This is a genomic window from Nonomuraea basaltis, from assembly GCF_005893125.1.
GTDB classification, from domain to species: Bacteria; Actinomycetota; Actinomycetes; order Streptosporangiales; family Streptosporangiaceae; genus Nonomuraea; species Nonomuraea basaltis.
In genome coordinates, this window is the sequence record NZ_VCJS01000040.1 from 1 (window position 1) to 57,671 (window position 57,671).

General features: G+C 69.5%; 46 protein-coding genes (1 of these 46 running past the window's edge). 25 read left to right on the forward strand and 21 right to left on the reverse strand.

All coding sequences use genetic code 11. The annotated features are described in order from the left end of the window. The first annotated feature begins 131 nt into the window (after positions 1 to 131). The 8 genes from eccCa to EJK15_RS20370 all read left to right on the forward strand — a co-directional run bounded on the left by eccCa (position 132) and on the right by EJK15_RS20370 (position 8,082). Positions 132 to 4,112 carry a type VII secretion protein EccCa gene (gene eccCa / locus EJK15_RS20335; RefSeq protein ID WP_138712043.1) on the forward strand — a complete coding sequence of 1,327 codons (3,981 nt, stop codon included), beginning with the start codon at positions 132 to 134 and terminating at the stop codon, positions 4,110 to 4,112. 28 nt (positions 4,113 to 4,140) lie between these two features. Next, on the forward strand, positions 4,141 to 4,491 hold the full coding sequence (locus tag EJK15_RS20340; protein ID WP_138712044.1) for a hypothetical protein: 351 nt from the start codon (positions 4,141 to 4,143) through the stop codon (positions 4,489 to 4,491). Continuing rightward, positions 4,488 to 5,606: a transglycosylase SLT domain-containing protein gene (locus EJK15_RS20345; RefSeq protein ID WP_138712045.1), complete on the forward strand. Its 1,119-nt coding sequence runs from the start codon at positions 4,488 to 4,490 to the stop codon at positions 5,604 to 5,606. Before EJK15_RS20340 ends, EJK15_RS20345 begins: the two co-directional genes overlap by 4 nt. Before the next feature lie 88 nt (positions 5,607 to 5,694). Further along, positions 5,695 to 5,892: a hypothetical protein gene (locus EJK15_RS20350; RefSeq protein WP_138712046.1), complete on the forward strand. Its 198-nt coding sequence runs from the start codon at positions 5,695 to 5,697 to the stop codon at positions 5,890 to 5,892. A gap of 88 nt (positions 5,893 to 5,980) precedes the next feature. Further along, positions 5,981 to 6,478, forward strand: a complete 498-nt coding sequence (locus EJK15_RS20355; protein ID WP_138712047.1) for a hypothetical protein — start codon at positions 5,981 to 5,983, stop codon at positions 6,476 to 6,478. Positions 6,479 to 6,483: 5 nt separating this feature from the next. After that, positions 6,484 to 7,392 (forward strand): hypothetical protein, encoded by a 909-nt coding sequence (locus EJK15_RS20360; protein ID WP_138712048.1) that lies wholly within the window; start codon positions 6,484 to 6,486, stop codon positions 7,390 to 7,392. Beyond that, positions 7,392 to 7,781: a YbaB/EbfC family nucleoid-associated protein gene (locus EJK15_RS20365; RefSeq protein WP_138712049.1), complete on the forward strand. Its 390-nt coding sequence runs from the start codon at positions 7,392 to 7,394 to the stop codon at positions 7,779 to 7,781. Before EJK15_RS20360 ends, EJK15_RS20365 begins: the two co-directional genes overlap by 1 nt. A 13-nt stretch (positions 7,782 to 7,794) precedes the next feature. Next, positions 7,795 to 8,082, forward strand: coding sequence for a YbaB/EbfC family nucleoid-associated protein (locus EJK15_RS20370; protein ID WP_240777089.1), 288 nt, complete (start codon positions 7,795 to 7,797; stop codon positions 8,080 to 8,082). Positions 8,083 to 8,169: 87 nt separating this feature from the next. On the opposite strand, the gene EJK15_RS20375 is transcribed toward EJK15_RS20370, so the two are convergent. The 3 genes from EJK15_RS20375 to EJK15_RS20385 form a co-directional block, all read right to left on the reverse strand. After that, the gene (locus EJK15_RS20375; protein WP_138712051.1) at positions 8,170 to 10,389 is read right to left on the reverse strand and encodes a serine/threonine protein kinase; all 2,220 of its coding nucleotides are present in this window, start codon (positions 10,387 to 10,389) and stop codon (positions 8,170 to 8,172) included. 103 nt (positions 10,390 to 10,492) lie between these two features. After that, positions 10,493 to 11,635, reverse strand: a complete 1,143-nt coding sequence (locus EJK15_RS20380) for a S8 family serine peptidase (RefSeq protein ID WP_171074427.1) — start codon at positions 11,633 to 11,635, stop codon at positions 10,493 to 10,495. Positions 11,636 to 11,706: 71 nt separating this feature from the next. Beyond that, entirely contained in the window at positions 11,707 to 11,979 is a 273-nt protein-coding gene (locus EJK15_RS20385; RefSeq protein WP_171074428.1) for a WXG100 family type VII secretion target, read from the reverse strand. Between the two features lie 125 nt (positions 11,980 to 12,104). Between EJK15_RS20385 and EJK15_RS20390 the strand changes: the two genes are divergently transcribed. From EJK15_RS20390 to EJK15_RS20400, 3 genes are all read left to right on the forward strand, one after another. Beyond that, the gene (locus EJK15_RS20390) at positions 12,105 to 12,824 is read left to right on the forward strand and encodes an SDR family NAD(P)-dependent oxidoreductase (RefSeq protein ID WP_138712053.1); all 720 of its coding nucleotides are present in this window, start codon (positions 12,105 to 12,107) and stop codon (positions 12,822 to 12,824) included. A gap of 24 nt (positions 12,825 to 12,848) precedes the next feature. Further along, positions 12,849 to 14,597 (forward strand): acetyl/propionyl/methylcrotonyl-CoA carboxylase subunit alpha, encoded by a 1,749-nt coding sequence (locus tag EJK15_RS20395; RefSeq protein WP_138712054.1) that lies wholly within the window; start codon positions 12,849 to 12,851, stop codon positions 14,595 to 14,597. A 247-nt stretch (positions 14,598 to 14,844) separates the two neighbouring features. Then, the gene (locus tag EJK15_RS20400) at positions 14,845 to 16,203 is read left to right on the forward strand and encodes a hypothetical protein (RefSeq protein ID WP_240777082.1); all 1,359 of its coding nucleotides are present in this window, start codon (positions 14,845 to 14,847) and stop codon (positions 16,201 to 16,203) included. Positions 16,204 to 16,426: 223 nt separating this feature from the next. Here EJK15_RS20400 and EJK15_RS20405 read toward each other — a convergent pair whose 3' ends face one another. The 4 genes from EJK15_RS20405 to EJK15_RS20420 form a co-directional block, all read right to left on the reverse strand. After that, positions 16,427 to 17,506, reverse strand: a complete 1,080-nt coding sequence (locus EJK15_RS20405) for a hypothetical protein (protein ID WP_138712055.1) — start codon at positions 17,504 to 17,506, stop codon at positions 16,427 to 16,429. Then, positions 17,503 to 17,844 carry a hypothetical protein gene (locus tag EJK15_RS20410; RefSeq protein ID WP_138712056.1) on the reverse strand — a complete coding sequence of 114 codons (342 nt, stop codon included), beginning with the start codon at positions 17,842 to 17,844 and terminating at the stop codon, positions 17,503 to 17,505. The genes EJK15_RS20405 and EJK15_RS20410 overlap by 4 nt, the downstream gene beginning before the upstream one ends. Positions 17,845 to 17,893: 49 nt before the next feature. Continuing rightward, the gene (locus EJK15_RS20415; protein WP_138712057.1) at positions 17,894 to 18,271 is read right to left on the reverse strand and encodes a YbaB/EbfC family nucleoid-associated protein; all 378 of its coding nucleotides are present in this window, start codon (positions 18,269 to 18,271) and stop codon (positions 17,894 to 17,896) included. 255 nt (positions 18,272 to 18,526) lie between these two features. Then, positions 18,527 to 19,393, reverse strand: coding sequence for an SCO6745 family protein (locus tag EJK15_RS20420; protein WP_138712058.1), 867 nt, complete (start codon positions 19,391 to 19,393; stop codon positions 18,527 to 18,529). A 119-nt stretch (positions 19,394 to 19,512) separates the two neighbouring features. Between EJK15_RS20420 and EJK15_RS20425 the strand changes: the two genes are divergently transcribed. Continuing rightward, positions 19,513 to 20,040, forward strand: coding sequence for a CGNR zinc finger domain-containing protein (locus tag EJK15_RS20425; RefSeq protein WP_240777083.1), 528 nt, complete (start codon positions 19,513 to 19,515; stop codon positions 20,038 to 20,040). An 83-nt stretch (positions 20,041 to 20,123) separates the two neighbouring features. Here EJK15_RS20425 and EJK15_RS20430 read toward each other — a convergent pair whose 3' ends face one another. Continuing rightward, the gene (locus EJK15_RS20430; RefSeq protein WP_138712060.1) at positions 20,124 to 20,573 is read right to left on the reverse strand and encodes a nuclear transport factor 2 family protein; all 450 of its coding nucleotides are present in this window, start codon (positions 20,571 to 20,573) and stop codon (positions 20,124 to 20,126) included. 88 nt (positions 20,574 to 20,661) lie between these two features. Between EJK15_RS20430 and EJK15_RS20435 the strand changes: the two genes are divergently transcribed. The 3 genes from EJK15_RS20435 (at position 20,662) to EJK15_RS20445 (ending at position 22,483) form a co-directional block, all read left to right on the forward strand. Next, entirely contained in the window at positions 20,662 to 21,249 is a 588-nt protein-coding gene (locus EJK15_RS20435) for a TetR/AcrR family transcriptional regulator (RefSeq protein ID WP_138712061.1), read from the forward strand. A 48-nt stretch (positions 21,250 to 21,297) separates the two neighbouring features. Beyond that, positions 21,298 to 21,837: a GNAT family N-acetyltransferase gene (locus tag EJK15_RS20440; protein WP_138712062.1), complete on the forward strand. Its 540-nt coding sequence runs from the start codon at positions 21,298 to 21,300 to the stop codon at positions 21,835 to 21,837. A 64-nt stretch (positions 21,838 to 21,901) separates the two neighbouring features. Then, a complete protein-coding gene (locus EJK15_RS20445) occupies positions 21,902 to 22,483 on the forward strand; it encodes a putative glycolipid-binding domain-containing protein (RefSeq protein WP_138712063.1) in 582 nt (193 codons plus the stop codon). 45 nt (positions 22,484 to 22,528) lie between these two features. Here the strand turns inward: EJK15_RS20445 and EJK15_RS20450 are convergent, their stop codons facing one another. The 3 genes from EJK15_RS20450 to EJK15_RS20460 all read right to left on the reverse strand — a co-directional run bounded on the left by EJK15_RS20450 (position 22,529) and on the right by EJK15_RS20460 (position 27,613). Further along, the gene (locus tag EJK15_RS20450; protein WP_138712064.1) at positions 22,529 to 23,533 is read right to left on the reverse strand and encodes a LacI family DNA-binding transcriptional regulator; all 1,005 of its coding nucleotides are present in this window, start codon (positions 23,531 to 23,533) and stop codon (positions 22,529 to 22,531) included. Beyond that, positions 23,530 to 26,301 carry a glycoside hydrolase family 3 protein gene (locus EJK15_RS20455; RefSeq protein ID WP_240777084.1) on the reverse strand — a complete coding sequence of 924 codons (2,772 nt, stop codon included), beginning with the start codon at positions 26,299 to 26,301 and terminating at the stop codon, positions 23,530 to 23,532. The genes EJK15_RS20450 and EJK15_RS20455 overlap by 4 nt, the downstream gene beginning before the upstream one ends. A 100-nt stretch (positions 26,302 to 26,401) precedes the next feature. Then, positions 26,402 to 27,613 carry an ROK family transcriptional regulator gene (locus EJK15_RS20460; RefSeq protein WP_138712066.1) on the reverse strand — a complete coding sequence of 404 codons (1,212 nt, stop codon included), beginning with the start codon at positions 27,611 to 27,613 and terminating at the stop codon, positions 26,402 to 26,404. Positions 27,614 to 27,787: 174 nt separating this feature from the next. On the opposite strand from EJK15_RS20460, the gene EJK15_RS20465 reads away from it, so the two are divergent. From EJK15_RS20465 to EJK15_RS20480, 4 genes are all read left to right on the forward strand, one after another. Next, positions 27,788 to 29,428, forward strand: a complete 1,641-nt coding sequence (locus EJK15_RS20465; protein ID WP_138712067.1) for an extracellular solute-binding protein — start codon at positions 27,788 to 27,790, stop codon at positions 29,426 to 29,428. Positions 29,429 to 29,494: 66 nt separating this feature from the next. Beyond that, positions 29,495 to 30,472, forward strand: coding sequence for an ABC transporter permease (locus EJK15_RS20470; protein WP_138712068.1), 978 nt, complete (start codon positions 29,495 to 29,497; stop codon positions 30,470 to 30,472). After that, complete coding sequence (locus EJK15_RS20475) at positions 30,469 to 31,413, forward strand: carbohydrate ABC transporter permease (protein ID WP_240777085.1); 945 nt, start codon at positions 30,469 to 30,471, stop codon at positions 31,411 to 31,413. Before EJK15_RS20470 ends, EJK15_RS20475 begins: the two co-directional genes overlap by 4 nt. Positions 31,414 to 31,503: 90 nt before the next feature. Further along, positions 31,504 to 34,953, forward strand: coding sequence for an NACHT and WD repeat domain-containing protein (locus tag EJK15_RS20480; RefSeq protein WP_138712069.1), 3,450 nt, complete (start codon positions 31,504 to 31,506; stop codon positions 34,951 to 34,953). Between the two features lie 88 nt (positions 34,954 to 35,041). Here the strand turns inward: EJK15_RS20480 and EJK15_RS20485 are convergent, their stop codons facing one another. The 8 genes from EJK15_RS20485 to EJK15_RS20520 all read right to left on the reverse strand — a co-directional run bounded on the left by EJK15_RS20485 (position 35,042) and on the right by EJK15_RS20520 (position 48,306). Next, positions 35,042 to 37,723, reverse strand: coding sequence for a cellulose binding domain-containing protein (locus EJK15_RS20485; protein ID WP_138712070.1), 2,682 nt, complete (start codon positions 37,721 to 37,723; stop codon positions 35,042 to 35,044). A gap of 169 nt (positions 37,724 to 37,892) precedes the next feature. Next, complete coding sequence (locus EJK15_RS20490) at positions 37,893 to 38,378, reverse strand: DoxX family protein (RefSeq protein ID WP_138712071.1); 486 nt, start codon at positions 38,376 to 38,378, stop codon at positions 37,893 to 37,895. Between the two features lie 113 nt (positions 38,379 to 38,491). Continuing rightward, positions 38,492 to 41,374 (reverse strand): glycoside hydrolase family 3 protein, encoded by a 2,883-nt coding sequence (locus tag EJK15_RS20495; protein ID WP_138712072.1) that lies wholly within the window; start codon positions 41,372 to 41,374, stop codon positions 38,492 to 38,494. A 13-nt stretch (positions 41,375 to 41,387) separates the two neighbouring features. Beyond that, the gene (locus EJK15_RS20500) at positions 41,388 to 42,209 is read right to left on the reverse strand and encodes a carbohydrate ABC transporter permease (RefSeq protein ID WP_138712073.1); all 822 of its coding nucleotides are present in this window, start codon (positions 42,207 to 42,209) and stop codon (positions 41,388 to 41,390) included. Next, the gene (locus EJK15_RS20505) at positions 42,206 to 43,069 is read right to left on the reverse strand and encodes a carbohydrate ABC transporter permease (protein ID WP_138712074.1); all 864 of its coding nucleotides are present in this window, start codon (positions 43,067 to 43,069) and stop codon (positions 42,206 to 42,208) included. Before EJK15_RS20505 ends, EJK15_RS20500 begins: the two co-directional genes overlap by 4 nt. Further along, entirely contained in the window at positions 43,070 to 44,371 is a 1,302-nt protein-coding gene (locus tag EJK15_RS20510) for an ABC transporter substrate-binding protein (RefSeq protein ID WP_138712075.1), read from the reverse strand. Between the two features lie 18 nt (positions 44,372 to 44,389). After that, a complete protein-coding gene (locus EJK15_RS20515) occupies positions 44,390 to 46,699 on the reverse strand; it encodes a TIM-barrel domain-containing protein (protein ID WP_138712076.1) in 2,310 nt (769 codons plus the stop codon). A 212-nt stretch (positions 46,700 to 46,911) separates the two neighbouring features. Continuing rightward, entirely contained in the window at positions 46,912 to 48,306 is a 1,395-nt protein-coding gene (locus tag EJK15_RS20520; RefSeq protein ID WP_138712077.1) for an NAD(P)H-quinone dehydrogenase, read from the reverse strand. 351 nt (positions 48,307 to 48,657) lie between these two features. On the opposite strand from EJK15_RS20520, the gene EJK15_RS20525 reads away from it, so the two are divergent. Further along, positions 48,658 to 49,143, forward strand: coding sequence for a gamma-glutamylcyclotransferase family protein (locus EJK15_RS20525; protein WP_276615410.1), 486 nt, complete (start codon positions 48,658 to 48,660; stop codon positions 49,141 to 49,143). Between the two features lie 34 nt (positions 49,144 to 49,177). Here the strand turns inward: EJK15_RS20525 and EJK15_RS20530 are convergent, their stop codons facing one another. Next, positions 49,178 to 50,482, reverse strand: coding sequence for an MFS transporter (locus EJK15_RS20530; protein WP_240777086.1), 1,305 nt, complete (start codon positions 50,480 to 50,482; stop codon positions 49,178 to 49,180). Between the two features lie 109 nt (positions 50,483 to 50,591). On the opposite strand from EJK15_RS20530, the gene EJK15_RS20535 reads away from it, so the two are divergent. From EJK15_RS20535 to EJK15_RS20555, 5 genes are all read left to right on the forward strand, one after another. Beyond that, a complete protein-coding gene (locus EJK15_RS20535; protein ID WP_138712079.1) occupies positions 50,592 to 51,572 on the forward strand; it encodes an Lrp/AsnC family transcriptional regulator in 981 nt (326 codons plus the stop codon). After that, positions 51,569 to 52,873 (forward strand): M20/M25/M40 family metallo-hydrolase, encoded by a 1,305-nt coding sequence (locus EJK15_RS20540; protein ID WP_138712080.1) that lies wholly within the window; start codon positions 51,569 to 51,571, stop codon positions 52,871 to 52,873. Before EJK15_RS20535 ends, EJK15_RS20540 begins: the two co-directional genes overlap by 4 nt. Positions 52,874 to 52,876: 3 nt before the next feature. After that, the gene (locus EJK15_RS20545; protein WP_138712081.1) at positions 52,877 to 53,680 is read left to right on the forward strand and encodes a purine-nucleoside phosphorylase; all 804 of its coding nucleotides are present in this window, start codon (positions 52,877 to 52,879) and stop codon (positions 53,678 to 53,680) included. A 50-nt stretch (positions 53,681 to 53,730) separates the two neighbouring features. Continuing rightward, complete coding sequence (locus EJK15_RS20550) at positions 53,731 to 55,353, forward strand: phospho-sugar mutase (protein WP_138712102.1); 1,623 nt, start codon at positions 53,731 to 53,733, stop codon at positions 55,351 to 55,353. Positions 55,354 to 56,101: 748 nt separating this feature from the next. Next, entirely contained in the window at positions 56,102 to 57,514 is a 1,413-nt protein-coding gene (locus tag EJK15_RS20555) for an ATP-binding protein (RefSeq protein ID WP_138712103.1), read from the forward strand. Positions 57,515 to 57,627: 113 nt separating this feature from the next. Here the strand turns inward: EJK15_RS20555 and EJK15_RS20560 are convergent, their stop codons facing one another. Then, positions 57,628 to 57,671: the final stretch of a GyrI-like domain-containing protein gene (locus tag EJK15_RS20560; RefSeq protein ID WP_138712082.1), read on the reverse strand. Its footprint extends 442 nt past the window's final position; only the last 44 of its 486 coding nucleotides appear in the window; its start codon lies beyond the right edge, outside the window; its stop codon occupies positions 57,628 to 57,630.

Below are 57,671 nucleotides of genomic sequence, written 5' to 3' on the forward strand. Positions count from 1 at the left end.
GGGTGGTCCCTGGGCCGGGGGCGGACCGGGCGGAGGTCCCTGAACAATGTGTCCCATCTAAACTCTCCGTCCCCACCGTTGGTCACGGACAACAGAGAACATATCTGGTCTCTTCTGGTAAGAACGTCTCGATGAGCATCGTCGTCGTACGCCGACCTGAACGCCGTCCGGGCCCCAAGCCACCGCGCGGCGAGATCCTGCTTGAGTCGCCTCCCGAGATCCCCGAGGTCCAGAGCCAGGGCTTCTCGATGGTCCTCACCTACCTGCCGATGCTGGCGGGAGCGGCCGCGATGGCCCTGATGTTCACCTCCTTCGGCAACTCCAACCCGATCATGTACGTGGCCAGCGGCCTGTTCGCGCTGTCCATGGTGGGCATGACGCTGGGCCAGGTCGGCCGCCAGTCGGGCGAGCGCAAGTACAAGCTGAACGGCGCCCGCCGCGACTACTTCCGTTACCTGAGCCAGGTGCGCAAGCGGACAAGGCGCGCGGCCAAGCAGCAACGCGAGGCCCTGGAGTGGAGCGGTCCTGAACCCGACACCCTGTGGTGGATCGCCATGGGCCCCCGGCTGTGGGAGCGCCGCTCGCGCGACGACGACTTCGCCACCGTACGGCTCGGCACCGGCGTCCAGAAGCTGGCCATCCAGCTCATCCCGCCGGACTCCAAGCCCGTCGAGGACCTGGACGCGCTGTCGGCCGGCGCGCTGCGCAGGTTCGTCAGGGCGCACTCGACGGTGTCCGAGCTGCCCGTGGCCGTGGCGCTCGGCTCGTTCGCCCGGATCAGGGTTACCGGCGACCCGGTCGCCGTACGCGACCTGATGCGGGCCGTGATCGCCCAGCTGACCGTGTTCCACTCGCCTGACGACATGCGGATCATGGTGTGCGCCGGTGCCGACTGGATGCCGCACTGGGAGTGGGTCAAGTGGCTGCCGCACGCGCTGCATCCCGAGGAGGTGGACGCGGCGGGCCCCGTGCGGCTGATGACGGAGAACATGGGCGAGCTGGACCGGCTGGTCGGGGGCGAGCTCAAGGAACGCGCCCGGTTCCGGCCGGGCTCGGCGGCCGACGCGCTGCCGTACCACGTGCTGATCGTGGACGGCGGGCACGTGCCGCACGACTCCCAGCTGGGCACCGACGCCATCCAGGGCGTGACGGTGATCGACCTGTCCGGCTCGACCGCCGATGTGGAGGAGAACAACACGTTGCGGCTGGACGTCCGGCCCGACGGGTTCCACATGGTGAAGATCGATCACGCGGGCAAGGAGCACGGGACGCGGCTCGGCGATCCCGACCGGCTCGACTACATGCGGGCGGAGGGCCTGGCCAGGCAGCTCGCGCCGCTGCGGGCCTCGGCGTCCTCCGGCGGCGAGGCCGAGGACGTGCTGTCGATCAACACCACGCTGACCGACCTGCTGGGCGTCGGCGACCCCAGCCACCTGGACCCGGCGATCACCTGGCGGGCGCGGGCCGGGCGCAACAGGCTGCGGGTGCCGATCGGGCTCGGGGCCGACGGACGGGTCGTGGAGCTGGACATCAAGGAGTCCGCGCAGGGCGGCATGGGGCCGCACGGGCTGGTGATCGGAGCCACCGGCTCCGGCAAGAGCGAGCTGCTGCGCACGCTGGTGCTGGGCCTGGCGGTCACGCACTCCTCAGAGATACTCAACTTCGTCCTGGTCGACTTCAAGGGCGGCGCGACCTTCCTCGGGCTGGACTCGCTCGCCCATGTCTCGGCGGTCATCACCAACCTGGAGGACGAGCTGCCCCTGGTCGACCGCATGCACGACGCGCTGCACGGCGAGATGGTGCGCAGGCAGGAGCTGCTGCGCTCAGCCGGCAACTTCGCCTCGCTGCGCGACTACGAGCGGGCCAGGGAGCAAGGGGCGGAGCTGGCCCCGATGCCGACGCTGTTCGTGGTGCTCGACGAGTTCAGCGAGCTGCTGTCGGCCAAGCCGGAGTTCATCGAGCTGTTCGTGATGATCGGCCGCCTGGGCCGCTCGCTCGGCGTTCACCTGCTGCTGGCCTCGCAGCGCCTGGAGGAGGGGCGGCTGCGCGGTCTGGACACCCACCTGTCGTACCGGATCGGCCTGCGGACCTTCTCCGCGATGGAGAGCCGGGTGGTGCTGGGCGTGGCCGACGCCTATGAGCTGCCCTCCGCGCCGGGCAACGGCTACCTCAAGTTCGACACCACCGGCATGACCAGGTTCAAGGCCGCGTACGTGTCGGGCCCCATCCAGGCCGACCCTCGCCGTCCCGGCTCCGACGACGGCCACACCATCCTGCGCCAGGTCGTGGAGTACGGCTCGGCCTACGTGCCGCTTCCTGTCGTCAAGGAGCAGCCCAAGGAGACCCCGGCCGCAGAGGTGGACGAGCGCTCCTCCCAGTCCAGCCTGCTCGACGTCGTCGTGCGACGCCTGGCAGGACACGGCCCGGCGGCCCACCGCATCTGGCTGCCCCCGCTCGGCGAGCCGCCCACGCTCGCGCACCTGCTGCCGCCGCTCTCGGTCACGCCGGAGCTCGGCCTGTCCACGCCCGGCTGGCATGGCAGGGGCAAGCTGCACGCCGTCGTCGGGATCATCGACAGGCCGTTCGAGCAGCGGCGGGATCCGTACTGGCTGGATCTGTCCGGAGCAGCCGGGCACATCGGCGTGGCCGGCGGGACGCAGAGCGGCAAGACCAACGTGCTGCGCACGCTGGTCACCTCCATGGCGCTCACCCACACGCCGCGCGAGGTGCAGTTCTACTGCCTGGACTTCGGCGGCGGCGGTCTGGCGGCGCTGGAGGGGCTGCCGCACGTGGGCGGCGTGGCCACCAGGCTCGACGCCGACCGGGTGCGCAGGACCGTCGCCGAGGTGTCGGCGCTGCTGCAGCAGCGCGAGCGGGGCTTCGCCGAGCTCGGCATCGAGTCCATCGCCACCTATCGGCGGATGGTCGCCGACGGCAGCATCCAGAACGACGGGTGGGGCGATGTGTTCCTGGTCGTCGACGGGTGGCTGACGATCCGGCAGGAGTTCGAGAGCCTGGAGGCGGTGATCACCGACCTGGCGGCGCGCGGGCTCGGGTACGGCATCCACGTGGTGGCCGCGACCAACAAGTGGTCGGAGTTCCGGCCGGGCATCAGGGACCTGTTCGGCAACAGGATCGAGTTCAAGCTGGGCGACGCGTACGAGTCCGAGATCAGCAGGAAGGCGTCCATGGCCGTCCCCGAAGGCGTGCCGGGGCGCGGCCTGACCAGGGACGGCATGCATTTCCTCGCGGCGCTGCCGCGGATCGACGGACAGCTCACCGCCGAGGACGTGTCGGAGGGGATGCGGTCGCTGGTGGAGATCGTGCGGCAGTCCTGGCAGGGGCCGTCGGCGGCGCCGGTGCGCCTGCTGCCGTCGCTGCTGCCCGCCGCCTCCATGCCGGGGCCGGACCTGACGGGCCCGCACCGGATCGGGCTCGGCATCGACGAGAACGCGCTCGCGCCCGTCGTGCTCGACTTCGAGACCGACCCGCACTTCATCGTGTTCGGCGACACCGAGTGCGGCAAGTCCAACGTGCTCAAGCTCATCATGGAGGGCGTGGTCGCCAGGAAGACGCCGAGCGAGGCCATGATGATCGTGATCGACTACCGGCGTGCGCTGCTGGACACCGCGGTCACCGAGCACCGCATCGGCTATGCCGCCTCCAGCACCGCCGCCGCCGAGCTGATCCAGGACGCCCGCAAGGCCCTGCTCAAGCGCCTGCCCCCGGCCGACCTCACACCGGAGCAGCTGCGTGGGCGGAGCTGGTGGCAGGGCTCGGACCTGTACATCGTGGTGGACGACTACGATCTCGTGGCCACGTCCAACAACCCGCTGGCACCGCTGGCCGAGCTGCTGCCGCAGGCCCGCGACATCGGTCTGCACCTGGTGCTGGCCAGGCAGAGCGGCGGCGCCAGCCGGTCCATGTTCGACCCGGCCGTCCAGCGCTTGAAGGAGATGGCCAGCCCGGCGCTGATCATGTCCGGCAACAGGGAGGAAGGCCAGCTCTTCGGCAACATCCGCCCGCAGCAGCTGCCCGTCGGCCGCGGCTTCTACGTCGACAGGAGGTACGGCTCCCGCTTGATCCAGACTGCCTACCTGGAGCAGCCGTAGTGCATGACTGGGCCCAACACTGTTCGTTATGCTCGGCGTTCGCCTGATTCACAACCGGCCGGGGAGTTCCATGGGTTTTGTGGATGTGCACGTCCAAGCGATCGAGGAGTGCCGGCAAGAGGTGCTCAAAGTCCGGAACATGCTCGACTTCAACGACGCGTTCGTGGACGGCAAGACCACCCCGCCGAAGGACAGCACCAGCGCCGGCATCTTCGGCGAACTCGAGGGCGCGAGCGACCTGGCCACCAAGATCGATGATGTCTGGGGCAAGGTCAAGACCGAGCTCGGCTGGGCGCAGAGCTGCATGAAGGACGTCGAAGGGGCGCTGGGCACAGTCGCTTCCAACTTCCGCACGGGCGAGAGGGCCTCCGGCGCATGAGCATCGTCCAGACCCTGGAACAGCGGTTGCAGGACGTCGACGGCGACCCGGCGGCGATCAGGAACATCGCCTCGGGCCTGCGAGCGGTCGGAGACCATGCCTCCACCTCGGCGAACCGGCTCCCCGGATATGTCAGCGAGGTCGGCAAGGCCTGGCAGGGCGCTTCGGCTCAGGAGTTCACCGACTACATGGCCGCCTACCCGACAGCGGGACAGAACCTGAAGGGGGCGCTCACCTCGTGCGCCTCGGCGCTCGACGACGCCGCCACCAAGCTGGAGAGCGCCTACGACGAGATCGAGGGACTGCTCACGCGGGCGAGAGCGGCGGAGGCGGCCTACAAGGACCAACATCGCGACGCCACTGGGTCCGAGATCGACGGTCACGTGACGGCGCAACTCGGCGGCAATCCCGTCACCAAGGCCAACACCGCCATCAGCAACGCCCAGGAGGCCGTGACCGCCGCCAAGAACGCCCTCAACGGGCAACTCGACGGAGGGCTCCGCTTCTTCAAGAGCATCCGCAGGCCCGGCGGCGCCGACTTCATGGAAGGCGACCACAAGGTCGACTGGAGCAGGATCGGCAGCTACAAATCCACCACCACGCTCTCCTCGGTGGACAGCCCGGGCGGCCTGACCGGCCCCACGGGCGGAGGCGGCGCAGGTGGTGGAGGCGCGGGCGCGCCGTCGTCGTACGGCAACGCCCCGGCGCCCAAGGCCCAGGTCGTCGACTGGATCAAGCAGGCGCTCACGATCATCAAGTCGCCCGAGATGGCCTCGATCATGCGGAAGCGAGGGCTGAACGTGAGTGACCTGGACCCGAACGACCCCGCGGACATCCAGCGCATCTGGACGATCATCTTCCACGAGTCCGGCGGCAACCCCAACGCGATCAACACCGAGGACATCAACGCCAAGAAGGGCGTGCCGTCCCAGGGGCTGATGCAGACCATCCCGCCCACGTTCGAGAGGCACAACCTGCCCGGCTACGACAAGATCCGGGAGCCGGTGGACAACATCATCGCGGGTGTCCTGTACACCTACAGCCGCTACGGCAACCTCGGCAACCATCCCGGCATCGCCTCCTTGGAAAGCGGAGGCGGCTACAAGCCCTACTGAGCAAGGAAACGCCAGGTTACGATCATCTGAAATGTGATTGCCTATTGCCCTTCACCTGGCCGAATGCCAAATTATGCGACATTCCCCGGTGATACAAAGATCGGGTGTCGACTCCGTCTCCCAGCGCCTCCCCTACGAGCAGCGCTTCGCCGACCACTTCGACGCCCACTCCCGGCACATCGCCGACCAGCGGGACGCCGTCACCGTCACCGTCACCCAGCGGGACACCGTCACCGTCGCCCAGCATGACGCCGTCACCCAGCACGACACCGTCACCCTCACCTGAACCCACACCTGAACCAACACCCACACCCACACCCACACCCACACCCACACCCACACCGACGACACCGTCACCGTCACCGTCCCCCAGCATGACGCCGTCGCCCACGCCGACCCCTTCGGTTACCCCCACTCCGCTGCCCTCGCTGGTCAGCCCGTGCCCGCACACCCCCGAGTGCCCGCCGCCGGCGTGCCTGCCACCGTCCCTGCGGCAACCCTCGGCGCCGGCCACCCCCAGCAAGCCCGCGAACAACTCCGGCCAGCGTGATGACAGCTCCGGCGGAAAATCCGACCTCCCCGGCTACGAGGTCGAACTCGGCTACATCACCGGGATGGCCGGAGCCATGGCCGCCTCGTCCGAGAACATGCACGGGCTCAAGCAGTCGGTTCCGCGCCTCGGGGAATGGCACGGTCCCCTTACCGGGATTCCGCTCATCGCCCAGCCGTACGTCGGACGCTTCAACAACATCGCCGAAATATGGAGCGACACCGCGGGCATCATGGGAACGGTCCTCAGTAACGACAGCGACAAGGTCCACAAGTCGGTGGAAAACTACCGGGCCGCGAACCAGCCCGGCGGAAAGAACTGAGTGAGATGTCGACCCCCACCGAGCCGCCGAAGCTCACTGTGCCCGGCCAGACCACGCCTCCCCCGGGCAACCAGCAGTTCTACATCGCCAACCGCAACGGCAACGTCACGAGTACCCACTCAGTCCCCTCCTCCAGCAGCGCCGCCAGGCCGGCCACCGCGGCCCGCACCAACCCCGGCTTCTTCAAGGAACTGATCGCCAAGCTGACGCCGGCGCGGGTGAGCGTCAGAGGTGGGCTGGCGATGTCCGGTCTGGGCGCAGCGGCGCTCGCCCTGGACGTGGTGGCCACACTCAACCTGGGCGACCCGTTCCTGTACTACGACCAGCGCGAGACGTGGAAGGACATGTCCGGCTCCGTCGATGGCAGCAGGATGGACGTGTGGCGCGGGTACTTCGAGCAGGTCTCGCCGAACTGGAAAGGCCACGCGTCCGACATGTTGGCGCGGCATGTCCGGTTCAGCCTCGACGACATGTTCAAGGCGCAGAAGTCGGTCAGCGACGAGATGAGCAGCAGCATGCACGGCCAGTTCTGGGAGGTGCTGCAGTACGACCTGTCGGTGTTCAGCCTCTACGCCGCCTCCGCGCCGATTTTCCGGACCCTGGCCACCATGAGCGCCACCCATCCCCTCGGCCGGGCGGTGCTGGTCGCCCAGGCCACCGCCTTTACCGGCTTGCTCGGCAACCTGGTCAAGCAGTTCTCCGACATCGTCAGCGCGAATGAAAGCTCCTTGAACAAGACGGAGCTCAAGCTCAACGACCTGAGGGCCGCCTACTACATGTCCGGAAATCCGGACCTGGGGCAGCGCCAACTCGGTCTCGCGGATGTGCTGTCGGACGAGGACAGTCCGAAGGACCTCTGGATTCCCGCGAAGCACCCCGACGCTCCAGTCGATACGCCGACGGATGAGGACTGATGACAGAGATCAACGCCTTCGCGGAAGGCAGAGAGGGCGACGTCACCAAGCTGCTGCGCGAGGTGAACGGCTGGACCGACGCGCTGAACAGGACGCTGGAGGAACTGGCTCAGGAGCGGTTGGAGGGCATGGACGGGACGGGTGCCGTGCGGGCCCGGGTCTCGGGTGCCGGCGGTCGCCTGCTCGGGCTGACCATCGACCCGCGCACCATGCGCAACCTGGACCACGTGGAGCTGGCCCAGGCCGTCATGGAGGCGGTCACCGCAGCACGGGCCGCGATGGGCGACCGGCTGACAGAGTTCACGACGGGCCTGGGTGTGCCGGCGGCTCCCGAATCCGGAGCCGACCCACTGGCCCCACACGTCCAGCGCGTGCTGCGGGAGGGGTGAGGCCGTGCAGGAGATGTACGACGCGATGGCGCGTCTGGAGGAGCTGGCCGGCAAGGCCAGACGGGCCGAGGAGATAGTGGCCGAGTGGAGCGCGCGGCAGTTCGTGGGACGCGCTGAAGAGGGCCGGATCGTGGCCACGACCGACGCGCTCGGCACCCTGCTCACGCTGGAGATCAGCCCGCTGAGCAGGAAACGCCTGGACGCCACCCGGCTCGCCGACGCGATCCTGGCCGCCATTGCGCAGGCGGAGGAGGCCGCGGCGGCCTCCAAGGGCCAGTTGATGAACACGCTCCACCCGTGACCGCCTGACCGACCGGCATGGGGCAGGGCCCAAATTATTCGAAACCCCCTCCGGGACCGATGCCCGGAGGGGGTTTCGCGGTGCGGGTCAGCTGCAGTTGGCCCAGGTCGCGCTGGTGCCAGTGGAGCCGACGCTGCCGGAGAACTTCACGCACTTGCCCTTGGCGGGCAGCTTGACGGGTCCGGCGTAGAACTGGAAGTCGCCGGTTTCGGTCCGGCTGCCGCCACCCAGAACCTCGAGCGTGGCGCTCACCTTGGTGGCCTTGCCCACGTCCACGGTCTTCATGGTGACCACGCAGTTCTCACCGGTGGCGATGTTGTAGAGCTGGAAGGTCTCGCCGCCCTGGAAGGACTGCGAGCGCTGCACGTTGAAGCCCGGTCCACAGACCTGGGTCGGCGTGTGGGGGTTGCGGGTCGGCGGCGGAGGGCTGGTCGTGGTCGGCTTGGGCGGCTGCACTGTCGCCGTGCGGGTCGGCGTGACCGTGTGGGTCGGCGTGCGGGTCGGCGTGACCGTACGGGTCGGCGTCGCGGTCGGCTTGGGCGTTGCGGTCGCGGTCGGCTTCGCCGTCGGAGTCGCCTTCGGGGGCTCGGTCGCCGTGGCCGTCGGGGTGGGCGTGACGGTGACGGTGACGGTCGGCGTGGGAGCCGGTGTCGGAGTCTCGGACGGAGAAGGAGTCACCTCCAGCCTGTGGCTGGAGACCTCCGAAGGGGTCGGGCTCTGCGAAGGCTCCTTGTCCTTGTCCTTGTCCTTGTCCTTGGTCACGGTCACCGTGGGCTGGGCCGACGTGGGCTGGGCGGTCGTCGGCTGGGCGGTCGCCGGCTGTGTGACCGGCTGTGTGACCGGCTGGGTGTTGATCGGCAGGGGCGTCGGCACGGTGCTGAGCTCGGGCGGCGTGGGCGACTGCGATGTCCAGTCGTTCGGCAGCACCATCGGGCCCACGTCGTCCGGGTCGGCGCTCGGCGTGTTCCCCCACGGCACGGTCACCTCGGGCGGGTTCTGCTCGGGCTGGTTCTGCTCGGGCCGGCTCTCGCCCGGCTGCGTGACCCCGTTCTTCGCCCCGTCGGCCCCCGCGGCGGTGTCGCTCGTCGGGGTCCCGGCCGCGGCCACGGGTTCGAAGCGCTGCGTCGAGGCGTACTGGTTGGCGCCCCACAACCCCACACCGGACATCAGCGCCAGCGTGGCCACCGCGGCGGCCAGCCCCACCGGGAACCTGCGAGGCGGGCGTGAGGGCACCGTATGCCCGGGGACCGGCGCCTGCCGCGCCTGCTCGCGCGGCGGCTCCCACATGGGGCCGGAGGGCGGCAGCGCCACGCCCTCCATCGGCGGCGCGGCCTGCTGCATGCCGTGGCCGGGCCCCTGGGACCCCTCCAGCGCGGTCGGCGGCCCCCATGACGGCTGGGACGGCATGGGCTGCCCCGCCGCCTGCGGCCCGCCCTCGACCGGCACCCCCGGCACGGCCAGGCCCTCGACCGGCGGCAGTCCCTGCATGGGAACGCCCTCGAGCGGCGCGCCCGGCTGGGGCGGCAGCTTCTGCGTCATGACCCCGGCGGCCGCGCCTCGTTTGTCCCCGAGAAGCTGCAGCAGCGCCATGTACGTGGTCGGGCGCGCCGTGACGTCCTTGGCCAGCGCCGACAGCACCACCCGGCGCAGCGGCTCGCCCAGGTTCCCCACCTGGGGCTGCCCGTTCAGCACCGCCTCGGCGTCCTGGCCGAACGGCGGATTCCCGGTCGCGGCGAACACCACCGTCGTGGCCCAGGCGAACACGTCGGCGTACGGCCCGTACGCCAGCCCCCTGACCTGCTCGGGCGCGCGGTAACCCACCTCGCCGGCGGGCTCCCCCAGGTCGACGTCCGTCACCCGGGGACCGTCGGGCCCCATGATCACGTTGTGCGGGGTCAGCCCGCGGTGCGTGATGCCGGCCAGGTGCACCGCGGTCAGCGCGGTCAGCACGCCCACCGCCACCCGTTCGAGCGCGTCGGCGTCGAGCGGGCCGTCCTCGGCCACGACCTCGGCGAGACTGCGCCCCTCGACGTGCTCACGCGCCACGTAGGGCCGGTCGCCGTGCTTGCCGGCATCCAGCGTTCTGGCGACGTACGAACTGGCTACGCGTTGCACTCCGGTGAGCCGAGCGACGTTGTCGCTGCCCGTCTCCGGATCAGGCGACAATAACTTGATCACTCGTAAGGGCGCGTCGTCCGACTCCTTGCCGAGGTAGGCCACACCACGTGGCCCATCGGTCAGTCGTCCTGATATGACGTACGCGCCCAGCTTCTCGGGATCACCCGGCCGCAGGGGGTGCATCTTCATCCCTTTCAGTCAAACCACGATCTCAAAGGGACATTCAACCAAACCCACCACTTTTGCATCACCCGTTTCACTGGCCAATTGACAATTCATCGGCTGGAAACGTTCAGGTAGCGCGCCCTGCACGCCAGCCCCTCCGCCGTCCCAGCGGTACGAGCAGCGCGAGCCCGGCGGCCACCATGATCGCGATCAGCACGCCGGCCCCCACCGCCATGGAGACGCCGACGGCGGTCTCGTCGCGGGGCGGGACCTTGGCGATGGCCTCGGCCGGGAGCGCGACGGGCGGCGGCTCGGCGACCACGGGCGCGTTGGCGCCTTCATAGGGCAGCACGGCCGTGACCGCGAGCACCGGGTTCACCATGCCCGTCCCGGTGCCCGCGCCGGCCGTGCCGTCGGCGGTGGCGATGATGCGCCGGCGTACCTGCTCCTGGTTGAGCCCGGGGAAACGGGCCCGCACCAGTGCGGCGGTGCCCGCCACGTACGGCGCGGCGAAGCTGGTGCCCTCAAGGCCGCGCATGTAGCCGCGGCCCGGCCATGGAGCCGTGATGTCCGTGCCGGGGCCGAGCACGCCGACCGGGGTGGCGGCGTTGGAGGAGTCGGCGCGGCGGCCGTCGGGCGTCGCCGCGCCCACGGCCAGCACGCCCTCGTACGCCGCAGGATAGGCGGGCACGTCCTCGTCGTCGGGGCCGGTGACGTTCCCGGCGGCGGCGACCACGACGATGTCCTTGTCGATCGCCCGCTGGACGGCGGCCCTCAGCGCGGAGTGGTCGGAGGCGCGCACGGAGACGTTGATCACGTCGGCCTTCGCCGCGACCGCGTCGTCGATGGCGCTGACCAGCTTGTTGATGTCGCCCTCTGTCTTGTTGCTCTGCTTGACCATCACGATGCCGGCGTCGGGCGCGACGCCGTGGAAGGGGACGCCGGACATGTGACGGGCGCCGATGATGCCCGAGACGGCCGTACCGTGGCCCACGCAGTCGCGGTAGCCAGTGTGCGTCTCGTCGATGATCTTGGAGATCTGGACCTGCGGATGGTAGTCGGCGCCGCTGTCGACGACCGCGACCGTCACACCCGAGCCCCTGGTCAGCCGCCAGGCGTTCTTGATGTCGAGCCGTTTCTGCGCCCACGGCTCGCTGGCGGGCAGCTTCAGCGTGCCCTTCTTCGGCTTGCAGTCCTCGGGCGCGGCCGCCGCGGGGACCGCGACGAGGTGCAGGGCGAGCAGGCTCGCCATGAGGGCGCGACCAATCATGGCGGGAAAGCGTAGCTTGCCCGGTTTGTAGACAGAAGCCCCGACATGGCGGCCAGGGCCCTGCCCGTCGATCATTTCGTGGCGGACTCGATGTTCTGCCGGTAGGAGCCGATGACCCGCGAAGCCTCCTGAAGCTCCTCGGTCATCCGCTGGAAGGCCGTCCGGTAGTTTTGCCAGGCCTGCTGGAAACGCTGGGCTCCCGGACCCGTCCACGCGGTGCCGACCTTGGCCGCCTCGCGGTCGAGCGCGGTCATCGTGGTGCGGACGGCCTCCGACTGCTGCGTGAACTGGCTGGCCATCTGCTGCATTTCGGCGGGGTCGCCGCCGAGCATACTGTGGCTCATGCATACCTCCTGGACCGTGTGAAAGCGCCCTCACACTAAAGGCGGGCACCGGCCGTCGTCCTGGTTATGCCGAGCGGCTATGGTCTTCCAGAGGAAGATTCGGGTTCAACGGGAGTTGTCCGGCCATGCGCGAAGTTGTGGTGACGGGCGGCGGCACCGGGATCGGATACGCGATCGCGGCGGCGTTCGCCTCGCTGGGGGATCACGTCACGATCACCGGGCGCCGCGAGCACGTGCTGAAGGAGTCCGCAGAACGCCTCGGCGCGGCGTACGCGGCCTTCAACGCCGCCAGCCCCGTCGCCGTGAAGGAGTCGCTCGCCGAGCTCCCCTCACAGGTGGACGTGCTGGTCAACAACGCCGGCGGCAACACCAACCTGGACCGCAGGCAGTCGGACGACCTCATGGACGTGGCCGAGGCGTGGTGGGCCAACCTCAACGCCAACCTGATGTCCGCCGTGCTCGTCACGGCCGCGCTGGCGCCGCGCCTGAACAAGGGCGGCCGGGTCATCTCGATCGGCTCCATCGCCGCGCGGGGCACGGGCTCCGGCTCGTACGGCGCCGCCAAGGCCGCCATCGAGTCCTGGACCGCCGACCTGGCCGCCGAGCTGGGCCCCCGGGGCATCACCGCGAACGTCGTCTCCCCCGGCCTGGTGCTGGACACCGAGTTCTTCCGCGGCCGCCTCACCGAGGAGGGCATCAGGGCGCGCGTGGACAACACCCGCAACGGCCGCCCTGGCACTCCAGCTGACGTAGCGGATACGGTTCTGTACCTGGCTTCCGCGGGAGCCAGGCACGTCACCGGGCAGGTGCTTCACGTGAACGGCGGCGCGTACCTGGGCCGCTGACTCCTACAGGAAGGACGGACGCCGGTGCGGAAGGTTCTGATCGCCAACCGCGGCGAGATCGCCGTACGAGTGGCCCGCGCGTGCCATGACGCGGGGATCGGCAGCGTGGCGGTCTACGCCGACCAGGACCTCGACGCCCTGCACGCCAGGGTGGCCGACGAGGCGTACGCGCTGGGCGGGCAGTCCCCCGCCGAGACGTACCTCGACGTCGCCAAACTGCTCGGCGTGGCGGCGCGTTCCGGGGCGGACGCCGTCCATCCCGGCTACGGCTTCCTGGCCGAGAACGCCGCCTTCGCGCAGGCCGTCATCGACGCGGGCCTGATCTGGATCGGCCCGCCGCCGGCCGCGATCGCCGCGCTCGGGGACAAGGTGCAGGCCAGGCACATCGCGCAGAAGGTCGGCGCGCCGCTGGTCGCGGGCACCAAGGACCCGGTGTCGGGGGCCGCCGAGGTGGTGGCGTTCGCGGAGGAGCACGGGCTGCCCATCGCGATCAAGGCCGCGTACGGCGGCGGCGGGCGCGGCATCAAGGTCGCGCGCCGGCTGGAGGAGGTCGCCGAGCTGTACGACTCGGCGGTGCGCGAGGCGATCGCCGCGTTCGGGCGCGGCGAGTGCTTCGTCGAGCGCTACCTCGACCGGCCGCGGCACGTCGAGACGCAGTGCCTGGCCGATCAGGCGGGCAACGTGGTCGTGGCCAGCACACGCGACTGCTCGCTGCAGCGCCGCCACCAGAAGCTGGTGGAGGAGGCGCCTGCACCGTTCCTGACGGAGGAGCAGGTCGAGATCCTCTACTCCAGCTCCAAGGCCATCCTGAAGGCGGCGGGCTACGTCGGGGCGGGGACGTGCGAGTTCCTCGTCGGCCAGGACGGCACGATCTCCTTCCTCGAGGTCAACACGCGACTGCAGGTCGAGCACCCGGTCACCGAGGAGGTCTCGGGCATCGACCTGGTGCGCGAGATGTTCAGGATCGCCGACGGAGAGCTTCTGGGCTACGACGACCCGGTCCTGCGCGGGCACTCGATCGAGTTCCGGATCAACGCCGAGGACGCCGGGCGCAACTTCCTGCCCGCGCCCGGCACGCTCACGTCGATGCGCATGCCCTCCGGACCGGGGGTGCGGATCGACGCGGGCTACGAGGCCGGGATGACCGTGCCCGGGGCGTTCGACTCGCTGGTGGCCAAGCTGATCGTGACCGGGCGCACCCGGCAGGAGGCACTGGAGCGGTCGCGGCGGGCGCTGGCGGAGTTCGAGATCTCCGGCATGCCGACGGTGCTGCCGTTCCACCGGGCGATCGTGACCGACCCGGCCTTCGCGTCCGCGCCGTTCTCCGTGCACACGCGGTGGATCGAGACCGAGTGGGACAACACCGTCGCGCCCTACACGGGTGAGGTTGCCGCGGACGAGGGCGTGACCCGGGAGACGGTGACCGTCGAGGTCGGGGGCAAGCGCCTGGAGGTGGTCCTGCCCGCGGGCCTCGGTACGTCCGCCGCTACGCCCCTCGCGAACAAGGCACCGCGCAAGCGAGGCGGCGGCGGGGCGAAGCAGGCCTCGGCCGGCGGGGACTCACTGGTGAGCCCGATGCAGGGCACGATCGTCAAGGTCGTGGCCGCCGACGGGGACACGGTGAACGAGGGCGACACGGTCGTGGTGCTGGAGGCCATGAAGATGGAGCAGCCGCTGGCCGCCCACAAGTCGGGCACGATCACGGGCCTCACGGCGGCCGTCGGCCAGACGGTCACGTCCGGTGCGGTGATCTGCGAGATCAAGGACACGTGATCGCACGGAGATTTGACCGGCGACAGCCCACGTCTCGCCTCCCTTGAACGAAGCCCTCCCGCGCGACGGGAGGCCCGTGACCTTGACCGACCCTTCACTTGACTGTCAGCCGTCCCGTCAAAGGAATCATGGCTCCAGGATCTTCTTTGCGGGTGTGCGCCAGGGAGCTCCCCGGCGGGTAACGTGCGCAGTGAGGAACTTTGCCGACCGCCCGTTCGTCCTCATGGGCGAAGGAGGCTTGCTGCCAATGACCCATTCGCTGCGCCGAGCAGGGGCCGCGATCGCGGCTCTGATCGCCGGTCTATTCGTCGTTCTTGCGCTGTCCCCTGCCGCCAACGCGGCGGCTCCCCCTGACGCCCAGTCGGTGGTGTCCAACTGGAAGAACAATCCGCTCTACGTGGTGTCCGGCTCGCCGCTGACGTCGGACCAGCAGAGTGAGATCAGTGACGCGCTGAAGGGGGCCGACAGCAAGATCTACGCTGTGGCGCTCCCCGATGGCACGGTGGACAACTCCAGCATTGAGTCCTACATAACCTCGCTCAACACCGCGCTGGTCGCCGCAGGCCGGCCCAGCGCCACCGTCGCCGTGCTCGACGGCCAGACGCTGTTCGCCGCCTCGAGCGCCATCCGCCGGCCCGGTCTGGCGGGCGAGCTGGCCCAGCGCGCCGTCAGCGCCAACACGGACGTCGTGGACGGCATGAAGGACTTCACCAACCGCGTCGACTCCGCCGTCGCGGGGAAGGAGCGCACGGCGCTCGACACCGGAAGCCAGGCCAACCCGGGCGCCGGCGGCACCGCCGCGCTGATCGGCCTGGGCGTGCTGGCGCTGGTCGGCGGTGGCGGCTACTTCCTCTACTCCAGCAACAAGAAGAAGAAGCGCGCCATCCAGGAGGCCAAAGACCTGGCCGCGGTCAAGGGGACCGTGGACGAGGATGTCACCAAGCTCGGTGAGGAGATCACCGCCGTCGACGCCGACGTCACCCTCGCCGGCGAGGGCGGCAAGCACATCGACGAGTGGCAGACGGCGCTCGACTCCTACGAGAAGGCCAAGACCCAGCTGGCCACCATCGAGCGTGTCGACCAGGTCCGCGAGGTCACCCAGACCCTCGAGGACGGCCGCTACGCGCTGGCCGTGGTGAAGGCCAAGGTCAACAGCGAGCCCATTCCCGAGCGGCGCGCCCCCTGCTTCTTCAACCCGCAGCACGGCCCGTCCGCCCGCGACGTACGCTGGGCCCCGCCCGGCGGCGCGGCGCGCGACGTGCCCGCCTGCCGGATGGACGCGGAGGCCGTCGAGCGCGGCTTCGACCCGCAGATGCGCGAGGTCATGGTCGACGGCCAGCGCCGTCCCTACTACGACGCGGGCCCGGCCTACCAGCCGTACGCGTACGGGTACTACGGCGGCTTCGGCGACATCATGACCGGCATGTTCATCGGCACCATGATGGGCAGCATGCTCAGCGGCGGCTTCGGCTACGGCGGCTACGGCGCCGGCTACGCCGAGGGCGCCGCGGACGCCGGAGCCGGCGATGCCGGTGGCGGCGACTGGGGCGGCGACTTCGGCGGCGGCGGAGACTTCGGAGGCGGAGACTTCGGCGGCGACTGGTAAACCCACGCGAAGCGCGCTCCCCAAGGGCCCAAGCACGGGCCTTCCCGGGGGGCGCGCTTCGCGCGTTCAGGGACTCCGGCCAGCGCTCCCTGGGGGCTTCCGTCCTTCGCCCCCCAAGGCGAGGCATGGCAACGGGGCGCGCTCCGTACAGCGGTGGACGAGGAGTGACCGATATGGGCCGGGAGCGGTCGCTCGGGACCCGAGCCGACGGCGCCGGAGGTGGTCAGGTGAAGTCGAGACGGTTGAAGAGTGCGAACGGCCCGTTGAGGATCGCCTGCGCCAGTCGGTCGTTGTGCTCCTCGTAGAGTTTCTGGTAGCCGGCGCCGTGCCCGCCTTCGAGGTACGTATGGCGCGCGGCCTGCTCGTGGCCGAGCTGGCTGCCCATGCGGTAGGCCGCCTGGTTGGCCGCATCCTCCTCCGCACCCCGCTCCCGCATGTACTCGCCGATGTCCCCGCTTGACGGCTCCCAGCGGTCCTTGGCCATGTGAACCTGGCGGACGAACTCCCCCGCGAGAGCCTCGGCACCCGCTGTGTCAGCGCTGCCGATGCGGATGACGTTGAGTCCCCGGTTGTAGTCGGACCAGGCCAGGTTCATCTCGCCCTGGTACAGGGTGGTGATCCCATGTTCCTTGGCGTAGGCGAGCGCCTCCCGGCCCTCGGCGGTCTGCTCCAATACTCTCTCGGCGTCCTTCTGCGCCTCCGGGTTGTGGACGAAGGGATCGAGGGTGAGAGCGTTGACCGCCACCAAAGCCGTCTGCATCCCCGGGACGATCATGGCGCGTGCGAGCAGACGCTTCGCGACCTGGAGTGACGCGACGGCGCCGGTTTGGATGTTCCGCTCCACCTGGCCAAGGGCGGTCCTGAGCGCCTGGCGGGTGCCCATGACGCGCGACCTGGCGAACAACGCCCCGAGCACCGGGCCCAGCCGGAAGCCTTGGATGAGGGCGACCAGCAGCGCGATGAGGCTCAGGACAACGACGAACTTCCACACGGTCCTGAGCACCACGAGTGCAGTGGTCCCGGTGCCGACCAGGGCGTTGGCCACGAACGCGTCGTCCATCCGCTCGGCCTCGACGCCGTAGGAATTTTCAAAGACGTACATGTCGTCGCCGGTGTTGCCTGCCGTCCGTACATGCGCGACGGCAGAATCGGCCTGCGACCGGCCGCCCTGAGAAGCGGACGCGAGATCCAGGAACGAGCCCGCCCCGTCGAGACGCGACGTCTCGTCCGACCGCGGCCAAGGGGCATCGGCCGCGACGAGGCTGTGCACCTGCTGGAGCGCAGAGGGTAGTTCCCAGCTCATATCCCCTCCAGGGGAGTGCGGATGCGGTCGGCCGATTCCACGTTGGCCTGTTCGGCGTGCGAATAGTTCCGCTCCGACAGGGTCGCTCCGGCCGCGTGGTCGCGCAGGCGCCTGGCGGTGGCGCCGAACGCGCCCCGCACCAGGTCGGTCAGCCCCGTGAACTCGACGTCGAACTGGGCGCCCGGCTGGTCGGGGCCGCCGGTCCCAGCCGCGCGGTCAGCGCGGTCCAGCGAGCCCAGCAAGGCACGTTCAAGACCGTCGGCGGTCTCCGACAGCCAAGCCGCCGAGACGAGCCGCGTGCCGTAGACAGCCTGGATCTCTCTGTCGGTGTCGTTCATCTCCGCACTACCACTCCGTACGCATACGGCCCTCCGGCCGGTCGCGCGCTCACGGCCGCGACTGCATCAGCCGGTCCAGCCTCAGGGTCAGTTCGTTCGCGACGACGAGTATCTCGTTCATGCTGCTGTGAGCGTCGGTCTTGATGTCCTGCAGCAGACTGTTCAGCTCGGGCGTCTCCTGCCGCAGGGCCTCGGGGATGGCCTGCGTGGCCCGGTCCTGTGCGGCGGTGCGGGCCTGCCCGAAGGCGTCCCTGATCGCGGCGGCCAGCTCGTGCGAGGGCAGCCGCATCGCTCTCGGGTCGATCTCCAGCCCCACCATGTCGCTGGTGCCGTCGACCTCTACCTTGACCAGGCCCTTCGCCGCCACGGCCGTCTCCCGCATCTCGGCGAACCTGTCCAGAAAGTCAGGCGAATTCGGGACCGCCATGCGCGACACTCCTACTTTCGGTCAAACTGCGGCATTTTCGGTTCAGGAAAATCCAAGCAGAAGGCGTGGGCCACCCCCTCCGGGTGATCATGAAGTTCGTCTACGGTTCATCGCCCGTTAGACCCATTGTCAGGATCTGGGTACCGGCCCAGCGCTGGAACGCCCGGCCGAAAGAGCCCGTGGCCGGGCGGGCTCTATGGTCGGAGCGTGGGGCGGTGCCGGCGAGTGCCTCGGGGCCGGTGAGTCGTTCGAGGTTCACACGGGCACCCTTACCTTGCCGATGCCCAGGGTGCTCGTCGCCGGCAGCATGCCCGACTCGAAGACCGCGCCCAGCAGCGGCCGGTTGAGCTGGGCCAGGCGTTCGGCCGCCGACTCTCCGAGGGCTCGCCACGGTTCGGCCGCCAGTTCGTCGGTGCGGCGCTCGACCTGGTCGCGCAGAGCCTGCCCGGCCTCGGTGGCCACTCCTTCGGCGTTGACGAGGCCGCGGCTCGCCAGCCGTTCCTGCGCGGCCGCCCATTCCTCGGAGTTCCAGCCCCGTCCGGCGAAGTTGGCGACCGGGGCGGCCCCGACGGAGGCGAAGGCGACCAGTGCCTCACAGGCGTCCAGGCCGGCGGTCTGCAAGGCGGTCAGGTGGCCGTCACCTCGATGCTCGCGCAGCACCGTGTACGCCTGCCACAGGGCGAGGTGCGGCTCATCGGGCCAGGGCAGGTCGAGATTGGCCGCGGCAAGCGGCCGGTGGGCGACCTCGATGCTCTCCGCGGCCCGGACGGCCAGCTCGGCCGCCTCCTTCAGATCACTCGCCGAGTCGCCGAGCAGCGTGCGAAGCGTACGGTCCATCGCTCGCAGGCGGGCATCGAGCACCTGCTCCGGCGGCGCGGTTGCCCAGATGCCGGGCACGTAGTCGGCGATCATTGCCGGGCTGAAGCTGTAATAGGTGGCGGCGACCAGCCTCGGGCCGGCCGTGCCGAGCGGCGCCGTGCGCCAGGCGAAGTAGCTCGGCCAGCGCGACACGACGTCGTAGCCGAGTTTCGCCGCTTCCTCGAAGGCCTCGGGACTGAAGTAGACGGTCGCGTGCACCGGTTCGATCTGATGCCACATCTGCCGCGCGAGCGGTCCGAACATCGCCACACACCTCACTGTCTATATAGGCTATGCAAGTGACGATAGATCCATGGCGCATCACTGGTCAACCCGAAATAGATAGTTATGTCGGGAGATGGGTAGAGCTGGCGGTCCTCCTGGTGAACTGCCTCTCCGTCACCACGGCACATGGCCGGACCGTCACGCCGCCGCAATCCGGCGATGAACGGCTCGCCGCGATCACCGCCCGGTTGGCCGAAGCCGGGCGCCCGCCCAGCACGCTCACCACCACCGACGCCGACCGGCTGGCGGAGATCGCCGCGCAGCTACTGCCGGTCTTCGGCGCGGGCGACGGCATCCTCACCGCCGCGGCGCAGCTCAACGATCTCCTGGTACGCCACAAGGCCGTCCCCAACCTGCACGGTCATCCGGGCCGGCCCCCCGTGCTCGCCTTCCACCGAGCCGATGCGAGCCTGGTGGACGCGTGGGCCGCGGACGTGGGCACGGCGCTGGCCATGGTCATCGGCGTCGGCCAGTCCGTCCGCCTCGGCGCCTGCCAGGCCGGCAACTGTTCGCTGGTGTTCTTCGACACCACACGCAATGCCTCCCGCCGCTTCTGCGACCTGTCCTGCCAGAACCGCGCCAAGGCCAGCGCCTATCGGGCCAGACGGCGAGCCGGGGGCCTCTGACACGCACGCCGGAACCGTCGTGGTCTCCGTGGTAGCCCTCGCCTCGGCGGCAGGTGTGCTCATGCGCGGGGAGATGCTGTTGATCATGCCGACGCCTCCTGCTTCTCGGATATCCCCGGCATCTGCTGTCCCGGGTCGGTGCCGACCTCGACGGGGACCGTGCGGGTGAGCATGTGTGCCCGGCGCATCCGCCCGTCGGGCGTGAACTGCCCGAAGAAGTACACCTCGATGGCAAGGTCTCGTTTGCGGTTCTGTACGTGAAGGGTGTACCGGGCGGCGATCCGGTCTCCGCTCGCCAGTGCTTCGTGCACCTCCATACGGCTATTGGGACGGTTCTTGCGCACCGGGCGGGTGTGTGCAATGAGCTTGTCCCGGTCTATCCGGATTCCGTCGGCGATTTGGACGATGTCCGGCGTGTGATAGCGATCGACGATCAGCGCCGCATCCTCGTCGCTGCGCAGGAGCTCGTCGGTGAAGGAGGTGAAGAAGTCGGCGATGAACTGCTTCGGGTCGGCGTCGTTGAGTGAGCTCATGGTGTCCCGTCGCGCTGCGATGTTTACGTACGATCTCTTACGGGCTGTAAGATATGCACCGCCCGACAACTTTGGCAAGGTGTAAGAGATGAGTTCGTCCCAGGCCCGGAATCGCCGTGCCGACGCCCAACGCAGCAGGGCCTCCATCCTGGACGCGGCGGTCCAGCTCCTGAACGCCCGACCCGACGCCAGCGTCGAAGCCATCGCCACCGCCGCAGGCGTGACCCGCCAGACCGTCTACGCCCATTTCCCCTCGCGGGAGCAACTGCTGGCGGCCGTCCTCGACCGGATCACCGAGGAAGCCGTCGCCGCGATGGACGCCGTCGACCTTGACACTGGACCGGCCGCGGACGCGCTGCTGCGACTGCTCGATGCCGGCGACCGGACGGCCGGGCGATACCCCGTGCTGCTCCAGAAGATCAGCTCGCTGCCGGTGAGCCCGCAGGCCGACGAGGAACGCCACGCGCCGGTCGCCGACCGGCTGAAGCGGGTGATTCAGCGCGGTCAGGCGACCCGAGAATTCGACGACCTGCTCCCGCCCGACTGGCTGGTAGCCGTCACCGTCAAACTAGGCCACACCGCAAGTGAGGAGGTCGACGCCGGCCGGATGTCCAGGGAGCAGGCGGCGCAAGCACTCCACACCAGCCTGCTCCGCGTATTCGGCGCGACGACGTAGGGCCGTGCGTAAGAACCGCTGAACGCACGCCTGCGTAAGATCACATGAATGTCTGCTGCGTCCTACCTCGCCGAGGGGTCTCATGTCGCCCTCCGGCGGATCTCTCGCCGGGACCGGACCGAATTCGTCACCCTGAACAGGGAGAGCGCGGAGCTGCTCAGCCCGTGGATGCCAGGGAAGTCCATCACCACCCCGGAAGCCTTCGACGCGTACGTCGAGCGGTTCGACGGGCCGGCGCACGAGGGGTTCGTCATCTGCCGCCTCGACACCGGCGCGATCGCCGGGCGGGCCAACATCAACAACATCGTCCGGGGCACCCACCAGGCCGGGACCCTCGGCTACTGCGCCTACGCGTCCACGACCGGACGCGGCTACATGACCGAAGGGCTGCGGCTGCTCGTCCAGTACGCCTTCGGCGAGCTGCGGCTGCACCGCCTGGAAGCGAACATCCAGCCGGCCAACGCCCCGTCCCTGAACCTGATCAAGCGGGTCGGGTTCCAGCGCGAGGGTTATTCGCCGAACTTCCAGTTCATCAACGGCGCGTGGAGGGACCACGAGCGCTGGGCCATCACGGTCGAAATGGTATGAAGGGGCGGCGCATGGACCAGTCTCAGCACTGCGGCGGCGTACCCGGCCGTGGCACGATCGGTTCGTGACTTTCGCACCCCCGCCGGAGACCGCCGCCTGGCGGCACCTCCACGCGCGCACGGGCTTCGAGGTCGTCTACTTCCGCCCGCTGGACGACGGCCATCGCATCGAGGGCTGCACGACAGCCGTCGAGGACGGCCTGACCTGGGTCGTCGGCTACACCATCGACGTGGACCACGCCTGGGCCACGCGCCGCGCCCAGATCACGGGCCGATCGGCGGACGGGTCCCGGCACACCACCCTGGAGGGCGACGGGGACGGCCGCTGGCGGATCGACGGCGCACCCGCTCCCCACCTGGACGGCTGCCTGGACGTGGACTTGGAGTCGTCGGCGATGACCAACGCGTTCCCCGTGCACCGGCTCCGCCTGTCCGTGGGCGCCGGATCCGACGCCCCGGCCGCGTACGTGCGCGCGGTCGGCCTGTCCGTCGAGCGTCTCGAGCAGCACTACGTCCGGGTCGCCGACGAAGGCCCCGGCCAGCGCTACGACTACGCCTCGCCGGCCTTCGGAACCGAGTGCCTGCTGGTCTTCGACGAGTCAGGCCTCGTCCTGGACTATCCCGGCCTGGCCGTGCGGGTCCAGTGAGTTCCGGGTGGCCAGGTCGAACGTGGTCACCAACGGGTGCTCGCCTCAGGTGCTGGCGCGGACGGCCAGGAGCGGGGCGAGGAGGGTGGAGTCGGGGACCGCGCGGCCTTCCAGCTTGTCCATGACCAGGCGGACCGCCTCCCTGCCGACCTCCTCGGCCGGGATCAGCACCGAGGTCAGCGGCGGGCTGGCCCGCTCGGCCACGTCGTCGGGGCAGATCGCCACCACGGCCACGTCGTGCGGCACCCGCCGCTCCAGCTGGCGCAGCGCCGCCAGCACGTGGCCGACCGCGGCCTCGTTGTGCACGACCAGGCCGGACAGTCCCGGGTGGTCGAGAAGCAGGTCGCGGACGGTCTCGTACACCTCGTCGAACGTCTCCTCGCAGGGCAGCGCCACGCCCTTGAGCCCGTGGGAGTCCACCGCCGCCTCGAAGCCCTCGCGGGTGCGGGTGGCGAAGCCGGTGCCCCGGTCGTACACCACGGACGGGGCCCCGAGCAGGGCGATCTCCTCGTGCCCGCGCTCGGCCAGGTGCTCCACGCAGCGCGTCCCGGCGGCGGCGAAGTCGAGGTCGACGCAGGTCAGACCGGCCGGCTCGGCCGGGAAGCCGATGAGGACGCTCGGCTCGGGCAGCTCGCGCAGCAGCGGCACCCTGCGGTCGTCCAGCTCCACGTCCATCAGGACCAGGGCGTCCACCAGCGCGCTCGCCGCCACCCGGCGGATTCCGGCGGTGCCCTCGTCGGCGGTCAGCAGCAGCACGTCGTGGTCGAAGCGGCGGGCGGCCGTGACGACGGCGCTGGCGAAGCGCATCAGCACGGGCACGTGCATGCCCGCCCGCAGCGGCAGCACCAGCGCGATCACGTTGGAGCGCTTGCTGGCCAGGGCCCGGGCGCCCGCGTTGGGGTGGTAGCCGAGCGCGGTGATGCTGTCGAGCACCCGTCGCCTGGTGTCGGCCGAGATCGTCCGCTTGCCGCTGAGCACGTACGAGACCGTGCTGACGGCCACGCCCGCGTGCTTGGCGACCTCCGAGATCGTGACCGTGCGCCGGCTCAAGAGCCGGCTCCGAAGTCGAGCCTGGCCAGCGTCACGCCGTCGTTCTCGAACACCACATAAAGATCGTGCACCCCGTCCACGGCCGTAAGGGATGCCGTGATGGCGTGATGGTCGTACCGGTCGGTCCTGGGCACGGGGAAGGTCGCCAGGGCCTGGCCGTAGAGGGGGTCGCCGCGGCGGATGGTGATCATGCCGCCCTCCGCGCTGCCCGCCGTGGCCACGCAGGTCGTGGCGCCGGTCAGGTCCACCTGCCGGAACAGGATCCAGGCGCCCTCCGCGTCCGACCGCACGGCGTCGCCGTCGGCCTTGGTCTCGTCCACGAACGTGATCGCGTCGTACTCGTCGTGGCCGGCCGCGCGCAGCAGCCCGGACTGGGGCGGGATGGTCTCGCCCGCGATCTCGAAGCGGGCGCTCAGGCGCAGGTCGGTGGCGCTGCGGCCGACCATGAGCTGGTACGGCGCGCTCTCCACGACGAACCTGCTCCTGGTCACGTCCCAGAACGCCAGCTCCGACACGGGGATCGCGAGGGCGACGGTACGGCTCTCGCCGGGCGCGAGGCGTACCTTCTCGAAGCCGCGCAGGCGGCGCAGCGGCTGCTTGACGCGGGAGCGCTGCTGGTGGGTGTAGAACTGGACGACCTCGACGCCGGGCCGGTCCCCCGTGTTCGTGACCGTGGCCTCGGCGTGCAGGACGTCGCCGGCCGGGCGGACGCGCAGGCCGGCGTACTCGAACGTGGTGTAGCTGAGGCCGTGGCCGAACGGGTGCAGCGGGGTGCCGCGGAAGTACTGGTAGGTGGCGTCGGAGGCGATGATGTCGTAGTCGAGGAGGTCGGGGAGCTCCTGCTCGGAGCGGTACCACGTCTGGGTGAGGCGGCCCTCCGGGTCGGCGTCGCCGAAGAGCACCTCGGCCAGGGCGTGGCCGTACTCCTGGCCGCCGTGGGCCGACCACAGCACGGCCGGCACCTCGTCGTCGGTCCAGGTGAGCGGGTAGCCGCTGGTGATGACCATGACGGTGCGGGGGTTGGCCTTGCGCACGGCGGCGACCACGGCGTTCTGGGCGGAGGCGAGGGCCAGGGTCATGCGGTCCTCGGTCTCGCGGCCGTTCACCAGCGGGTGGTCGCCGACCATCACGACCGCCACGTCGGCCGCGGCGGCGAGGCGGGCGGCCTGCTCGGTGCCGCTCCTGACCACGTCCATGGCCAGCCACACGGCCTGGTCGGCGTCGTCGACCAGGCGCAGCACGCCGTCCTCGGCCGCGCCGACGTAGCAGCCGGTCGAGATGTGGCGCAGGGCGAGCGTGCCGCGCGGCCGCTCCTCCATGCGGAACGTCTCGCGCACCTCCCACCCGTTCGGCCCTGGCTGGTCGTTCACCAGCGTGCCGCCGTCCACCGACACGAACCGCCCGGTCGTCACGGACCGCAGCGCGTACGCGCCGCCGCCCCAGTCGAACAGGTCGAACGCGCCGCCCTCGGCGGCCTTCGTCTGGAGCGGCCCGCCGGCGGGGTCAGCGATCACGGCTCCCGCTTCGGCGGTCAGCGTCACCCGGTCCACGGCCTCGCAGAAGATCACCTCGCAGCGCTCGGCCAGCCCGGTGCGGGCGGTGACGGCGTACGGCAGGGTGCCGCTGTACCAGTCCTCCATGAGCGTGTCGCCGAGCTGCCCGATCACCGCGACCGACGTCACGTCCTGGAGCGGCAGCAGGCCGTCGTTCTTCAGCAACACGAACGAGCGCCGCGCCGCCTCCCTGGCCAGCGCCTGGTGCTCGGGGCAGTTGACCACGCTGTCGGTGATGTCGTCGTACGGCGTGGCCGGGTCGAACTCGCCCAGCCGGAACCTGATCGACAGCACGTGCCGGACGGCCGCGTCGACGTCCTCCTCGGCCAGCAGGCCCGTCGCCAGCGCTTCCCGAAGGTGCCCGAGGGTGGCCTCGCCGCGGTCGTCGTCCTGGGTGAAGCTGTCCAGCCCGGCCTTGACCGCGTGCGCGTACGCCTCCGGCAGCGTGTCGTGGTACGCCTGCAGCGAGGTGAGGTTGCCCGGCGCGTACGCGTCGCTGACGATCAGCAGCTCGTCCGGCGCCCAGGCCCGGAGCGCACGGTTGATCAGCGGGCTGAGGTGCGCCGGGCGGCCGTTGACCAGGTTGTAGGAGGGCATGACGGCCACGGCCGCGCCCTGCTCGATGGCGGGTTTGAAGGGGGGCAGCTCGTACTCCTGCAGCACCCGCGGCGGCACGCTGCTGGAGGTCGTGCAGCGGTCGGTCTCGTTGTTGTAGGCAAGGAAGTGCTTGAGCGTGGGGGCGGTCTTGAGAACCTCGGGAGTGCTCCCACTAAGCCCGGTCGCGTATGCGGCGGCCATGACGCCGGTCAACCACGGATCCTCGGAATACCCCTCCTCGTTGCGCCCCCAGCGGGGATCGCGCAGCGGGTTGACCACGGGTGCCCACACGTTGAGCCCTGCCCCGGCCGGGTCCTTGTGGTGGAAGGCCAGCACCTCGTCGCCGGTCGCCTCGCCCACCCGGCGCACGAGATCGAGGTCCCAGGTCGAGGCCAGCCCGATCGCCTGGGGGAACACGGTGGCCGGGCCCAGCCAGGCCAGGCCGTGCAGCGCCTCGGTGCCCGTGCGGAACGCGCCGACGCCCAGCCGCTCGACCGGCGCCTGGTACTGGTGCAACAGGCCGACCTTCTCCCCGAGGGTGAGCCTGCGCACCAGGTCGTCGATCCGATCGGGGACGGGTACCGATGGGTCGCGGAAGGGGGGTTCGTGCATGGTCATCCCTCTGAGAGACTGTCGAAGCGCTTCGACGACCGGCCTGGGGAAGTTACGCGGACGTTTCGGTGGATTGACTGAAGGGTGCTCTTCCCGGTGACCAAGGTCAAGGGATTCGCGACAATCCTCCCGGCAATCTTCCCGAATCGATGGAGTCGAGCACCCTCGCCGCCCCGCCGAGCGCGGCCGCGTCGTGACCCAGCGTCGAGGCCACGACCTGGCATCCCCCGGCCTCCGCGGCGATGACCCGGTCGCTCAGCTCGTCGTGGACCGCGGGCAGCAGCCAGGGCGCGAGCGGGACGTAGTAGCCGCCGAGGATCACCACCTCGGGATTGAGCAGGTTGGCGAGAACGGCCACGCCCCGGCCCAGGCTCCGGCCGACCGAATCCAGCGTGGCCAGGGTGTCCGCGTCGCCGGCGCGGGCCAGGCGCACGGACTCCTCGATCTCGATCTGGATCTCGGCGGGCGAGGGGATCTTGCGCAGCACGGCGGCGATGCCGGCCATCGCCTCCAGGCAGCCGCGCCGGCCGCAGTGGCACTCGGGGCCGTCGGGGTCGAGCTGGACGTGGCCGATCTCGCCGCTGTAGCCGAGGCGGCCGCGGCGCAGCCGGCCGTCGAGGATGATGCCCGCGCCCACGCCGATCTCACCGGTCAGGTAGATCAGGTCGGAGGCGCCGGAGTGGGCACCGAAACGCTGCTCGGCCAGGGCCGCGAGGTTGGCGTCGTTGTCGACCTGGATCGGGAAGCCGGGATCGCGCAGCGCCTTGGCCAGGTCGCCGCCGATGTCGGCGTCCCGCCAGCCGAGGTTGGGCGCCAGGCGCACGGTGCCCTGCACGTCGACCAGCCCCGGCACGGCCACGGCCAGGCCGAGCACCTGACGCTCCTCCTTGGTCATGCGGTTGACCACACGCCTGATGATCGCCCCGACGCCGGCCACGCCCTGGTTGACCGAGTCGCCGCCCGAGAACGCGCGCCGCCACGTCAGCAGCCGCTCCCCCGCCAGGTCGACGGCCACGGCGGACACATGGTCGACGTTGATCTCGACCCCGATGGCGGCGTACGGCGAGCCGTCGAGGACCAGCATCGTGGCCGGCCGCCCCACCCGGTTCTCCGTCAGCCCCGTCTCGCGCACCAGCCGCCGGTCGATGAGGTCCGCGACCAGGCTCGACACGGTCGCCTTGTTCAGCCCGGTGGAGGCTGCGATGTCGGCCCGCGAGCAGGGTGCGTGCTCGCGGACGAACCGCAGCACGACCGCTAGGTTGGTGGCCCGTACGTCGGCGAAGTCGGCCGGCTGCGGGCCGGTCGTAGAAGTGATCAATATCAGCCCCGTTCCCGCCAAGAGATGACCCCAGCATGCCGCATTCCCGGGCTCCCTTCACCAACCTGTGACCGTACCGATCCCTTGTGGCCGCAATCACAGTCTACTAATTTGTTTGGTTGTAATACCAACTAATTTTATGAGGCCATCCCCACTCGGAGAAGGGAGCGAGCCATGGCAAACGACACGACTCGCCGCGGGTTCCTCGGTCTGGTCGGTGCAAGCGTTCTGGTAGCGGGCTGCGCCGAGAAGAAAGCGCCCTCCAAGGGCACCGCCGTGGCGGCCGACAAGCTCAAGAGCCTGGTGCCGACGCGAATCCCGTTCGAGATCCCCGGGCTCAAGCCGGACCTGCCCGGCAGCGAGTTCGTCGCACCCGGCTTCCTGTCGCGCCCGGCCACCATGGTGCAGGCGATCACCACCAAGCCGCTGACCAGCGGCAAGGAGGTGACCGCGATGACGCCGCTGTGGGGCACCGTGCCGCCCGGGCTGGGCGACAACTCTTACTACGAGTACATGAACGAGCGTCTGGGCGGCACCGTCCGCTTCAACATCTCGGACGGCAACACCTACGGGCAGAAGCTGTCCACCCTCCTGGCCAGCGGCGACGTACCCGAGATGACCATGGTCCCGGGCTGGGAGCTCATCAAGATCGGCCACTTCACCGAGGCGGCCAACAAGCTCTTCGCCGATCTGGGGCCCTACCTGGCCGGGGACAAGGCCAAGGAGTTCCCCCTGCTGGCCAACTACGACACCGCGGCCTGGCAGTACGGCGTCTTCGGCGGCATGCTGCAGGGCATCCCCTGGCAGAACGAGCCGTTCCCGTTCGCCACCTTCGTCCGCCAGGACATCATGGAGGAGCTGGGCCTGCAGCACCCCAAGAGCGGCGACGACCTGCTCGTGCTCGGCAAGGCCATCACCGACGCGAAGAAGAAGCGGTGGGCCTTCGGCGGCGGCATGGAGCAGGAGATGCAGCGGGCCTTCGGCTCGCCGCGCGAATGGCGCAAGAAGAGCGACGGGACGCTCGAGTACAAGTACGAGACCCCTGAGTTTCAAGCCATGATCGAGTTCATGGCCAAGCTCTTCGAGGCCGGGTACATGCATCCGGACATCGTGGCCAACAAGGACGCCGACAACAAGGCCATCTTCGGCAGCGGCCAAATGATCATCTACCGAGACGGGCTCGGCGCCTGGCACGAGGCCCTGGGCCGCTTCCAGGCCGACAATCCCAAGTTCGACATGCAGGCCGTCGTCCCCTACCCCGCCAAGCCCGGCGGCAAGACGATCATGTGGCGCAACGAGCCCGCCGGCATGTTCGTCTTCATCAAGAAGGGCCTCGGCGACGCCCGCACCCGCGAGCTGCTCGCGCTGTCCAACTGGGCTTCGGCGCCGTTCGGCACGCAGGAGTACGAGCTGGTCACCAACGGCGTGGAGGGCAAGCACTACAACGTCAAGGACGGCAAGGTCGAGCAGACCGCGCTGGGCCGCAAGGAGGTCGCGCCCACGTACATGTTCCTGTCCGGCCGGCCGCCGGCGAACGAGAAGGTCCAGTACAAAGGCCTCGTCCAGGCCCTGTACGACTGGCAGACGCAGGCCGCGAAGCTCCTGGAGAACGACCCGTTCGTCGGGATCCGCGTGGAGGTGCCCTCCAAGATGGCCGGCCTGGCGCAGCCCACCGAGGACAAGATGCAGGAGATCCTCCGCGGCAAGCGGCCCGTCTCCGAGTGGACGAAGATCGTCAAGGAGTGGCAGGACCAGGGCGGCAACGAGGCACGCGAGTTCTACATGAAGGTCGCGCGCGAGAACGGCAGGCTGTGACACCTGTGAGGAGCGATTCGTGGGTGCGGGGCTTTTCATGGAGGCGCTGACATCGGGGGACCTCCCATGGGCGTGATCACGGCCAAGCGCCCGGCCAAGCCGTCGAAGCCCGCCGCCACCCCGCAGGAGAAGATGCCCTGGCGGACCAAGCTGCGGCGGGACTGGCCGCTGCTGCTGATGAACCTGCCGATGCTGCTGGTGGTCCTCGCCTTCTGGTGGATCCCGGCGCTCGGCAACATCATCGCGTTCCAGGACTACAACCCCTACACCGGCGGCATCATCGAGAGCCCGATCATCGGGTTCACCAACTTCGCGCTGCTCTTCCAGGATCCCCAGTTCCTGCGCGCGATGCTGAACACGCTGTCGATCACGGCCTTCCAGCTCGTCTTCTACTTCCCCGTGCCGATCATGCTGGCGCTGCTGCTGCACAGCATCGTCTCGGCGCGGCTGAGGGCGTTCGTGCAGGGCGTGGTCTACATGCCGTACTTCTTCTCCTGGGTGCTGGTCGTGGCCATATTCCAGCAGATGTTCGGCGGGGCCGGGCTGCTGGCGCAGATCCTGCGCGAGCGTGGCTCCGAGGGTGTCGACTGGATGACGAACTCCGACACGTTCATCCTGCTGATCACCACCCAGACCATCTGGAAGGACGCCGGCTGGGGTGCGATCATCTTCCTGGCCGCGCTGAGCACCATCGACCCCAACCTGTACGAGGCCGCCGCCGTGGACGGGGCCCGCAGGTGGCGGCGCATGTGGCACATCACGCTGCCCGGGCTGCGTCCGGTGATCGTGCTGCTGCTGATCCTGCGGCTCGGCGACGCGCTGAACGTCGGGTTCGAGCAGTTCATGCTGCAGCGCAGCGCGGTGGGCAGCGGGGCGTCCGAGGTGTTCGACACGTTCGTCTACTGGTCGGGCCTGCGTACCGGTGACCTCGGGTACGGCGCGGCGGCCGGGCTGTTCAAGGGCCTGGTCGGGCTGCTGCTGATCCTGGCGGCCAACCGGGTCGCGCACGCGCTCGGCGAGCGAGGGGTGTATTCGCGATCATGACATGGGCATTGACGAAGCCCGGCGGCGCCGGGACGCCGGGGCGCTCCCGCGGGCCCGCCAAGCTGGCCCCCTGGGAGGAACAGCCCTCGCCGATCGGCCGGCTGAGCAAGGGCGCGGTGGTGACGCTGATCGTCCTGGCCGTGCTCGGTCCCCTCTACACGATCGTGCTGACCAGTCTCAGCTCGGCCGCCACCGTCAACCGCGCGGGCGGGCTCGTGCTGGTGCCCGACGAGATCACGTTGGAGGCGTACCGGCAGATCTTCTCCGACACCGTGGTGAGCAGGGCCGTGCTGGTCAGCACCGGGGTGACCGTCGTCGGGACGCTGATCAGCGCCGTGGTGAGCATCCTGGGGGCGTACTCGCTGTCACGCCCCGGCTCGTTCCTGCACCGGCCGCTGCTGTTCAGCATCCTGCTGATGTTCGTCTTCTTCCCCGGCATCATCCCTGTGTATTTGATGGTGAGCGGCCTGGGCCTGAAGGACAGCTATTGGTCGCTGATCCTCCCGACCGCCATTTCGGCGTTCAACGTGGTGGTGCTGCGCTCGTTCTTCATGAACATCCCAGGGGAGGTCTTGGACAGCGCCCGCATCGACGGTGCCGGCGAGTGGCGGATCCTGTGGCGGATCGTGCTGCCGATGTCGAAGGCGGTGACGGCCGTCGTGGCGATGTTCTACGCGGTGGGTTATTGGAACGCCTGGTTCAACGCGATGCTGTACATCGACGACACTCGCAAGTGGCCACTGGCCCTGATCCTGCGGCAGTACGTCGTGGACTCGAACCCTCTCCCCGCGGCCACGGCGGGCGTGACAGGCGACGCGCCCCCAACCCTGGCGATCAAGATGGCCATCGTGGTGATCGCCGTGGTGCCCGCCCTGATCATCTACCCGTTCGTCCAGCGCCACTTCACCAAGGGCGTGATCGTGGGGGCCATCAAAGGCTAAAGCCCGTCCTTCCTGTTCGGGCATCCCACACGGTGAAGATCTAACGCGATCCACCCATCAGGTCACTGTATGTAGCGGTAGGGTGCCGCCATGGCTGATGGGGGCCGGGACGAGGGTGGATTCGGCGCCGAGCTCCGGCGCAGGCGGCTCCAGGCGGGCCAGTCGCCGGCCGCCGTGTGCCCATATCCGGGGCTGGCGCCGTTCGGGATCGAGGACGCGGACTGGTTCTTCGGCCGGGACCGGGCGGTGGCGGACCTGCTGCGCCTGCTCGCCGACCCGAGCGCGACCGGCCATCCCGTGATGCTGGTCGGCCCCTCCGGGGTGGGCAAGTCCTCGCTGCTGCGGGCGGGCCTGACGCCGGCCGTGCTGCGGGAGGCGCTGCCCGGCGGGCATCCGGGGAGTCCGTCGGTGCTGTACCTGACGCCGAACGCGCACCCTCTGCGCGAGCTGCGCGAACGCGACGCCGACCGGCCGCTGGACTCCCACACGCTGGTGATCGTGGACCAGTTCGAGGAGGTGTTCACCCTCTGCGACAGCGCGACCGAGCGGGAGGCGTTCGTCGGCGAGCTGTGCCGTGCCGCCGCCGGTGGCCTGGCGGTGGTGATCGCCGTGCGGGCCGACTTCTTCGGCCGCTGCGTGCTGCATCCCCCGCTGCTCGCCGCGCTGCGTACGCGTGCCCTGCCGCTCGGACCGATGACGAAGGACGAGCTGCGGCCGGCCATCGCCGAGCCCGCCGCCGCGGCGGGGCTCGCCCTGGAGCCGGGCCTGGCGGAGATCCTGCTGCGCGACCTCGGCGTGCCGGGGTCGCTGCCGCTGCTGTCCCACACCTTGAGAGCCACCTGGCAGCACCGCGACAACGACGTTCTCACGGTGGCGGGCTACGAGCGCACCGGTGGCGTGCACGGCGCGGTCGCCACCACCGCCGAACGGGTCTGGAACGGCCTCCCGAAGGCCGGGCAGGACATCGCCCGCCGGCTCCTGCCGCAGCTGGTGCACGTGGGCGACGACCAGGAGGACACGCGACGCCGCGTGCCCCGCGACCGGCTCGCCGAGGACGACGACCTCGAGCGCGTGATCGAGGCGTTCACCCGTGCCAGGCTGCTGACCGCCGACGCCGCGCACATCGAGATCAGCCACGAGGCCCTGCTGGTGGCCTGGCCGCGGCTGCGCGAGTGGATCGACGTCGACCGTGCCGGGCTGCGGGTACGCCAGCAGCTCACGGAGGCCGCCACCACCTGGCAGGACGACGGCCGCGACAGCGCCCTGCTGTATCGGGGGAGCCTGCTGGCCGTGGCCGACGAATGGGCCGCCGCGCGGCCCGGCAGTCTGGAGGAGGAGTTCCTGGCCGCCAGCCGGCGGCACGAGCAGCGGGACGCACGGCTCCGGCGGCGGCTGACGGCACTGCTGGCCGCGCTGGCGATGATCGCCGCGGCGGTGGGCGGCTTCGCCTGGCGGGAACGGGAGCGGGCCGATCAGGACCGGCTGGCCGGCGTTTCGCAGCGGGTGGCCGAGCAGGCCGGCGAACTGCGCGCCACCAACCCGTGGCTGGCCGCGCAACTGGCGGTGGCGGCTTACCGTCTCGCCGGGACCGTGGAGGCACGTGGTGCGGTGCTCAGCTCCGCGCCCCCGTACGCCACCCGCCTCCTCTCCGGCGGCAACTGGGTCCACCGGATCGCCGTCAGCCCCGACCAGGCCGTGCTGGCCGTCGGCACCGACGACGGCGCCGTCCGCCTGTGGGACGCCACCGACCCGGACAAGCCATCACCCCTTGGTCTCCTGCCGCGCGTCACCGGGGCGGTCGACGCGCTGGCCTTCCGCCCGGCGGGGCAGGGCCGGATCCTGCTCACGTCCAGCGCGCAGGGGACCTGGCTGTGGGACGTCTCCGAGGCCCGCCACCCGCGACGGCTCGCGCCCCTTCCCCATCCCACCGCCGTACGAGCCGCGGCGTTCACGGCCCACGGCCTGGTCACCACCGGCCAGGACCGCGTCATCCGGCATTGGAACCTCGACGACCCCCGGCGGCCCACCGTGACGGCGACCACGGCCGCGACCAGCGCCCCGGCCGGGCTGATCGCCGTAAGCCGCGACGACAGCACCATGATCACCGGTCACGACGGCGGCGCCGTGCACCTGTGGGACCTCCGCCACCTCGCCCGGCCGATCGCGTCCATCCCCGAAGCTCCCTCCGGCGTGACCGCCGTCGCCATCGCCCCCGACGGCCGCACGGTCGCCTACGCCGGCCCCGACAAGCGCATCCGGCAGTGCGCCCTGGACGAAGCCCGTCGCTGCGAACGGCCGCGCGAGCTGCCCGGGAGCTCCTCGATCAGCTGGGCGCTGGAGTACAGCCCCGACGGGACGAGCCTGGCCACCGCCGGCAACGACAAGATGATCCGGCTGTGGGACGTCGCCACCCGCACCGAGACCGCCCGGCTCCCGCATCCCAGCCGGGTCCTGAGCCTCGCCTACACCCCGGACGGCGCCACGCTGGCGGCCGGCGCCGTGGCCGGCACCCTCTACCTGTGGCGACATCCCGCCGCCGCCACCCGCGCCGACGCGCCGCTCATCGCACCGGCCGTCACCGCCGACCGGTCACTGTTGATCAGCGGCGACAGCGGCCACCCCGTACGCCTCTGGGACCTCCGCCGCGGCCAGGAGCGGCTTCCCGTTTCGCCCGGCGAGTCCGGCGATCGCCCCGTCGTCAGCGACGACGGCCGGCTCCTGGCCACCATCGCGTACGGCCGCGCGATCACCCTGTGGGACATCACGACACCTCATCGGCCGGAGCGATTGCATCGATGGCCGATCCACGACCTGGTCACGGCCGCGTTCAGCCCCGGCAACAGAACGCTGGCCACCGGCGACGACGACGGCAACCTGATCACGTGGGACATCCGCGACCCCCGCCGGCCGGAGAAATCGATCATCAAGGGCGGCTTCGACGCCGTCAACACGATCGACTTCAGCCGGGACGGGCGCTTGATGGCGACCGGTGACACCGACGGCGGCGTACGCCTGTGGGACGTCCGCGACCCCACCGATCCGAAGCAGGTCGCCGCGCACGACCACCACACAGAAGCGGTCGCCGGCGTGCGGCTCACGTCCGACAACCGCACGCTGATCAGCACCGGCCACGACTGGACCGTCCGCGTCTGGGACATCACCGACCCCGCCACCGCCCCGGCCGTCCTGACCGGCCACAACGACACCGTCACCATGGCCGACCTCAGCCCGGACGAGAGCACGCTGATCACCGTGAGCCATGACAGAACCGCCCGGCTGTGGGACCTGACCGCGGATCCGGCGCCGACGCTGATCGCGAAGCTGGCCCATCCCGACCTCGGCGCCACCGCCTTCACCGCCGGCGGCCGCACCCTCGTCTCGTCAGGTCACAAGGGTCCCCGGCTGTGGGACACACGTCCTGAAGTGGTCATCCGGGACATCTGCCGGCTCGCCGGCGCCCCCATCACCCAGGCGGAGTGGACGCAGTATTTCGGCCCGCTGCCCTACCGGCCGCCCTGTCGTCCCGACGGCGGCAAGTGAAGCTCAACGTTCCACGTGCGACGGCAGGCGTGAGGTCGCACGTGGCGGGTGCCACCCCGGCCCCTCGGGGTGGCACCCTCCCTTCACGTCACGCGGGGGCGCACGTGAGGGTGGCGGGCGGCGTGTTGGTGCCCGAGTACGTGCCCGTGAGCCCGAACGACGTCGTCGCGTCCGGCGCCAGGTTGCCGTTGTAGCCGGCGTTGACGACGCTCACGTCGGCGCCCGTCTGGGTCGGGGTGCCGTTCCAGACCTGGGTGATCTTCTGGTCGCCGGCCCAGGTCCAGGTGACCTTCCAGCCGGTGGTCGCCGAGGAGCCGGTGTTCTGGACCGTCACCTCCGCCTGGAAGCCGCCCGGCCACTGGTTGCCCGGCTTGTACGTGGCCGTGCAGCCGGTGCCGGAGGTGGGGGTCACGGTGGGGGTGACCGTGACCGTGGGCGTGACGGTCGGAGTGACGGTCACGGTGGGGGTGACCGTCGGGGTGATCGTGGGCGTGGGGCCGGTGCGGTCGCCGTAGATGATGCCTCGGCCGTTCGTGCCCAGGTAGACGCGGCCGTACACGCGCGGGTCGCCCGTGAGGGCCTCGCCCATGTTGCCGTACTGGTGCTTGTCGTCGTTGATGCGGACCCAGTTCGCTCCGGCGTCGTCCGAGCGGTACAGGCCGGTGACGCCGTCGATCGTGGCGACCGTGAAGATCGCCATGTACGTCCCGCCCGGGGCCGCCTTGCCGAAGCCGACGTTCACGGAGCTGGTGATGCCGGAGACCTTGGTGAACGAGGCGCCGCTGTTCGTGGAGTGCCACAGGCCGCCCTCGCCGGCCAGCCACAGGTCGCCTTCGTTACCGGGCACGGCCTTGAACTTGCCGCTGGTGGGAAGGCCGGTCGCCGCGGTGGCGGTGAAGGTGGCGCCGCCGTTCGTGCTGACGTACAAGCGGCCGCCGCTGAGGCCGTAGAACTTCGACGCGTTGACCCGGTCAGACTCGACGATCGCCTCGGTGGGCAGGCCGGACACCTGCTGCCAGGAGTTGCCGTACCCGACCGAGTAGACCGGCGTGACGCCCTTGGGCGCCCACACGAAGCGGGAGCCGTCGGCGGCCGCGGCCACCGTGCCGCCCTCGTTGATCCCGCCGGGCTCCGTGCCCTGGAACCAGTTCGCGCCGCCGTCGGTGGAGACGGCCACGTGGCTGTCGTTCGGGCGGTCGGCGTCGGTGAAGTTGCCGGCCCTGACCATGATCGAGGGCGACTTCTCCGCGTAGTCGAGGCTGGTGGTGGAGGTGAAGTTCGGTTGGGTGAACATCATCGGCGGTACGGCGTCCAGGTTCGTGTGGCGGAACCCGCCGATGTCACCGAGGCCGCTGACCAGGGTCGCGCCGCTCGGCGGGCTGATCAGGTCGAGGACGGCGGTCTCCTCCAGGCCCTTCGCCATGGGCTTGATGGTGAATTGCCCGCCCGAGTCCCATTGCGCGAGGTTCTCGGTGCCGTAGATCGTGGCGCCGGTGCCGTACATCATCCTGTTGGAGTCGAACGGGTCGATCTCCAGTGACTCGGTCATCCAGCCGAGCTTCGGTGTGACCTCGGGCGGCTGCGGGTTGCCGCCGAACGTCAGCCACGGGTTCTCCGAGACGTCCATCTTGTAGCGGAAGGTGCGGTTCGGGTACGACTCCCAGTCCCAGACCCGGGTCCACGTGGCGCCCGAGTCGGTGGAGCGGAAGAAGATCACGTCCGGCCACCAGGAGATCTGGGTGGCCACCATGATCGTGCCGGGGTTCTGCCGGTCGATGGTCAGGCCGCTGTAGCCGAAGTAGTCGTCCGCGCTGGAGGACGGGATGGGGCTGATCTGGGTCCAGGTGCCCGTCGAGGTGGCGTAGCGCCACACGTCGCCCTTGGCGCCGTCGTACGGGCCGCCGGTGTCGCTCGTGGCGAGGTAGAGGTAGCCGTTGACCGTGTCGAGCACGCCCTTGTGCGCCAGGTAGCCGGTGGGCTGTCCGGCCAGCCGCGACCAGGTTGCGCCCCCGTCCGTGGTGCGGTAGACGGTGTTCTCCTTGTCGGCGACGCCCACGTAGATCGTCTTGGTGGGGGTGCCCCGGGTGGACGAGCGCGGGTCGTAGGTCACCCAGACCACGCCGGGCTTGTGGCTCAGGTAGCCGTTGGGGTCGTTCGGGTCCTGGGCGTAGTTGCCCGGGTTGGGGAAGCTCGCCACCTTGGCCCAGGTCGCGCCGTAGTCGGTGCTGCGCCACAGGCCGTTGCCGTTGGGGGCGCCGAAGTAGAGCACGCGGTTGTCGTTCGGGTCGACGGACAGGGCCTCACCCATGCCGCGGCCGGGCATGTTGCCGCCGAGCTTGAACGGCAGCGGCGTGACCTGCCAGGTGTCGCCCTTGTCGGTCGAGCGCAGGATCGCGCCGTTGTTGGGGTCCCAGTTGTTGGTGTACATGCCGACGGCGGCGTACACGCGGTTGGTCTGCACGGGGTCGGTGGCGAGACTGATCACGCCGTTGTAGCCCCACTTGTCCCAGCCGGCCCAGTCGAGCAAGGGGGTCCAGGACTTGGTCGACTGGCTCCATCGGTACGCCCCGCCGATGTCGGTGCGGGCGTAGATGAGGTTCCGCTCTGTCTGGTTGAAGATGATCCCGGGGACGAATCCGCCGCCGTCGATCCTGACGTTCTTGTACGCGTACGGGTCCGACGCGACGGCCGAGACCGGCGACATCCTCACGACCGCCGCCACCAGTAACACGGCGACGGTCGCCAGCATGACGAATAATCTTCTTCGCATGCGCGGCTCTTCCTTTCCAGGCACGCCAGCAGGCGCCCCAAAGGCTTCAGATGACCGCCATGCACGAGCAGAGTGCAGGACCCTGACCGTCGCCGCGCCTTCGCGCATGAGCTCATCAAAAGGCTCACACAGGCGCGCACCGAAGGCAATAGTTTGGACGTGCAACGAATTAAGTGCTGCTGCGCACCCGGCCACCGACCGGAACGGCGGCCCACAGCGCAGCCCCGATGTACAGGATCTGCTCGGGAACCCGCTGCCACAGCGGCGAGGCCTCCTCACCGGCGAACGGCACGTCCGCCACCGCGGCGTAGATGTTCGCCGGCAGCAGGACCACGAAGAGCAGCGCCAGGCAGATCCCGGCGACCCTGCGCGTCCCCTCGATCACCAGCCCCGCCGCCCCGGCCAGCTCCAGCACGCCGGTCAGGTAGACCATCAGCGCGGGGAGCGGCACGAACGGCGGCACCATGGCGACCAGGTCGGCGTGGTTGGGCATGAACGTCACCCCGGCCGGGACGAAATGGGCGCTGCCCGTCATGACCAGCATCACCGCCAGCCCATGGGCGGCGCTCACCCGCCAGGTGGCGAACCGGCCCACGCCGAGCACGCCCAGCAGCCGGAACACCAGCGTGGCGACCAGCAGGACGACAACAGTCATGATCCCTCCAATTGGATAGTCGCGCTATCGTACTACTAGATAACACCACTATCCAATAGGAGGCAAGCTGGTTTCGTGGCGGCCACGACCATGCTCATGGCCGCCACGAAACGTCACCGGGCGAGGGCGAAGTCCTTGATCCGCAGGTCGCCCTTGAACACGAGGTACACGTTCCCCGTGCCCGCCGGCACCGTCGCGCTCGCCGTGCCGTACTGGTAGATCCCGCCGGTGGCGGGCACCTGGACGGTCCCGAGCAGCGTGCCCCCCGGCGAGCCGAGACGCAGCTCGAACGAGCCACCGCTCACCGAGGCCACCGAAGCCGTGAGGCGGGCGCCCCAGGAGGCGCCGGTGAACGAGATCCAGTCACCGGCCGAGCCCTCCACGACCTCGCCGCTCACCTTGCTCTCGTCCGCGAAGAGCACGCCGGAGTAGTCGTCGAAGTCCATCGCCCTGGTGGTCTTGGCCAGGTCGCGGACGGGGACGGTCTCGCCGGACACGCGCAGGGTGGTGGTCTGGCGGATCCGGTCGGAGGCGGAGCCGGCCATCACGTCGTGGGTGGCGCTCTCGACGACCCACTTGTTCCGGGTGTGGTCCCAGACGGCCAGGTCCGACTTCTTCAGGGTGAAGGTCACGGTACGGGACTCGCCCGGGTTCAGCGTGATCCGCTGGAAGCCGCGCAGCTGCTTGACCGGCTGCTTGAAGCGGGAGTCGCGCTGGTGGGTGTAGAGCTGGACGACCTCGTCGCCCCTGACCTTGCCGGTGTTGGTGACCTTGACGCTCACCTTGTCGCCCCGCACCTGCAGCCCCTGGTAGCCGAACGAGGTGTAGCTCAGCCCGTGGCCGAACGAGTAGAGCGGCTTGCCCTTCGCGTACTGGTACGTCATCCCGGTCTTGGTCAGGTCGTAGTCCAGGATGCTCGGCAGGTTGTCGGTGCCCGGCCAGGTCTGGGTGAGCCGGCCGGCCGGGTTGACGGCGCCGAACAGCACGTCGGCGATCGCATGCCCGGTCTCCGCGCCCGCGTGCGTGGTCCACAGCAGCGTCGGCGCGTCCACGATCACCGGATAGCTGGTCTCCAGGACGACGACGGTCTTCGGGTTGGCCTTGCGCACGGCCTCGATCAGCCGCCGCTGCCCGTCGCCGAGCTGCAGGTTGTCGCGATCGTGGAACTCGCGTCCGGCCACGAACGGGTGGCTGCCCACCACCACGACCGCGACCTCGGCCTTGGCCGCCTGCGCGGCGGCCGCGGCGATGCCGTCGGAGACGACCTCCTTGCCGAACTTCGCCGCCTCGGCCTTGGGGGCCAGGGCGAGCGCGCCGTCGGCGGTCACGGTCACGTACGGGTCGGGCAGGGCGTACCAGCCCTCCACGGTCTCGAAGCCGGCATACCTGATCAGGTAGCTGCCGTCGGGCTGGCGCTCCAGCGCGAACTGCTGGGTGACGTACCAGCCGTCGGGCTCGGCGTCGTCGGTGTCGAGCGAGCGCCAGTCGCCGCCGAGCAGCTTGCCGTTGCCCGCGTTGCGCAGCGTGGACACGCCGCTGACCCAGTCCGTCAGGTCCCACTGCGAGGCGGCCGTGGGCGCGGTGTCGGTGAGCGCGGCGTTGTCGTCGGCACCGGTGCCGGTGGCGGTGACGTACTTGCCCGAGGCCAGGTGCTTGAGCGCGATCCGCTCCAGGCCCTCGCCGGTGGCCACGTCGCCCACGCGCTCCTTGATCCCGTCGATCGGCGTCACCTGGTAGGGCAGCTGGCCGGAGTAGAAGTCACGGTAGAGCTTGCCGGACAGCGGGCCGACGACGGCCGCCGACTTGGGCTCGGCCAGCGGGAGCACGCCCGAGTTCTTGAGCAGCACCGCCGCCTTGGCCGCGGTCTCGCGGTTGAGCTGCTGGTTCGCGGCGCTGTTGATCACATCCTTGGTGATCTTCTTGTACGGCCCGCCGTCCGGGTCGAAGTGCCCCAGCCGGGTCCTGATGGACAGGACGCTGCGTACCGACTTGTCCACGTCGGTCTCGGTGATCCGGCCCTGGTCGAGCGCGGCCTTGAGGTTCGTCACCATCGGCCCGATGTCGCTGCCGTCGATCGTGAAGCTGTCCTGCCCGCTCTTCAGCACGGCGGCGAACGCCTCGGGCTTGTTGTCGAAGTACTTCTGCAGGTCGGTGAGCGCGTGCGGGCCCCAGGCGTCGCTGACGTTGTAGAGCGTCTTGTCCGTCCACGACCTGACCACGTTGTTCAGGTCGGTGTTGACGTGGTTGGGCCGCCCGTTGACCACGTTGTACGAGGCCATGACCCCGGTCGCGGCGTCGGCCGAGATCGCCGCCTTGAAGGCGGGCTCGTAGTACTCGTGCTTGAGCTTGGGCGTCAGGTTGGAGGAGGTGAGGCTGCGGTTGGTCTCGTTGTTGTAGGCCAGGTAGTGCTTGAGCACGGGCGCGGTCTTCAGATAGAAGGGGTCGTCGCCCTGCAGGCCCTTGCCGTAGGCCGTCGAGACGGCCCCGGTCAGGAGCGGGTCCTCCGAATAGCCTTCCTCGTTCCGGCCCGCCCGCGGGTCGCGCAGCAGGTCGACCACGGGCGCCCACACCTGCAGGCCCCACAGGGTGGGATCGACGGCGTTGTAGCCGCGCGTCTCGTCACCGACGGCCGAGCCGACCTTCTTGATCAGCGCCGGGTCCCAGGTGCTGGCCAGGCCGATCGCCTGCGGGAACACCGTGCCGCTGGCGGACTTCTGGTTCCAGTTGTCGTTGAGGTGGTTGGACCAGGCGACGCCGTGCAGCGCCTCGGTGCCGTTCTTGTGATAGCCGATGCCGAGGCGAGGGATCGCCGGCTGCGACTGGTGCAGCAGGCTCAGCTTCTCGTCCAGCGTGAGCCGGCCGAGCAGGTCGTTCACCCGCTGCTCCAGCGGCAGGCTCGGGTTCTGGAACGGGTAGTCGACCGCCTGCGCGGCCGGGACGGCGAGCATCGAGGCCGCCAGGGTGAGGGTGGCTAACAACGGGATTCTTGGACGCATTGAGGGTTCTCCATCATTTGATGGCGCCGACCGTCACACCTCGGGTCAGCGTGCGCTGGAAGATCAGGAAGAAGGCGACCGCCGGCACGATGCCGAGCAGGGCCGAGGCGCTGGACATGGTGGCGTCCATGAACTTCTCGCCCTGCAGGACACCGAGCGCGACGGGCACCGTCTGGGTGTCGTTGGAGATCAGGAAGATGAGCGGCAGGAAGAACTCGTTCCAGGTCCAGATGAAGAAGAAGATCAGCAGGACGTTCAGGGTGGGTCTGCTGATCGGCACCACGATCCGCCACAGCGAACGCAGCCGCCCCGCGCCGTCGATCGCGGCGGCCTCGAGGATCTCCTTCGGGAACTGCCCCAGGACCGCGCTCAGCAGGTACGTGCCGAACGCCGCCTGGATCACGGTCATGACGATGATCACGGCCAGTTGCGTGTCATAGAGCCCTACCGCCTTGGCCAGGTAGTAGAGCGGGTAGGCCAGCGCCTCCTGCGGCAACGTGTTGGCCACCAGGAACAGCACGAGGATCGACAGCCGGCCCTTCACCCTGCCGATGCCCAGCGCGTACGCGTTGAGCACCGACAGCACGACGGCCAGCACCGACACAGAAGCGCTGATGACGAAGCTGTTCCAGAGCTTCGTGCCGAAGTCGACCCGGTTCCAGAAGTCGATGATCCCCTGGAGGTAGAGCCCGTCGGGCAGGCTCAGCGGGCCCTGCGTGCCGTACTGGGCCGGCGACTTGACCGCGTTGATCGCCACGATCGCGAACGGGAACATCATCACGACCGCCAGCACGACCAGCGCGAACAGCACCGCCCACCGCCCGGGACCCCTCATTGCTCACGCTCCTGGACGCGTAGGAACAGGAACGTCACCACGATGATGATCACGGCCAGCACGGTGGCGATCGCGGAGCCGTACCCGACGTTGCTCTTCTGGAAGAAGTTCAGGTACGAGAAGTACGACGGGACCATGGTGGCGTTGCCAGGGCCGCCCCGCGTCAGCACGAAGATCGGCCCGAACACCTTCAGCGCGGCGATCGTGCACGTCAGCAGTACCACGAAGATCTCCGGCCGGATCTGCGGGATCGTGATGTGCCAGGTCTTGCGCCACCACGAGGCCCCGTCGATCTCGGCCGCCTCGTAGTAGGCCGGGTCCACGCGCTGCAGCCCGGCCATGAAGATCACGACGGGGTAGCCGAGCTGGAACCACACCATGACCGCCATGACCGTGGCCAGCGCCAGGTCGGGATCGCCGAGCCAGTCGGCCTCCAGCCCGAAGATCTGGTTGACCGCGCCGTACGACGGGTGCAGCATCCAGCCCCACACCACGCCGGCCACCGCCACCGGCAGGACCTGCGGCAGGTAGTACATGGCCCGCAGCGCCGAGGCCGTGCGCGGCCCGAACCGCTTGCCGATGTAGTCGAACAAGGCGGCCGCCAGCACGAGGCCGATCGCGGTCGGCACGATGGCCATGGCCACGATCAGCCCCACGTTGTGCTGGAACGACTGCCAGAACCGCTCGTCCTCCAGCAATCTGGCGTAGTTGTCGAGGCCGATCCACCTGGGCGTGCCCACCCCGGACCAGCGGGTGAAGCTCGCGCCCACGTTCATCAGGAACGGCACGACGATGACGCCCAGGAAGAGAAGCAGGCTGGGGGCCAGGTAGAGCCAGTACCCCCTCGTGCGACCTCTCATCTAGTTACCAATGTCGGCGAGGTTGTCCTCGTACGGCTTGGCGATCTCGTCCAGCACCTCGGCAGGGGGCTTGCTGCCGTTGATGAGGTTCTGGACCCCGGCCACGAGCACGTCGTAGTAGCCGGGCGCGGGCCAGTCGGGGTAGAAGGCCAGGCCGTCGGCGGCGGTCAGCTTGTTGAAGGACTCGATGAGCTCCTTGCTCTTGGCGTCGGTGATCGCGGCCGGGTCGGCGGCCACGGGGACGCCGCCGGAGTTGCCGAGCAGGTTCTGGATCTCCTTGCTCATCGTGATGTCGATGAAGTCGTAGGCCAGGTCCTTGTTCTTCGACTTCTCGGGGACGACCCAGAGGTTTCCGCTCGAACCAGGCGACATGGTGGCGCCGGGGAAGAGGAAGTGACCCCACTGGAAGTCCTTGATGGTGGAGGCCACGCGGCCGTACCACCAGCTACCGCTGATCATGATGGGGAACTTGCCGTTCATGAACGCCACGCCCATGTCCTCGGCCTTGAGCCCGGCCGAGTTCTTGGCGATGTAGCCCTTCTTCACCCAGTCGGCGAAGGTGTCGGCGCCGTAGGTGAACTCGGGCCCGTGGAAGTCGACCTTGCCCTTGTAGGACTGGTACGCATCCAGCCACGGCTTCTGCGCCTTGGTCAGCGCGAGCTGGTAGAGGATCTGCTGGGCCGGGTACTCGGCGCCGGCGTTCGCGATGGGCGTCACCCCGGCCTTGACGAACGTGTCCAGCCCGGCCGTGAACTCCTCGAACGTGGTCGGGACCTGGACCTTGTGCTTGTCGAACAGGTCCTTGTTGTAATAGACCATCACGAACTCGCCGTAGTTCGGCACGCCGTACCAGTTGCCGGTGCCCATGACGCCCCGGTCGTCATATTTGGCGGTGGTCTGCAGGCCGCCGGGCAGCAGCTTGTCCCAGCCGCGCTTGGTGGTCTCCTCGGAGAGGTTCGTGAGAAGGCCCTGCTTGGACAGCAGCCCGGCGGTGGCGTTGCCCTTGTTGTACTCCATGATGTCGGGCGCCTCATCGGAGTTGAGCACCATGCTCGCCGTCTTCTGGATCTGCTCGAAGCCCTTCTCCTCGAACTTGACGGTCACGTTCGGGTGCGACGCCTCGAACTTCTTGATCGCCTCGGTCCACGCCTTGGCCATGGCGCTGTCTTTCGACTCGTAGTGCCAGAGCTTCAGCACGCGGGGCTGGTTGCCCTGCGTGGGGGGGCTCTCGGAGCCGGAGCCGCAGGCCGACAGGGCGAGCGCGGCGGCGAACAGCACCGCAGCGCCTCTCAACTTGACCATGATCCCTCCAGGGGGGTGTTACGAGATGACGGCCCGCGCGGGAGCTCCGGCCACCGGGGCGATCTCGACCGCGGTGACGCGCTTTGGGCCGGTGACGGCGACACGCAGTTCGTCGCCGTCCCTGGTGGCGACGGCGACCGTCACGCCGTCTTCGTCGTGGATTTCGGCAGTACGGGTTTCTTCTGGGCCGTCGCCGCCCACGAAGGCGACGAGGGCGATCTCGGCAGGCACGGTGATGGTGTTTCCTGGGTCTCCCGTCGTAGTGACCGGTATGAGCGCGCCGTACCTGACGAAGAGGGGGATCTGGTCGAGCGGCTTGCTGACCGGGACGTACCGGGAGCCCTCCAGGACCTCGCCCGTCCAGTAGTCGACCCACTGACCGCGCGGCAGGTACACCTGCCGGGTGCCCTCCGGCGCGATCATGGGGGCGACGAGCAGGTCTCGGCCGAGCAGGTACTGCAGGTCGGCCTGCCAGGCCACCGGGTCGTCCGGATAGTCCACGCACAGCGCGCGCATCATCGGCGCGCCGGTGCGCGCGGCCTCGACGGCCGCCGAGTAGATGTACGGCATCAGCCGGTAGCGCAGCTTCAACGCCTCTACGGCCTGCTCCTCGACGGCCGGGAACTCCCACGGCTCGCGGGTGGTCGTGCCGTGCAGACGCAGCAGCGGGGAAAGGGCTCCGAACTGGGTCCAGCGGACGTACAGGTCGTCGGTGGGCCGGCCGGTGAAGCCGCCCGCGTCGTGGCTCCAGAACGGCACGCCGGACAGGCCGTGCGCGAGCCCGCCCCGGATCGTGCTGCCCATGGCGGCGTAGCTGGTGTAGGTGTCGCCGTTCCACTGGGCGCTGTGCCGCTGGCCGCCGAGGTACGACGAGCGCGCCCACACCAGGCCGTGCCCGTTGACCTCGCGGGTGACGTCGGCGACGGCGTCGTTGAACAGCAGCGTGTAGACGTTGTGCAGGTCGGTGCCCGTCATGCCGTTGAACGCGACCGCGTCCGCCGGGACACCCTCGGCGAAGTCGGTCTTGAACGCGTCCACGCCCTGCCGCAGCAGCGCCCGCAGCAGGTCCTTGAACCAGGTGACCGCCGCCGGATTGGTGAGGTCGACGATGCCGCACGCCGGGAACGACCCATGCCAGCAGTCGGCGACGTAGGTCTCGCCATCCTCCCTCTTCAGGAAATATCCGGCTTGCGAAGCATCCTCGAAGGCCGGGCTGAGATGGGAAATGTACGGATTCATCCAGAGACAGGCCTTGAACCCCATCCCGTGCAGCTCGTCGAGCATCCGCTCCGGCTCCGGGAAGTTCACCGGGTCCCACTGCAGATCCGACCAGTGCCCGTCGGTCTGCCAGTAGGTGTCCAGGTGGAGCACGTCGCACGGGATGCCGCGCTCCCTGATCGTCCGCGCCCTGGCCAGCACCCGCTCCTGGCTGTCCACGCAGAACCCGGACGAGATCCAGGTCCCGAACGCCCACTTGGGCGGCAGCGACGGGCGGCAGGTCAGCAGGTCGTAACGGTCCAGGACGTCGGACGGCGTGGGCCCGGCGATCATGTAGTAGTCCATGACGTCGTCGGGCACCAGGATCTGCACGACGCTGTGCGTGGACTGGCACACGTCGAACTCCGTGGGGGCGCCGCTGTCGACGAGGAGCCCGTAGCCCTTGCTGGAGACGTACAGGGGGACGTTCTTGTACGCCCGCTGCGACTCGGCGCCGAAGGCGTCGAAGTTCCACATGACCGGGCGCTGGCCGCGCTTGTCCAGCGGCGAGAAGGACTCCCCGAACCCGGCGAACGCCTCGTCGGGGGCGGCGGCGAAGCTCTCGTGGTAGGCGACGGAGGTGCCGTTGGCCGTTGAGCGGCCGAACGGGAGCGTCCGCAGCCTGCCGCTGATGTCGGTGTGCCCGCGATCCTGCTCGACCAGCGTGGCCCCGGAGGCGTCGGTGAAGCGCAGGTGCCACGGCGCCAGGCTGATCTCGGCACGCAGCGAGCCCGCGTCGATCACGATCGGCTCCCCGGGCGCCACCCCGGCACGTGCCCCTGGATACGTGCCGGGGGTGACCATGGAGATGGCCCCCTCCGATCGCGGCCGGGCGGCCGCGTCCTCCGACAGCCGCACCCGGATCACGCCCTCACCGGCCACGCCCACCTGGACGACCAGCGTCTCCTCCGCCGTCGTGACCGCCTTCAGCATCACCTCGGCACCGTCCGCCGCGACCAGCTCGGCCGCCGTGAGCGCCGACAGGCCACCCTCACCTCGTGCGCGAACCGGCAGCTCGGGCGGGTCCGCGACGAAGTACTCGTGCGCGACCAGCGGGGGGCGATAGGGCATGGAAGCTCCTTTGAACAGCTGCGCCAACTTCGTGAATTAGTTTGCTGTCCATACCAACAAACGTCAACGGTCTGGCGGCCAGTTAGTTTGAAGTCCATCCCAAATAGACGACACGACGCCAGTGAACGACCGGGCGTCCACCGCCGCACGGTGCGTGTGCCGGCCGGGCGGCGGTCACGGTGCGCTCGCCACGACAGCGTGCCGCGCGGGCCTTAGATGCCGCTGGCGGCCTGAGGCTGCATGAGGCGGCGGGCGGCCTCCGTGATGGAGCCCGACAGCGACGGATAGACCGCGAACGTGTGCGCCAGCTGGTCGACCGTCAGCCGCTGCTGCACGGCCACCGACAACGCCAGGATCAGCTCCGACGCCCGCGGCGCCACCACCACGCCCCCCAGCACGATCCCGGTGTGCGGCCGGCAGAACAGCTTGACGAACCCGTCGCTGAACCCCTGCATCTTGGCCCGCGCGTTCGTGGCGAGCGGCAGCTTGACCACATTCGCCTCGATCTCGCCCGCCTCGATGGCCCTCTGCGCGACCCCCACCGCCGCGATCTCCGGGTCGGTGAAGATGTTGGAGGCCACCGTGGCCAGCCGCAGCGGCTGCACGGCCTCCCCGAGCGCGTGCCAGACCGCGATCCGCCCCTGCATGGCGGCGACCGAGGCCAGCATGAGCACGCCGGTGCAGTCGCCGGCCGCGTAGACACCCGGCGCGGACGTACGTGAGACCTTGTCGACCTTGACGAAGCCGCCCCGGTCGAGCTGGACCCCGGCCTCCTCGAGACCCATCCCGGACGTGTTGGGAACCATGCCGACCGTCATCAGCGCGTGGGACCCCTCGGCGGTGCGCCCGTCCTCCAAGGTCACCACGACGCCGTCGGCGGTGCGCTTGACGGAGGCGGCGCGCGAGCGGCCCATGACGTTCATGCCGCGCCGCCGGTAGACCTCTTCGAGCACCTCGGCGCCGTCGGCGTCCTCGTTGGGCATCATCCGGTCGCGGCTGGAGACCAGAGTGACCTCGGCACCGAGCGAGCGGTAGGCGCCGGCGAACTCCGCGCCGGTCACGCCGGACCCGACCACGATCAGGTGCTCGGGCAGCTCATCCAGGTCGTAGAGCTGGCGCCAGCTGAGAATGCGCTCCCCATCGGGCTCGGCGCCGGGCAGCACGCGCGGGGTGGCGCCGGTGGCCACGAGCACGACGTCGGCCCGGATCGTACGGTCCCCCGCCCGCACCACCTGCGGATCCACCAGCCGCCCGCGCGCCTTGATGATCTCGACGCCCTCGGCCTCGACCCGGGTGGCGATGTCCGCGGACTGCGCCTGCGCCAGCTCCTTCACCCGCTTGTTGACCAGCGGCAGATCGACCCCGACCGTCCCCGGCTCGCCGTCGGGCCCGCCGTCGAAGGAGATGCCCAGCCCCGGCGCGTCGAGCAGCGCCTGTTTGCGGACCGAGGTCGCGATCAGCGTCTTGGAGGGCACGCAGTCGGTCAGCACGCAGGCGCCGCCCGGCCCGTCCTGTTCGACCATCGTGACTTGCGCGCCTAGCTGAGCGGCCACCAACGCCGCCTCGTAGCCGCCTGGTCCGCCACCGATGATCACGATCCTCGTCACGTGTCCCATTGTCCCGCACGAACTCCGCCAAGCTGCAATCGGCCCATTACCCTGCGGTCTCCGATCTTCCTGTAGCCACATTCCCGGACGATCCGGTTGCAGCCACATCAGCACGCGGCGGATGCCGGATTATGGGCCCCTGCCTGCGACCTCGCCGGACGCACACTCTCCATAGCTCTCTGTGTTCATATAAGTACTGAGAGCAATATGGCGGCATAACTGCAATGATGTCTTGATCTAAGTCACGGTTTGCCCGCGCCTGTACCTCCTGATGGACCGACTTGGCTCTTCAGCATGGCAGGATGGCGCGGTAGCTGGACGACGAGCAGCACCCAGCGAGAGGGGTGGATCGTGGCGTGGCTTTCAGATTCAGGGAAGCCGAATGAGCTCAGGCTTTATGCCGCGTACGGCTCGAACATGGACCCGGAGCAGATGGCCATGCGCGCCCCGCACTCCCCGATCCGGGGCGTCGGCTGGCTGCCCGGCTGGCGGCTGACGTTCGGCGGATACGACCCCGCCTGGGAGGGCGCGCTCGCCACCATCGTCGAGGATCCGGACGAGCACGTGTTCGTCGTGCTCTACGACGTGCCCGACTGGGAGGAGACCTCGCTCGACCAGTGGGAGGGCGCGGTACGCGGCGCCTACCACAAGGTGCGGCTGCGGGTGCAGACCCTCGACGGCGAGGTCGTGGCCTGGTTCTACGTGCTCGACGGCTACGAGGGCGGCCTGCCGTCGGCCCGCTACCTGGGCAGCCTGGCGGAGGCGGCCGAGCGGGCGGGCGCCCCCGACGACTACGTCAAGGAGCTGCGGGAGCGCCCCTGCACCTCGTTCGGATAAGAGCGATCTCAGAACTCGGCATGAGATCGCCTTGTTAGCGCAGCGGCTGGTCCTTGGTCTCGCGCAGCACGAAGATGTAGACCAGGGTGGAGATCAGCGCCAGCGCAGACACGTACCAGGGGAAGAGCCCGGGGTTCCCGGCCTTCTCCAGCGCGGTGCCGATCAGCGGTGCGGTGCCGCCGAAGATGGCCACGGTCAGCGAATACGGGAACCCGGCCCCGGCCGCCCGCACCCGGGTGGGGAACAGCTCGGAGTTCACCGCGGCCGAGATCGAGGTGAAGCAGCCGAGGAACACCATGCCGATGAGCTGGATGACCAGCAGGCTGCCGTACGCGTCGGTGAGCAGGCCGAGCAGCGGCACGGGCAGGAGCAGGAACCCGAGCCCGAACGTGATCATCAGCGGCCTGCGCCCGATCCGGTCCGACAGCATGCCGAGCAGCGGCTGCAGGATCATGAAGAAGACCAGCGAGATCGTGCCGATCTGGAGCGAGTCCGCCTTGTCGAACTTCACGGTGATCTGCGCGTACGTAGGCAGGAAAGCGGTCCAGGTGTAGTACGAGACGGTGCCGGCGATCGTGATGCCGACGATCGTGAGCGCGGACCTCGGGTGGTGCTTGAGGAACTCGAACAGCTTCGGCCGCTCGACCTCGCCCCGCTGGATCTCCTCCGCCACGGCCGAGGTCTCGTCGGCGCCCTTGCGGATCCACAGGCCCACGAGGCTGAGCACGGCGCCCACGATGAACGGGATGCGCCAGCCGTAGGAGGTCATGTCGGCCTCGACCAGGGACGTGGCCAGCAGCGCGGCCAGGCCGGAGGCCAGCAGCTGGCCGATGGTGGTGCTGACGTACTGGAAGCTCGAGAACAGGCCGCGGCGGCCGGGTGGGGCCGACTCCACCAGGAAGGTGGTCGCGGCGGCGAACTCGCCACCCACCGACAGGCCCTGGATGAGCCTGGCGAGGGTCAGGATGATCGGCGCCAGGAGCCCCACGGCCTCATACGTCGGCGTCAGGCCCAGCAGCAGCGAGCCCGCGCCCATCAGCATGATCGTGAACGTCATCGCGGCCTTGCGCCCGTACCGGTCGGCGAACGCGCCGACCAGCAGGCCACCCAGCGGCCGCATGAAGAAGCCGACCGCGAAGACCAGATACGTGCTCAGCAGGGGCACCAGGCTGTTGTCAGCGCCCTTGGGGAAGACCTGTCCGGAGAAGTACGTCGCCAGGAAGGTGTACGCGTACCAGTCGTACCACTCGACGACGTTGCCGATGCTGGCGGCCATGAGCTGGCGGACCCGGCTCTTGGGGATGCCGAGTGGGGATTGCGCCACGGGGGAGGTCGCCACGGGGGCTCCTTTGCTACAAGTGCGGAGATGGCCTACTTTGCATAGAGACGACCGAAACAGTCAAATATCAGCCGACATATTTATAATCCCGACACCGAAACGGCTACAGGTGGACGTTCTCGACCGGCGGCTCGTCGCCGCGCTCCAAGTCAGCCCGCGGGCCTCGTGGGGCGATATCGGCCGGGCCGTGGGCGAGCACGAGCGCACGGTCGCCCGCCGCCTGCAGCGGCTGATCGCGGAGGGGGTGGTCCGGGTCACGGCCATCTACGACGACCTGCGCACGGGGCACGGGCGACCCGCACACCTGCACGTCCAGGTGCGCCCGGGCAGCACGGGCCAGGTCGCCAAGGCGCTGGCCGACCGGCCCGACACGCGGTCGGTCTACGCGCTGACCGGCGCCGCCGACCTGGGCTGCGAGCTGGTGTCGCCGTCCAGGGAGGCGCTGCACCGCATCCTGTCCGCGGAGATCAGCGCGATCGACGGGGTCTTGAAGACGCAGACTCAAGTTGTGCTCCACACGTTCAGGACCGTCGCGGAGTGGCACGCGCCGTACCTCACCGAGGAGGAGGTCGCCGAGCTGCGCCCGGCGCCGCCCCCCGAAGGCCTGCCCGACGAAGAGGGACTGTCACCTCTGGAGCAGGAGATCGCCGAGCTGCTCACCGCCGACGGCAGGATCGCCTTCACCGCGGTCGCCGAGCGCCTCGACGTCTCCGTGCCGACCGCGCGCCGGCGGGTGACCTCGCTGATCGAGCGGCGGCTGCTGCTGCCGCGCGCGGAGATCGAGCCCGCCCTGCTCGGCCTGGAGGTGGAGGCCATGCTCTGGCTGAAGGTCCGCCCGTACGGGCTGGACCTGGTCGGGCAGCGGCTGGCGGCGCACCCGGACGTGCGTTACTGTGCCGCCACCTCGGGCACCCATTCCCTCATCGTCCAGGTCGTCACGGCGCACGAGGCCGACCTGTACCGCTTCATGACCGGCGTCGTCGGCTCGCTCGACGAGATCACCGACAGCGACCTCACCCTGATCACCCGCGCCTACAAGCGCGGCCACCTCCACAAGTCCGGACTGCTCACACTGGAGAAAACGCCATGACACCTGCCGAGAAGGAAGTCGCCGACCTCTGCGTGGAGCTGATCCGCGTCGACAGCAGCAACTACGGGGACGGCACCGGCCCCGGCGAGCGGGCCGCGGGCGAGGTCGTCATGGCCAGGCTGGCGGAGGTCGGGATCGAGGCGACGTACGTCGAGAGCGCGCCGGGCCGCGGCAACGTGGTCACGCGCGTCGAAGGCACCGACCCGTCCCTGCCCGCCCTGCTCGTCCACGGCCACCTGGACGTGGTCCCGGCCAACGCCGCCGACTGGTCGGTGGACCCGTTCGCCGGCGAGGTGCGCGACGGCTACATCTGGGGCCGCGGCGCCGTGGACATGAAGGACATGGACGCGATGATGCTGGCGGTGCTGCGCCAACTGAAGCGCGAGGGGCGCCGGCCGCGCCGCGACATCGTGTTCGCGTGGGTGGCCGACGAGGAGGCCGGCGGCGTGTACGGCGCCAAATACCTCACCGCACACCACCCCGAGCTGTTCGAGGGCGTCACCGAGTCGATCAGCGAGGTGGGCGGCTACTCGCTGGAGGTGGACCCGTCGCTCCGGCTCTACCTCATCGAGACGGCCCAGAAGGGCCTGGCCTGGATGAAGCTGACCGCCGACGGCACGGCCGGGCACGGCTCGATGCTCAACTCCGACAACGCCGTCACCGAGATCGCCAAGGCGGTGGCCAGGATCGGCGATCACGATTGGCCGCTGACGTACACGCCGACCGTGCGCCAGTTCCTCACCGAGGTCGCCGACGCGTTCGGGATCCCCTTCGACGAGTCGGACCCCCAGCCGATCCTGGACCGGATCGGGCCCCTGGTGCGGTTCGTGGGCGCGACCCTGCGCAACACCACGAATCCCACCCAGCTCGGCGCCGGCTACAAGTCCAACGTGATCCCCGGGCAGGCCACGGCCGTGATCGACGGGCGGTTCCTGCCCGGGTTCGAGGAGGAGTTCTTCAAGACCTTCGACTCGCTGATGGGGCCGCGCGTGCGGCGGGAGTTCGTGCACCATGACATCGCGCTGGAGACGACGTTCGACGGTGCTCTGGTCGAGTCGATGATCGCGGCGCTGAAGACCGAGGACCCGGCGGCGCGGGCGATCCCCTACTGCATGTCGGGCGGCACCGACAACAAGACGTTCTTCGCCGACCTGGGGGTGCGCGGGTTCGGGTTCGTGCCGCTGCGGCTGCCTGCGGACATGGACTTCGCGTCGATGTTCCACGGCGTGGACGAGCGGGTGCCGGTCGACGCGCTGCAGTTCGGCGTGCGGGTGCTGGACAGGCTCCTCCTAAACTACTGAGATGTGAGCAAAGACGCATACACCCTGGCCAGCGAGGCCGCCGCGGCGCTGCACAGCGCCGCCGGCCTCGACACCTTCGACGTGGCGCTCGTCATGGGGTCGGGGTGGGTGCCCGCGGCCGACGCGATCGGCGAGACCGTGAGCGAGATCCCGTTCATCGACCTGCCCGGCTTCCAGGCGCCGGCCGTGGCCGGGCACGGCGGCAAGATCCGTATCCTGCGCACCGCCACCGGGCGGCACGTGCTGGTGTTCCTCGGGCGTACACACCTGTACGAGGGGCTCGGCGTGGACGCGGTCGTGCACGGCGTGCGCACGGCGGCCGCGGCCGGCGTCCGTACGATCGTGCTCACCAACGCGGCCGGCGGCCTGCGGCCCGAGACGCAGAACGTCGGCGAACCGGTCCTGATCAGCGACCACATCAACATGACTGGGGACAACCCGATCACCGGGACCACGTTCATCGACCTCACCGAGGTCTACTCGCGCCGCCTGCGCGTCCTGGTCCGCGAGATCGACCCGACCCTCGCGGAAGGGGTGTACGTGGCCTTCCGCGGGCCGACGTACGAGACGCCGGCCGAGATCCGCATGCTGCGCGCGCTGGGCGGCGACATGGTCGGCATGTCCACCGTCCTGGAGGCCATCGCCGCCCGCGAGGCGAACCTGGAGGTGCTCGGCCTCTCCCTGGTCACCAACCCCGGCGCGGGCCTGTCCGGCGAGCCCCTCAGCCATGAGGAGGTCCTGGAGGTCGGCCGCGCCACGGCGGCCCGCATGGGCGTCCTGCTCGCCAAGGTGGTGGACCGGCTGTGAACCCCTCGGACGAGCCACGCGACGACGCGGCGCTTCCCGGCACCGGTGATCTGGAGGAGCCGGCCCGCGGCTGGCTGGCCCAGGACCCCGACCCCGACACCCGCGCCGAGCTGTCGGCCCTCATCGAGAGCGGGGACCTGGAGGGGTTGCGGGACCGCTTCGGCTCCAAGCTGGAGTTCGGCACGGCCGGGCTGCGCGGCGAGCTGGGGGCGGGCCCCAACCGGATGAACCGCGTCACCGTCATGCGCGCCGCCGCCGGCCTGGCCGCGGTCCTCGGTCCCGGCAAGCACGTGGTCATCGGCTACGACGCCCGGCACAAGTCCGACGTGTTCGCCCGCGACACCGCCGCCGTCCTGACGGGCGCCGGCCTGCACGCCTCCCTCCTGCCGCAGCCCCTGCCCACGCCGGTGCTGGCCTTCGCCGTACGCCACCTCGGCGCGGACGCCGGGGTGACCGTCACCGCCAGCCACAACCCGCCGCGGGACAACGGCTACAAGGTCTACTGGGGCGACGGCTCCCAGATCGTGCCGCCGATCGACAGCGAGATCTCGGCCGCCATCGACGCCGTCGGCCCCGTCGACCGGCTCCCGCTCGACGGCCCCGGCACGCTGACGGAGCTGGGCGAGGGCATCATCGACGACTACCTCGACGCCGTCGCCTCCCTGCCGCTGGGGGACGATCGCGAGCTGCGGGTGGCGTACACGCCGCTGCACGGGGTGGGCGCGGCCACGCTGACGGGCGCCTTCCTGGCCGCGGGCTTCGAGAGCCCCATGGCCGTCGAGGAGCAGCGCGAGCCCGACCCGGACTTCCCGACCGTGTCCTTCCCCAACCCGGAGGAGCCTGGCGCGATGGACCTGACCATCGCCCTGGCCGCCAAGTACGGGGCGGACCTGGTCCTTGCCAACGATCCGGACGCCGACAGGTGCGCGGTGGGCGTGCCGCTGCCCGACGGCACCTGCCGCATGCTGACCGGCGACGAGGTAGGCGGCCTGCTGGCCGAACACGTGATCACGCACACCACCGGCGACCGCATGGTGGCCACCACCATCGTCTCCTCCACCCTGCTCAGCAAGATCGCCCGAGCACACGGCGTCCGCTACGGCGAGACGCTGACCGGTTTTAAATGGATCATCAAGGCGGGCCCCGGGCTGGTCTTCGGCTACGAGGAGGCGATCGGCTACAGCGTCGGCTCGGACGCGGGCCTGCCGGTCCACGACAAGGACGGGATCGGTGCCGCGCTGACGGTGGCGGCCATCGCCGCGACCGCCAAACGCACGGGCCGCACCCTCCTGGACCTCCTGGACGACCAGGCCCGGCGCTACGGCCTGCACGCCACGTCCCAGCTCTCCTTCCGGGTGCACGACCTGTCCCTGATCGCCGACGCGATGCGCGGGCTGCGGGGGAACCCTCCGGCCGAGCTGGGCGGCCGGAGGGTGACGGGCGTGGACGACCTGGCGAGAGGCGATGGCGGCCTGCCGCCCACGGACGGCCTGCGCTACCGACTGGCCGGGGACGCTCGCGTGGTGGTCCGGCCTTCGGGCACGGAGCCGAAGCTGAAGTGCTACCTGGAGGTCGTGGTTCCGGTGACCGGCGAAATGCGAGAGGCCAGAGCTCAGGCCGAGGAGTCCCTGGAATCTTTGAAGCACGACCTGACGGTTCGCCTGAATCTATGAGCTCTTGGTCTCACGCTTGAGACCATCTGGAAATCGAGGACCGCGAGGACCGCCTGCTGATACCAACGAACCTCGATAGTCTCATCCTTGAGACTTCGGGGGAGATTGCTCTGGGACTACTTGGAGCAAGCGCTCGAAGACCCGATCTCGGCCTTGATCGTCAGCGGGGAACGAGCCATGGCGGCAGAGTTCCCGCCGGACGCGTTCGCCCGTCAGGTCCTCGGTGCCATCGGGTCCGGTCAGCGCACGCACGCCAACATCGCCGCCGCCCCCGGGCATCTCCGCGCGTCGATGAACCGCGCCCTCCAACTCCTCCTGGAGAAGCGCATGATCGCCATGGACCGCCCCCTCTCGACCCGGCCATCCCGCGAGTCGCAGTACCGCGTGATCGATACCCATCTGCGGTTCTGGATCCCTTTCATCGAGGCTCGCCAGCTGCCCCCTCTCGAAGCGGACCACCGGGATCGCGTTGGCCGCAGCGAAGCGGTGGACCTCCGCCACATACGCCTGGCCGATCTCCCACCAGGAAGGGCGCGTGGCCGACGGTGCCGGAGACAGTGTTCGCCCTTGCCCGACACCGCGGGTTCAGGCCGTCAGGCCAGGCGGAACTGCACGTCGGTGTCCCACTGGATCTCCAGGCCTGGCTTCGCAGGGGCGGCGCGTCAGCTTGCTGTGGAGGAAGGTGATGGGCCAAATTTGGTAGGTCCAAGATTGGTAGGGCCAAAAATGGACCTATACTCCGAGGGTGATGGACGGATTCATTGGCCGTGATCGTGAGCTGGCCATGCTCGGCCGCTATTTCGCACGTGTTGGCACGGGAGACCGGCCAGGGCGCGCCATTCTCATGCGAGGCCGCCGCCGGGTCGGCAAGTCACGTCTTGCCGAGGAGTTCATTCGCCGGAGCGGCGTGCCGAGCCTCTTCTTCACCGCCGCCCACGAGCCACTGACCGACCAGTTGGAACGCTTCATCGCGGATGCCGTGGCCTCCGACCTGCCAGGCGCTTCCGTTTTTGAAGATTTTGAAGATGCCGCCCCCACCTCGTGGAACAGCGCGCTTCACCTGCTGGCCCAGGCCGTACCTCAAGACTCGCCAAGCGTCGTCGTCCTCGACGAGCTTCCCCTCATGATCGCCCAAGATCCTCACCTGGAGGGGAGACTGCAGCGCCTCTTCGACCGCGAATTCTCCCGCCGTCCGATGCTACTCATGCTGATCGGTTCCGATCTGTCCATCATGGAGGCGATCAACCAGTACGACCGCCCGTTCTACATGCGAGCGTCGGAGATGGTCGTCCATCCGCTCACCCCCGCCGACGTACAGGAAAAGCTGCGGTTGCCGCCTGCCGACGCAATTGACGCCCATCTCATCACGGGCGGTTTCCCCATGATCCTTGATGAGTGGCCTCAGGGCGCCACAGTAAAGGACTTCCTGAATACCGCCGTGTCCGATCCGGCCTCGGCCCTGATCATCAGCGGCGAACGCACGATGGCGGCGGAGTTCCCGCCGGAAGCGCAACCCAGGACGCTCTTGAAGGCCATCGGAGCCGGGCAACGTACCTTCTCCTCCATCTCGCGGGCCTCAGGGGGGATGCCGGCCACGTCGATCAAGCGCGCCATGCAGATTCTCATGGAGAAACGCATGATCACCTCGGAGGTGCCGCTGTCCACCTGTCCCTCGAAGGAGCGCCGTCACCACGTCGTGGACACATACCTGAGATTCTGGCTGTCCTTCCTCGAACCTGGCATGCCGGAGATCGAGCGCGGCCGCGGTGATCTCGTTGTGCGCCGGATCAAGCGTTCGTGGACGGCCTGGAGAGGCACTGCCGTTGAGCCATTGATCCGTGAATCACTCCGCCGCATGGACGGACTGCCTGAGGAGACCGCTGCGATCGGTGGCTTCTGGACGAGGACCAACGATCCCGAGATCGACCTCGTCGGCGCCGATCGGGAGCCGATTGCCAAGCGGATCACCTTGCTCGGCTCCGTGAAGTGGCTCGAGAACCGGCCGTTCGACCGTCACGATCTGAACGGGCTCATCGTGCACCGTTCGAAGATGCCCGGGGCGGATGACTCCACACCGCTCTACGCAGTCTCCCGCAGCGGATGCGAGGTGGACGGGGTCACACACATCACGCCCGAAGAACTACTCGATGTCTGGCGATAGGCCACCACGAAGCTGACTGCGTTGAGCGCCGCGATCAACGTGAGTACCCAGGGGCGGGGCCGTGGACCGGGATGTCGTACGCGGTCCACGGCACGCTCGGCTGGTGCGGGCCGTCAGGCCAGGCGGAACTGCAGGTCGGTGTCCCAGTTGTTCATGT

Bases quoted from the DNA above. Each gene is read 5' to 3' on its own strand.
- EJK15_RS20540 (WP_138712080.1), top strand. From the start codon at position 51,569: ATGACACCTGCCGAGAAGGAAGTCGCCGACCTCTGCGTGGAGCTGATC.
- EJK15_RS20370 (WP_240777089.1), top strand. From the start codon at position 7,795: ATGTACGACGCGATGGCGCGTCTGGAGGAGCTGGCCGGCAAGGCCAGA.
- EJK15_RS20455 (WP_240777084.1), bottom strand. From the start codon at position 26,301: ATGACCATGCACGAACCCCCCTTCCGCGACCCATCGGTACCCGTCCCC.
- EJK15_RS20465 (WP_138712067.1), top strand. From the start codon at position 27,788: ATGGCAAACGACACGACTCGCCGCGGGTTCCTCGGTCTGGTCGGTGCA.
- EJK15_RS20340 (WP_138712044.1), top strand. From the start codon at position 4,141: ATGCTCGGCGTTCGCCTGATTCACAACCGGCCGGGGAGTTCCATGGGT.
- EJK15_RS20435 (WP_138712061.1), top strand. From the start codon at position 20,662: ATGAGTTCGTCCCAGGCCCGGAATCGCCGTGCCGACGCCCAACGCAGC.
- EJK15_RS20430 (WP_138712060.1), bottom strand. From the start codon at position 20,573: ATGAGCTCACTCAACGACGCCGACCCGAAGCAGTTCATCGCCGACTTC.
- EJK15_RS20410 (WP_138712056.1), bottom strand. From the start codon at position 17,844: ATGAACGACACCGACAGAGAGATCCAGGCTGTCTACGGCACGCGGCTC.
- EJK15_RS20390 (WP_138712053.1), top strand. From the start codon at position 12,105: ATGCGCGAAGTTGTGGTGACGGGCGGCGGCACCGGGATCGGATACGCG.
- EJK15_RS20420 (WP_138712058.1), bottom strand. From the start codon at position 19,393: ATGTTCGGACCGCTCGCGCGGCAGATGTGGCATCAGATCGAACCGGTG.
- EJK15_RS20400 (WP_240777082.1), top strand. From the start codon at position 14,845: ATGACCCATTCGCTGCGCCGAGCAGGGGCCGCGATCGCGGCTCTGATC.
- EJK15_RS20490 (WP_138712071.1), bottom strand. From the start codon at position 38,378: ATGACTGTTGTCGTCCTGCTGGTCGCCACGCTGGTGTTCCGGCTGCTG.
- EJK15_RS20510 (WP_138712075.1), bottom strand. From the start codon at position 44,371: ATGGTCAAGTTGAGAGGCGCTGCGGTGCTGTTCGCCGCCGCGCTCGCC.
- EJK15_RS20480 (WP_138712069.1), top strand. From the start codon at position 31,504: ATGGCTGATGGGGGCCGGGACGAGGGTGGATTCGGCGCCGAGCTCCGG.
- EJK15_RS20345 (WP_138712045.1), top strand. From the start codon at position 4,488: ATGAGCATCGTCCAGACCCTGGAACAGCGGTTGCAGGACGTCGACGGC.
- EJK15_RS20415 (WP_138712057.1), bottom strand. From the start codon at position 18,271: ATGGCGGTCCCGAATTCGCCTGACTTTCTGGACAGGTTCGCCGAGATG.
- EJK15_RS20470 (WP_138712068.1), top strand. From the start codon at position 29,495: ATGGGCGTGATCACGGCCAAGCGCCCGGCCAAGCCGTCGAAGCCCGCC.
- eccCa (WP_138712043.1), top strand. From the start codon at position 132: ATGAGCATCGTCGTCGTACGCCGACCTGAACGCCGTCCGGGCCCCAAG.
- EJK15_RS20505 (WP_138712074.1), bottom strand. From the start codon at position 43,069: ATGAGAGGTCGCACGAGGGGGTACTGGCTCTACCTGGCCCCCAGCCTG.
- EJK15_RS20440 (WP_138712062.1), top strand. From the start codon at position 21,298: ATGTCTGCTGCGTCCTACCTCGCCGAGGGGTCTCATGTCGCCCTCCGG.
- EJK15_RS20475 (WP_240777085.1), top strand. From the start codon at position 30,469: ATGACATGGGCATTGACGAAGCCCGGCGGCGCCGGGACGCCGGGGCGC.
- EJK15_RS20495 (WP_138712072.1), bottom strand. From the start codon at position 41,374: ATGCGTCCAAGAATCCCGTTGTTAGCCACCCTCACCCTGGCGGCCTCG.
- EJK15_RS20360 (WP_138712048.1), top strand. From the start codon at position 6,484: ATGTCGACCCCCACCGAGCCGCCGAAGCTCACTGTGCCCGGCCAGACC.
- EJK15_RS20365 (WP_138712049.1), top strand. From the start codon at position 7,392: ATGACAGAGATCAACGCCTTCGCGGAAGGCAGAGAGGGCGACGTCACC.
- EJK15_RS20500 (WP_138712073.1), bottom strand. From the start codon at position 42,209: ATGAGGGGTCCCGGGCGGTGGGCGGTGCTGTTCGCGCTGGTCGTGCTG.
- EJK15_RS20355 (WP_138712047.1), top strand. From the start codon at position 5,981: ATGACGCCGTCGCCCACGCCGACCCCTTCGGTTACCCCCACTCCGCTG.
- EJK15_RS20555 (WP_138712103.1), top strand. From the start codon at position 56,102: ATGGACGGATTCATTGGCCGTGATCGTGAGCTGGCCATGCTCGGCCGC.
- EJK15_RS20405 (WP_138712055.1), bottom strand. From the start codon at position 17,506: ATGAGCTGGGAACTACCCTCTGCGCTCCAGCAGGTGCACAGCCTCGTC.
- EJK15_RS20485 (WP_138712070.1), bottom strand. From the start codon at position 37,723: ATGCGAAGAAGATTATTCGTCATGCTGGCGACCGTCGCCGTGTTACTG.
- EJK15_RS20385 (WP_171074428.1), bottom strand. From the start codon at position 11,979: ATGAGCCACAGTATGCTCGGCGGCGACCCCGCCGAAATGCAGCAGATG.
- EJK15_RS20375 (WP_138712051.1), bottom strand. From the start codon at position 10,389: ATGAAGATGCACCCCCTGCGGCCGGGTGATCCCGAGAAGCTGGGCGCG.
- EJK15_RS20380 (WP_171074427.1), bottom strand. From the start codon at position 11,635: ATGATTGGTCGCGCCCTCATGGCGAGCCTGCTCGCCCTGCACCTCGTC.
- EJK15_RS20515 (WP_138712076.1), bottom strand. From the start codon at position 46,699: ATGCCCTATCGCCCCCCGCTGGTCGCGCACGAGTACTTCGTCGCGGAC.